Origin of the sequence: Myroides sp. C6-3, from assembly GCF_050522425.1 — a bacterium.
GTDB lineage: Bacteria > Bacteroidota > Bacteroidia > Flavobacteriales > Flavobacteriaceae > Flavobacterium.
Genome location: NZ_JBMVQP010000019.1, coordinates 1 through 57671 on the forward strand (window position 1 = coordinate 1; position 57671 = coordinate 57671).

Sequence of the window (57671 nt, forward strand, 5' to 3'; positions counted from 1 at the left end):
GGTTTACCAGAATTCAACGGATGTCCTGATACAGACGGAGATGGTATTCCTGATCATTTAGATGAGTGTCCAGATGTTCCTGGTTTAGCTGAGTTCAACGGATGTCCTGATACAGACGGAGACGGGGTGCCAGATCATAAAGACGAATGTCCAGAAGTTCCTGGTCCAAAAGAAAACAACGGTTGTCCTTGGCCAGATAGAGATGGAGACGGAGTGCCTGATCATTTAGACAACTGTCCAGATGTTCCTGGTCCTGCTTCAAACAATGGATGTCCAGAAATTAAAGAAGAGCAAGTTAAACAATTGAACGAGTACGGAAAAACAATTTTATTCCACACTGGTAAGTTTACATTCCAAGATGCTTCTTATGCGGTGTTAGATAACATCGTTAAAATTATGAAAGAATTCCCTACTGCTAAATTCCACATCGCTGGATATACAGACAGTACTGGTTCTGACAAAGTAAATATTCCATTATCTGACAATAGAGCGAATGCAGTTAAAGTTTATTTAATTGAGAAAGGTGTTGACGCGAACAGATTAACTTCTAAAGGTTATGGTTCTGAAAACCCAATCGCTTCTAACAAAACAGTTAAAGGACGTGAGTTAAACAGACGTGTTGAAATTCAATTACAAAAATAATTGAACGAAATAATCACAAGATAGAAAAGGGCTTCGAGTAATCGAAGCCCTTTTTTTATTACCTTTAGTCACATGAGTCAACAGCGTTTTTTACATCAGTTAAGTGAAGAAATAAAGAAAGATTTTCCTTCTTCTATGGATGATTTGGTTGTGGTATTACCCAATAAAAGAGCGAAGGTTTTTTTGCTTGAGCAATTGAAACAATTTTATGAGCACAGTGTTTTCGCGCCTAGTATTATAAGTGTAGAAGAGCTAGTTCAGGATATCGCCCAACTCAGAGGGATTGATGCGATCGAACTCTTATTTGAGTTTTACCATGTTTACAAAGATCTTGTAGGGGATAAAGCAGAAGATTTTGATTATTTTGTTAATTGGGCAAGGATGTTATTGCAAGATTTTAATGAAGTCGATCGTTATCTGTTAAATCCTCAGCACGTTTTTAGTTACTTGAAAGATATTGAAGATATTAACCATTGGGCAGTAAATGTGGATCAACACACAGATTTGATCAAGAATTATCTGCATTTTTGGGAACAGATACCGCTTTATTATGGTGCGCTTTACACCTATTTGAAAGAAAAAAAAATAGGTTATCAAGGGATGATTTATCGCGAGGCGGTTGCTCAGCACCAAGCTTTTTTAAAGGACAATCCGAAGCAGTATTATTTTGCTGGGTTCAATGCGTTAAATGCTGCTGAAGAAGTAATTATACAGCATTTTTTAGTAGAAAAAAGAGCGCGTGTTTTTTGGGATATTGATGAGGTGTTTCTTTTAGATCCGTATCATGATGCGGGGTTGTTTTTAAGGCGAATAAAGCAGAAGTGGCCTTATTATCAGAATCATCCATTTGAGTGGATTTCTACTCGTTTTTCTGAAGAAAAGAAGATTGAAATTATTCAAACGCCGAAAAGTGTTGGACAGGCAAAAATTGTAGGTGCTGTGATTGATCAAGCTTTGGCCGAGGGACAAGCTTTAGATCAAATTGCTGTGGTGTTAGGGGATGAAAATTTATTGCAACCTGTTTTATACGGTCTTCCTGAATCAGTGAGTAGCTTGAATATTACAATGGGATATAGCGGAAACAGTAGTCCTGTACAGCTGTTTTTGAACAAAATTTTTAAGATGCATTTAGCGGCTGTTCGCCGCGGCGGGAAACAGTATGTATTCTATTATAGAGATGTATTGGAAGTATTGACCAGCCCTGTGATGGAAGGATTATTTGAGGTAGATGAGGTAGTTGCTGAAATTCAGAAAAAAAACCTGACATTTTTCTCTTTTGATCGCTTCGAGCCTTGGGTAAAGGCAAATGATACAGAAGCTAAGAAATTGGTTTTTGCGGCTTGGAAAGACAAAGAACCTGCGGAGATCTTAAAACGATTAATTGCTTTGGTTATTAGGGTAAAGAATAAATTAGCCGTGGATAGTCAGCAAAATCGATTGATGAAAACGTTTTTGTTTACAACATACAACCTGTTGAATCGCTTGTTGTCTTATTGTGAGAAATATCCATTTATTCACTCCATTGAATTGTTACATGTGCTGTATAAGCAAATTATGGACATGAGTGAAGTTTCTTTTGAAGGAGATCCTTTAGAAGGGTTGCAGATTATGGGTATTTTAGAAAGCAGGGTGCTGGACTTTGAAACGGTTATTCTCACCTCTGTGAATGAAGGTAAGTTTCCTTCTGGAAAAAGCCAGAATTCTTTTATCCCCTATGACGTGAAAAGAGAGTTGGGTTTGCCAACGTACAAGGAAAAAGATGCAATTTATAGCTTCCACTTCTATCATTTGTTGTTGAGGGCCAAACAGGTGTATTTAATTTATAATTCCCAAGCGGAAGGAATAGATGCGGGAGAGAAAAGTAGATTTTTAGCTCAGCTAGAGATGGAAACCCAACCCGCACATCAGCTGAAAAATGTTACCTATTCTGCATATTTACCAGATAAGGCATATGAGCCCATTGCCATTGGGAAGTCGACGGAATTAGCCGCTAAGTTAAAGCATATTGCCACAGTTAAAGGATTTTCGCCTTCTGCTTTAACGACGTATTTGCGCAATCCATTGCAATTTTATATTCAGCAGGTTTTGCGTATTCGAGAAGTAGAAGAGGTGGAGGAAAGTGTAGCTTTAAATACGTTGGGAACGATTATTCACAATGCCCTAGAGAATTTATACCAACCTTATGTTGGGAAAGTGCTAGATGTTGCAATGATCAAAGCCATTCAGAAGGAAGCAGATCAAGAAGTACAGACGCAGTTTGAAGAGATTTACAACAGCGATAAAGAGAAAATGGGGAAAAACTTACTTGCCTTTGAGGTTGCTAAACGCAATGTATATCACTTCTTGAGGGAAGAGCTAAAAGGATTAGAGCAAGGAGATCAGGTAGAGCTATTAGCTTTAGAAACGAGGTTAGAACACGAGTTAGTCGATAGTCGTTTACCCTATCCAATTAAGTTGTTTGGTTTTGTGGATCGCATTGAAAATCGAAACGGAAAAATTCGCGTTATTGATTACAAGACAGGGAAAGTTGAATCGAATCAGGTAAAACTTTCGCAATGGGACGGATTGACGACACAATTGAAAAATGATAAAATTATACAGCTGTTGTGTTATGCCTTGATGTATGCCGAACAACACCATCTACAGACCCTTGAGGCGGGGATTTATTCTTTTAAAAACAGAAGAGAAGGGTTCTTATTTTTTGGTGTTCGAGAAGGTAGAACGGTGGATCACAATATTACACCAACCGTATTAGAGGCGTTTAGGGAAGAGTTGGTACAGCTTATTTTGGCTATTCTAGACCCAGAGGTAGACTTTGTCGAGACGATATAAAAAAGCGAGAAACAAGGTTCTCGCTTTTTTTAGGGGAGTACATCAATTTTTTATCCATTGAGTAAGGAGTTGTTTCAACGCCTCCTTTTGTTCTATATGAAGCATATGACCACCGTCTAGTGAATATACAGTAGCATTAGTGCCTGTTGCTTGCTCTATTGTTTCTTCATAGGGCATAACGGGATCCTCCTTGCCGAGTACGAAAGCAATACGATAGGGGGCAAAATGCAGAAGTACCTCTCTGTCAATTCGAGATTTCATTCCTTCTAATGCAGCGATAACTCCTTGTGTCGGCGTTTTCAACGCTTCTTCTCTGTTGTGGTCAATCTCTCGCTGAAGTAGAGGTCTGAGGTGGTCTGCAAAGAGATTGTTTATTGCCATCGTGATAAATAAAGTTGCATTTTTCTTGATTAATTCAATCGCTCGAACTCTATTTTGTTTGCGTTCAGGGCTATCCGCACGCGCTGTTGAATTGACTAGGAGGATGCTTTTAACTAAATCGGGATATAGTTCTGCAAAGGCGAGCGAAACATATCCACCCATAGAGTGACCGATCAGTGTCACTTTTTTTAGTTTGAGATGGGAAACAACGGCAAATACAGCATCAGCCATGTCTTCCATAGTATGGATGTAGCCCAAGCAGTCGGTTTGCCCATGTCCTAAAAGATCAATACTGATGACGCGGTGCTTAGAAGAAAAATGCGCCATATAATCCGTCCACATCTTGGCATTTTCTAAAAAGCCATGTAAAAAGATCAAGGTGTTTCCTTTGCCGCTGTCATAGTAATTGACGTGAATGTTTTTATATATGAGCGATTTTTGAATCATTATTGGTGTTTTGTTGAGGGGCAAAAGTACAGGAAGCAAGGCGAAAAACAAACTTTCTCCGGTATAAATACGCGGTTTGGCGATGGTTTTTTAATTTTTATTTATTCTAAATTACTGAAATAAAAGTATCTTTGAAGCGGATAAAAACACAGTAGATATGAAATATTTGTATACCCTATTATTCGCTTTCGTTTTGAGTACTGCTTTTGCTGGAGACGGGCAACCTTACCAAATTTACAATGCAAAAGGAAAAAAGGTTACGTATAAAGAAATGATTAAACAACTCGGTAAATCGGAGGTTGTTTTATTTGGCGAATACCACAACAATTCATTAGGACATTGGTTACAGTTAAAAGTGACGGAAAGTTTAGGGCAACAACACGCTTTGATTTTAGGAGCGGAGATGTTTGAGTCGGATAATCAGCAAGGATTGACGGATTATGTAAAGGCGAAGATCAATGAAGAGGAGTTTGCAACAGAAGTGCGCTTATGGAACAATTACAAAGGAGATTATCGTCCGTTGGTTGAATACGCTAAAGCGAATCAGCTGCCGTTTATAGCAACCAATGTGCCACGTCGTTATGCGAGTATGTTATTTAAGGGCGGAATAGAGGCGTTAGACACGTTGAAGGTTGAAGAAAAAGCGTGGATCGCTCCTTTGCCTTTTCCGTATGATCCTGAATTGCCAGGCTATAAAGAGATGTTAACCATGTTTGAGGCGGAACACGTTAATGAGAATTTGCCAAAAGCACAAGCGATTAAAGATGCCACGATGGCACACTTTATTCAGCGTAACTTCGAAGAGGGAAAACTTTTCGTGCATTACAATGGCTCTTATCACAGCAACAAGTATGAAGGGATTGTTTGGTATCTGAAAAGCTATGCTCCGCAGCTGAAAGTAGCCACGATTACCATGGTAGAGGCGGAGAATGTGGGGAATTTCGAAAAACTCAATCAAGGATTGGCCGACTTTATTCTTGTTATTGATGCGAATATTCTAAAATCGTTTTAGAATCTTGTCGAATAATTGACTATTTAGTCTTAAATCTAGTTTAGGAATACTTTTTTTTTAAGTAAAATAACGCAAAAATAATTGTTTATACTCAATATAAATAAACGCTTATGCATTGTGGATAACGTTAATTAGGTGTATTTTTGAGAGATTTTTTCAAGAAAAACAATTAAAATTACATTATGGCAAAATCTGCACTTTTAAAGTCATCCATTGCAAAGAAATATTGGATGGCTCTTACAGGGTTATTTTTATGCTTGTTTTTAGTTGGTCACTTGGTAGGGAATCTTCAGTTGATTTTTGGGGATGCGTCAAAATTCAATGAGTATGCCTTATTCATGACAACTAATCCAGCTGTAAAAGTATTATCTTATTTAACGTATATATCAATCCTTTTCCACGCGATTGATGGTATAGTTCTAACTGTTCAAAACAAAAAAGCTCGTCCGATCGGATACGCGAAAAACAATGCTGCAGCAAACAGCAAATGGTCTTCTCGTAATATGGCGGTATTGGGAACTTTATTGTTAGTTTTCATCGTAACACACATGGCGAATTTCTGGGCGAAAATGCATTTTGCTGAAATGCCATTACAGACGATTGAAGTTACAATTGAGGGTCAAGAAGAGCCTGTTCATATTTACAAGACAGTTCAGGAGCAGCCTATTGACGTTAGAGCGGTTGAAATGGGACAGTTAGAAATTAAAGGAACTTCTTTCTACCAAAAAGGGACCGATTTAAAACTTGCAGATGGTTACAAAGATTTACATAAAATCACAATTGAGTTTTTCAAAGATCCTTCTACAGGATTGATCAGCACAATTTTATATGTAATCGCAATGATTGTTCTTGGATTCCATTTATCTCATGGTTTTGCAAGCGCATTCCAATCTTTAGGGATAAATAATCCAAAGTATAACTGTTTGATTAAAGGCATTGGCTACGTATTTGCATATTTAGTTCCTGCTTTGTTTGCAATCATTCCATTATACATTCACTTTATTAAATAGTCCTAAAGAAATTGATTATGAAATTAGATTCTAAGATACCTCAAGGACCAATCGATAAGAAATGGTCTGATTATAAAAATCACATTAAATTAGTTAACCCAGCGAATAAACGTAACATTGATGTTATTGTTGTTGGTACGGGATTAGCTGGTGGATCTGCTGCTGCTACATTAGCAGAGTTAGGTTATAATGTAAAAGCATTTTGTTATCAAGATTCACCTCGTCGTGCGCACTCAATTGCAGCACAAGGAGGGATCAACGCTGCTAAAAACTACCAAGGAGATGGTGACTCTATCCACAGATTGTTCTACGATACTGTAAAAGGGGGAGATTACCGCGCTCGTGAAGCAAACGTACACCGTTTGTCTGAAGTTTCAGCGAATATTATTGACCAATGTGTGGCTCAAGGTGTGCCTTTAGCACGTGAGTACGGCGGTTTATTAGACAACCGTTCTTTCGGGGGAACTCAAGTTTCTCGTACATTCTATGCTAAAGGACAAACAGGACAACAGTTATTATTAGGTGCTTATTCTGCCATGAACCGTCAAATTGGTCGTGGAAAGATCCAAATGTACAACCGTCATGAGATGCTAGATTTAGTATTAGTTGATGGAAAAGCAAGAGGGATTATCGCTCGTAACCTAATTAACGGGGAGATTGAACGTCATTCAGGACACGCTGTAGTGATCGCTACTGGTGGTTATGGAAACGTATTCTTCTTGTCTACCAATGCAATGGGTTCTAACGTTACTGCTGCTTGGAAAGCACACAAACGTGGAGCATTCTTTGCTAACCCTTGTTTTACACAAATTCACCCAACTTGTATTCCTGTTACAGGAGACCACCAATCAAAATTAACGTTGATGTCGGAGTCTTTGCGTAATGACGGACGTATTTGGGTTCCAAAGAAAATGGAAGATGCAGTTGCAATTAGAGAAGGAAAATTAAAACCAACTCAAATTGCAGAAGAAGATAGAGATTACTACTTAGAAAGAAGATATCCATCATTCGGAAACTTAGTACCTCGTGACGTTGCGTCTCGTGCGGCTAAAGAAAGATGTGATGCTGGATATGGAGTTAACGCTACAGGAGAAGCTGTTTACTTAGATTTCGCTTCAGCGATTGAGCGTTATGGTAAAGAACAAGCGCGTATTCAACACTTAGATGAAAACGACGCAAAATTAGTGTACAAATTAGGTAGAGACGTTGTAGAGAATAAATACGGAAACTTATTCCAAATGTATGAGAAAATCGTTGATGAGGATCCATACACAACGCCAATGATGATTTACCCAGCAGTTCACTACACGATGGGTGGTGTATGGGTAGATTACAACTTAATGTCTACAATCGAAGGATGTTATGTAATTGGTGAAGCTAACTTCTCAGATCACGGAGCTAACCGTTTAGGAGCTTCTGCTTTGATGCAAGGATTAGCGGATGGATATTTCGTATTACCATATACAATCGGGGATTACTTAGCTGATGATATTCGTACAGGTGCTATTCCTACAGACTTACCAGAATTCGTTGCTGCGGAGAAAAATGTACAAGATATGATCGATCACTTAATGAATAATAAGGGATCACATTCGGTAGATTACTTCCACAAGAAGTTAGGTAAAATTATGTGGGATAAAGTAGGTATGGCTCGTAATGCACAAGGTCTAAACGAAGCAATGGACGAAATTGCTGCATTGAGAGAGGAATTCTACAAAGACGTGAAAGTTTCTGGAACTGCAGATAGCTTTAACCAAGAGTTAGAAAAAGCGCTTAGAGTTGCTGACTTCCTAGAGTTAGGTGAATTATTCGCTAAAGATGCTTTACACCGTGAAGAATCTTGTGGAGGACATTTCCGCGAAGAACACCAAACTGAAGAAGGAGAAGCGCAACGTGATGATGAAAACTTTGCTTATGCTGCTGCATGGGAGTACAAAGGAAATCCTAGAGATGCTGTTCTACACAAAGAAGAGTTGGTGTATGAAAACATTAAGTTGGTAACTCGTAGTTATAAATAATATTGAGGTATTGATTCTTGAATCATATCTTGTTGTAAAAATTCGATGCAGATGAATCTTACATTAAAAATATGGCGTCAAAAAAACGCTAAAGAACAAGGGAAAATAGTTGAATATAAAATCAATAATGTTTCTCCTGATATGTCTTTCTTAGAAATGCTTGATGTTTTAAACAACGAGCTAATTGAGAAAGGGGATGATCCCGTAGCATTTGACCACGACTGTCGTGAAGGTATTTGTGGAATGTGTTCATTGTTTATTAATGGACAAGCACACGGACCAGATAAAGGAGTTACAACTTGTCAATTACACATGAGAAAGTTTAAAGATGGTGATACGATTTATATCGAACCATTCAGAGCGAAAGCTTTTCCTGTAATTAAAGACTTAGTTGTAGATCGTACGGCTTTTGATAAAATTCAACACGCAGGAGGATTTATTTCGGTAAATACTTCAGGTAATACACAAGACGCTAATGCTATTCCTATTCCTAAACACGATGCTGACCGTTCTTTTGACGCAGCAACTTGTATTGGATGTGGAGCATGTGTAGCAACGTGTAAAAACTCTTCTGCTATGTTATTCGTTTCTGCAAAAGTTTCTCAGTTTGCTTTGTTGCCACAAGGTAAAGTAGAAGCAGCAGACCGTGTAATGAACATGGTAGCTGAGATGGATGCTTTAGGCTTCGGTAACTGTACAAATACAGGTGCTTGTGAGGTTGAATGTCCAAAAGGTATTTCTCTAGAGAATATTGCTCGTATGAACAGAGAGTACTTAAAAGCGGCCTTATAGAGGATTTTAATATTTTTTTGAAAAAGGAAAAAGCAGAACCCATGGTTCTGCTTTTTTTTGTTTTTATATTGGATGATATTAACTTATATTTGGCAACTATTAACAAAACTTTCACTAATGATAAAAAACCTCTTACTAACAATTATCCTGCTATGTACTTCATTTGTCTCTTACGGACAACTTGGTTTCGCAGCAACCGATGTGAATTATGGAAAAACGGTTCTCACATTCAAAAATGGGTCTAAAGAAACAGGAACAATAAGGGAGAAATTCACGTTGTTTGGTTCTCAATATGACGATCCTTATGAATTTAAATTTAAGACCGACGGTGCAAAAGACTATCGTCCTGTTTCCTCTAGAGATATAGTCTCAGTAGAGGTTTTTAATAAAAAAGATGAAACTAAATCCGTTGTATACTATCCTATTCGAGTTCGAAAATTTGCTAAGAAATATGAGTTCTCAGATCGCTATGTTGTGGATTTCTTTTCGTTGAATAAGTATAAGGATGTGCCTTTCTCTATGCTTCTAGTTGTTGCTAATGGGAGATTGATTCTTACCAATTATTATTTTCCTGTAGCCAATACGGATTACTTTTTCTTGTTCAATGGCGGGTATCGTAGAACAGACCGCGAGACTGCTAGACATATGATGCTACTGGATAAGGACTGCAAGGCTTTTCATGCGTATTTACAAGAGAATTATATTGATTCAAAAAAGTATAAGGAAGAGTACCAGCAAGCATTGAAAGAATTTAAAGCAACGAAGAAGGAGTATATAGCTAAACGTAGGGAAGAAGGATATTCTAAACACTGGGCTAAAATAGAATACAAAGGCGAAATGGATTTCGTGTTCTTTAAGCAAATATTAGCCAAGTACAGTGAGCTTTGTACACATGAAAATCATGAATAGTTTAGTATAACTGATACAGGGGGGTGTTGTTTGTTGGCACAATTAACCTCCAACAATCAACAGTCAACAAAGAAATTTCGTATTTTTGAAAGACTTAAAACGAACGTATGAAAATAGCCTTGATTCAAGCCCCTTTAGCTTGGGAAGATGTACAGCAAAATACAGCGTATTTTAAAGATCAATTACATCAGATTGAACGCGGAACCGATTTGGTTGTTCTGCCAGAAATGTTTGCCTCAGGCTTTACCATGCACCCTGAACGCGTTTTCATGACGATGCAAGATAAGTTTATCGAAGAATTGCAATCGTGCTGTAAATCGCTTGATTTCGCCTTAACAGGTAGTCTTGTTATCAAGGAGGACAACCTATATTACAATCGCTTGTTCTTTATTTGGCCCACAGGTGAATGTAAAACCTATGACAAGCGACATTTATTCACGCTTGCAGGGGAAGAAAAGGTGTATGCAGCAGGAAGAAGTCGCTTAGTTGTTGAATATAGGGGGTGGAATATCTGCCCTTTAGTATGTTATGATTTGCGTTTTCCAGCTTTTGCTCGAAATATCGGTGGAACATATGATCTATTGCTATATGTTGCTAGTTGGCCAGATCAGCGTATTTACGCTTGGGATTCACTCCTAAAAGCGCGTGCTATTGAAAATATGAGCTATGTCGTCGGAGTAAATCGCTGTGGAGAAGATCAAAATGACAATCAATACACCGGGCATTCTCAGGTCATTGACTATATGGGACAGTACCTTGTCGAGCCGCTTAAAGGGGAACAAGTACAATATGTTATCTTGGATAAAACAACACAAGATAAAGCGCGAAATCGCTTTGCATTTCTGAAAGATGCTGACGATTTTGACTTGAAGTAAATGTGTCCTATGAATTCTTGGACAGCACAAATAAAAGAAAGCTACCCATTTAGGTAGCTTTTTTATAGCATTACTTTCTTGTGAAAGAGTCTTTGGATTTCCCGTTAATTAGGTTTAAAGTAGTACCATCAACCACTTCAAATAGGTAAGATACTGTATCAATACTTGATGTACCATTACCAATGCTCTCTTGCTCCAAGAATAATTTATCTCCTTCTACCCACCACTTTTTCGTTTGAAGTGTAGCCCTATTAATTGAAGCTGCTGTTCCGTCTTCTTTTAATTCGAAACCTTGTACTTCTTTGTCATTAATAGGGTTTGGTTGTGTCCAGGAAGCAACTAATTCTTTTGTGTCTACTGCTTGAGGTGTTGTTGTTTCCTCTACTACTTCTGTAGTTGTTGTTTCTTCAACAGGAACTTCTTTTGGTTGTTTACAAGAAGCGAAAGCAAGAGCTAAAAATGCAAGAGCTAAAGTCATTTTTGTTAATCTCATTGTAGATTAGATTTAAATTTTGATCGATCAAATGTAGAACAGGAAAGTGTAAAAAAATCTTTTTAGTAATAATTTAAATAAGCTTATAATTTGCTATTAATTAATATGTTGTGTGGTTTTGTTTGAACAGTTTTACGCGCTTTAGTTAATTATTTCGTTCAGAGTTTCTTGGTTATTCGCTGGGAGAGTAAAAATTGATTTATATAAGGTATTTCCTCTTGTGTGGCAGCATAAAAATCACTCCTTTTAGTGATTTTTCTACTATTTTAAAAAACAGATGCCTTTATGGGGTTATTTTTCATTAATTTTGGTAATTAACCTCTTTTTTTTATTTAAAAATGGCGTTAAAGAAGAGATAATTTAAACTAAAGTTGAAGTCGTATGATGTTTACCCTTTTTCTCCTGGTCGTGGTCTTGGTTGTTTTAGTACTGAGCCTGATGAATAAGTTTGACAAGATGCGCACGCAGTTAGATCAAGTTAATCGACGTACGGTTACCTTATCGCAGGTTCTACAGGAAATACAGCAAAAGATCAATGCGCTGAAAGGGTCGGATCTGGCTTCGTCAAGTACTACTATTGATGCAGATATAGAAACGCAGACAAAACCAGAGCTAGAAGTGGAACGCTTGGTGCTTCCTCCTCCTATTCCTCCTACGGTTATTAAGGAAACGTCTACCATCACTTCTTCGGATACTACTAAAGAAGCGATTCCCTCATCTGCACAGGCAACTCCTGTTTTGGATCCTACGGAGCAAGAATTGCTGAAACGCCATGCGATAGCGCAGCATCGCACTACAGATGAAGAGGTGAAAATCACACCACCTTCTTTTGCTGCTCAACAAACTGTTGATCACGTTGTAAGAGCAGAGAAGGAAAGCAACTTCGTTCAAGGATTAAAAGAAGTCAATTGGCTGAATGCCATTGGTATTATTACCTTGGTTTTGGGAATTGGTTTCTTCGTGAAATACGCCATTGATCAAGATTGGATTAATGAAGTGGGACGTGTGGCATTGGGAATTGCAGTAGGGGGCGTTTTAGTGGGCATCGCACATAAGTTAAGTGTTGCGTATCGCGTTTTTTCTTCTATTTTATTAGGGGGAGGATTCGCCACTTTTTATACTACGATAACCTTGGCTTTCCGCGAATATGAAATTTTTAATCAGACGACGGCCTTTGTTATTTTACTTGTTATAACGGTATTAGCTGTTCTTCTTTCTATCGCCTATAAGAGACAGGAAGTTGCCATTTTTGCCTTTATTGGTGGGATGTTATCTCCTTTGCTAGTCAGCACGGGATCTGGGAATCATATCGTGCTGTTTTCTTATATACTTTTACTTAATACCGGGGTGTTAGTTGTGGCTGTTCGACAAAGGTGGTTGCTCATCGATAAGTTTAGCTATGTACTGACTTTTCTGTATTTGGGAACCTGGTTGTGGGTTAAGTACGAAGAGATGTATCAAGGTGCTGCGATCTTGTTTACCGCATTATTCTTCTTGCAATTTATGTTGCTATTGGTCTTGCGCTATAAAAACAAAACGGAGGAACAATCGCCTTGGGGGCAATTACTCTATATGGCTTTGACGAATTTTACAGTTTTGATTTGTTTCTTTGCGATTCACGCCAAAAGTACTGGTGTGAATTATTTAGGTGTAATCATTATTGGTATGGCACTCGTTAATGCTTTGTTTATCCTTCGTTCAACTAGCAAGAAAAACCAGTCAATCGATATAAATTATACGTACACACTTTTGGCGATTACCCTTGGACTTGTGTCTTTAGCTATTCCTGTACAGTTGAGTAAGGTATATATTACCCTTGTATGGGCTATTGAAATGGGAGTGCTGTTCTGGATATGGACGCGTACTAAAGCCAACTTGTTTCGAGTGGGAGCACTGATCTTGAGTGTACTCACTGTTTTTTCTTACTTATTGGATATCCGCAGCTTCAATCCTTCATTTGAATACCATGAAGCGACAGACTCAATGGTTTTAGTCCATATTTTACCCCTTATCGTCAATCAATATACCTTGACGGCTCTTGTTGTGCTAGTAGCCTTCTTTTTTGTCTATCAATGTGCAAGGAAGAGTTCCATCAAAGAAGAGGATACGATCGGATTAAAATCAACGAGGCAACCATCTACAAAAGAAATACAAAAAGGAGCTAGAATCATACTCTTTGTATTGGCTTATATTGCCTTGTATCTTGAACTTTCCTATCAAGTAGGATGTAGAATTGAATATCCAATCCTAGGTGTAACAAATGGTATTTATAAAACACTTTGTATGGTGACTTATAGCTTACTTTTTGCTGCAGTTTACGTTGCTTTAGACAAACAAAAGACAACCAAAATAAGATACTGGATCTATGTAGCCGTAACGAGTATCGCATTGTTGATCTTCGCCTTTTCAATTGAAGGAGTGCGAAGTGATATATTTAATTACAGCGTATACCCGAAAGGATATTTTGCGCTTCACCTGCTAAGCTTTGCTATTTTCTTGTATTTATATTGGATGTTGTATCGCAATATGTCTAAGGTGAAAGTGCGGGAGACTGAAGGATTAAACGCTGTTTTGTTTATTTCTTTAGTTGTTTTGTTCTCAGTAGAATTGGATAATATACTGGTATGGATACTCAGTATCCCGGAGACGTATTACATCATCCTTGACAATATTCACGCATATGGATATCCAATACTTTGGGGGTTAATGGCGATGGTGTTGATGATTTTGGGTATCAACAAAGAGAAAGCCGAATGGAGAAAATTATCTTTAGCAAGTTTTGGAATCATCATTTTGAAGTTCTATCTCTACGATGTTTGGCGCATGAATCAAGGGGGGAAAATTGCTTCTTTTGTAGTGTTGGGTATTATTCTTTTAATTGTTTCTTTCCTTTTAGAGCGCATTAAGTTACTTCTAAAAGACAAAGAAGGTCAAAAGTCGAATCTTTCGAAAGAAGGGGATTCGACGGATGTTTAAACTAGTTGTATATGAGAGTCTTTGCTAGGTTATTGTTGGGGTTATGGGGAGTTATTTTGTTGAGTATTTCCTCTGTTTATGGACAAGTGAAAGTGTATCAAGCTCGTTTAGCTCCTGTAATGGAAAGTGGGTATTACAACATTGAATTAGACACTAGGATAGTGGGCTGTGCGAACGACAACTTTGCCAATCTTCGCCTTGTACAACAAGACGCAGTTGATTCTATAGAGGTGCCTTATTTTATCCGAGCTGTTCAGCCGTCGTCTAAGGAAACAAAAATGATCGATTATGCTATACTTCATCGCATAGAGAAAGATAGTATGAATCGGTTTGTTGTGCACAATCCTCAAAAGAGAGCAATAAAAGATTTTTATGTGACGATCAACAAAGCGGACGTCGCTATAACTGCATCGGTGAGTGGGAGTAACAATGGAGAGGATTGGTTTAGTGTGAAGCAAAAGCATCCTATTTATACGGATCATACTGCTGAGGGAGGTGAGACAACGTTGTTTATAGGAATGCCAGAGGGACAGTATCCATATTATGAAATAGAGCTTGTCAATAACCAAACAACCCCCTTAAAACTAAATAAGGTTAGCACCGTAGTTGATACCCATACATATGGACAGTTTAGCCCAATTTTACTACAATATGACGCCCAATTAACGCAACAAAAGGACAAAACAACTCTTGTTTCTTTTGCTCCTCAGTCACTGCATTACAAGCTCAATAAAGTGTCTGTACTAGTTGATAGTCCTCAAGATTATTACCGAAAAGCTATGTTGAGAGATTCCATAACCCATGTGGCTATACCACTTACGTTATCTTCTAAGCGAAGTAATGAGTTTATTGTTGAACACGCCCTTGTACAAAATCCATACTTGGAGATTTATAACGGCAATAATCCACCCATAGTGATTAAGGATGTGGTCATATCTGCTTTAACTCGATTTGCAACTGCTTATCTACAAGCGGATAAGACATATGAAATAATCGTGAATAACGAGCTAACAGAAATTCCGGACTATGATATACAACACTTTAAAAGCGATATTCCCTTGTTGTTACCCACAGTAAAGACCATAGGTTTTACGAGCAGTGAGCGAATGACCAACAAGGAGTATGCTAGTGAAGCAACAAACACGATGAATAGGCTATTGTGTGCTGTATTAGCTGTTGTGGGATTGTTAGTCGTGTATATTTGCTATCAAACGTTTAAAAAGCTAGGCAATTAAGTGCCGTTTACGGTTTGCTCTTGCATGTGAACCGCAAACGAATAAGATCTTATTTTAAATCAAGATCTTGATTGATATCCCAATTGGCACGTACGTCAATAGGTTCTTTTGCATAGAATGTTTCCTCTGGTTGACGCTTGTCCCAATAGTACCCCGTGTCCCACTTTCCATTTTGATTATCATCATAGATCACGCGAACATAATATTTACGCGGAGGAAGTAAATCAAATACAATAGTTTGTGGAGCATGAATGATTTGAGTGAAATAAACTTTTTCCTGCTCATCAATTAAGTCTACAATAATAGGATAACGCTTCACACTACTAAGATTAAGGTTTAAGTTCCCATAATCGCTGTGTTTAGTCGTTTTTAGTGCATAGTTTAGTGTGTCATTTCCCTTGCCAAATAAATCGACTAAGGCATTCGGAAGTAGGCTGATACTATACAGCTCTTCTTGTTCTTTGTCAAATAGTAGTGCTACCTTTTGTTCTTCTAATACTTCTTGAATTTCAAAAGAAACAGGGAGCGAATCTTTATTAATAATTTGGATTAAATTTTTATCTACACGAGCAATCGGTGTTGTTGTCTTTAAAGAAAAAGCCTCTTTGAAGTCAATTGCGTTATTCTTGGCTGTAACTCGGAGCGTATCTATTTCCTTCATTTTTGCACGTGGACGCACAGTAAAGGTTTCTAAATAATCGTCTTTACTTACGGTAATATGTAAGGAGTCTGCTACAATTTTAGGAAACCAAAGTTGTAGTGAATCTTTTGCCTCTAAGGGGGTATAAACACTTTTTATCAAGCTATCGTTTTTGGTAACTTTTACGTGTACACCGTCTTTATTTCCAACATAAGGGAGATACCACTTATTTTCTGAAAGCTGCGCTGGGCGTTTTGCCTTGAACGGTTCTTCAGATTTAAAGAGAACTAAGTTGTAGCTCTTATCCGTTGGGATGGTGATAGTGTCCTGTATAAAAGCGATTTTATCTTGCTCCGGATTGAACAAAAAATTATTTGTTTTTTGTTTCAATCCCACTAAATAGTAAGTACCTGCTTTAATGTTTTCGATGGAAAATGTAGTTAAAGAGTCTAACGTATTCGTGATATACAGTGGTTTTTCTTTGTAAACGGTTGAGTCCGTAAATACGGTAGCATCATACAGCATCACATTGACAAAATTATCGGTTTTCAATTTGTGAGCGGATTGAATGGTTCCTTCAAGTTTTAGGGAGTCAATATAGGTCCCCGTTGAGAAGATGTATTTAAATTGCGGTAATACATTGCCCTCGTTGTTGTCTATAATAGCATCCCCAAAGTTAAAACTATAGGTAGTATTGGGGTGTAGGGTATCTTTTATCTTGATGGTCATGGTCTTCTTAGGGCTTCCCATGGGAGAAATCTCCGGATTGTGTTTTAAAGGCGGAGAAACAATCAAGTTTTGGTTGACATTTTTTAACTTGATGAATTCATCAAAGTCAATTTTGATTTCATCTTTATCGAAGTTGATTGAGAAATTCTCAGGATAACTCTTGACTACTACTGGAGGTAGGGTGTCCATAGGACCTCCTGAAATAAACCCTCTCTTAGCACAATTAGAAAAACAGGTTACACATAAAATGAGTAAGCAAGTAAACAAGTATAGACGAAACTTAGACATAGTTCTATTTTGAAAAGACAAAGTAACAATTATATTTTTTACTTAGAAAATATCGATCCCTAAAAACTTCATTTTGTATAAGCTAAACACAAAATACTCACCTTGCTCTGAGGAATTTGCAACAAGAGTTTGGCACAAGTTTCCAGTGTAGTGCCTGTTGTTAAGATATCATCGAGTAATAAAAAGTGTTTTCCAGTATACTCAGGGGCAGGAGTTAAGTAAAAAACAGTTGTTTGGGCGTTGATTCGCTCGCGAAAGCTCTTGGTGGTTTGAGAGGGAGTAGCGGAGATTTTTGTCAATAATGTTCGATTAATGGGGATTCCGTAGTATTCAGCTAGTGCTGTAGCGAATCCATCTACTTGATTGTACCCCCTTTGCTTTCGTTTTTTCGGGTACATAGGCACGGGAATGATCCAGTCAATGGTTTTTAATGCTGCTGTTTCGGATAAGATTTCGGCATACATCTTACCTAAAAAATAACTAATTTGAGGTTGATTTCCATATTTAAGTTGATGAAAGAGATGAGATACTCGGCCATTTTTGGTATAGTAGAGCAGGCAACTTGCTCGCGTAATGTTGACTTTACCGTAAAACTTACCCATGGCTTCATTTGCATCAGATTGATGTTGATTTGTAAAGGGTAGAAAAGCACGACAAGCGGTACATAAGAAGGATTCCCCTTTAAGGAGAATCACCCCACAGCCACAACAACTTATCGGAAAAAGGAGATTCAGCAGGTTTTTTAGCATAAAGAGGAGGATTAGCGTTTTAAAAAATAAGGCAAATAAAAGACCACTTTAAACCAAAGCAAGCAATATCTTTGTATTGTATAAGAAATAAGAGAAAAGAATATGGAGAAAGCAATACTTGATTTAATGCAACTCATTAAAGAGGAGAAATACGAAATAGCGCAGCTGTTTGCTATTGAAATCAGTAAGCGATTACAACAACTGATGGATGATGAAACCTCTGATGACGGCTTGGTTCGTCTAGCGAAAATGCACAAAATTGTTGAAGACCTCCAAGAAAAAATAAAAAAGTAAATCGTATGTGTCCTTGTGGAAGTGAAGAACCAATAGAGAAGTGCTGCTTGCTTTATATAGGAGGAGCACAATATCCTACAACAGCAGAAGCGTTAATGCGCTCAAGATATACCGCTTATGTGTTGGCGAATGCAAAATACGTACTAGAGACAACCCATCCGAGAAGACGTCATTTGTACAGTAAGAAATCGATCTTACAATGGGCAACTGAAAATGAATGGACGGGGCTTATAATTGTAAATGCAACAGTTACTACAGTAACGTTTAAGGCTTCTTTTACAGATGCAAATGGAGTAGAGCATCAACATAAAGAACATTCGCTCTTTGAGGCTTTAGGGGATAAGTTGTACTATGTATCTGGAACTTTTGAAGATTAATGTGCGGGTTTATTGAGGCTTTTCTTTCCCTTAGTTTTTTAATAAGTAGCTTAGGGAATAAAAAAGAAGCGAAGCGCTTTATTTTTTTTTGTAAATTCCTGTTATGAGAGCTGTAATCATTGGGGCTACTGGAGCCGTTGGAAAAGTATTGGTGCGTCAACTACTGTGTGACGATCGCTATCATTTTGTCGAAATTTTTGTGCGAAGCCCTTGGGACATTCAACACCCTAAGCTGATTTACCACGTGGTTGATTTTGATAAAATGGCTGAATGGCATCATTTGATTGAGGGTAATGTAGCTTTTAGTTGTTTGGGTACAACGAAGAAACAAGCAGGTGGAAAAAAGAATCAATGGCATATTGATTATGATTATGTCGTACAATTTGCCAAATACTGTAAGACAAAATCAATTCAGACCTTCGTTTTGGTTTCGTCCAAGGGAGCCGATTACCACAGCAAGGTGTTCTACTTATACCTAAAAGGGAGAATTGAACAAGCCATTGCTCAGTTGCATTTTAATCGAACTATTATTATCCGTCCTAGTTCGCTTATTCGACCGAATTCAGATCGATTTGGTGAAAAAATGGGCGTGAAAGTTTTACTCCTTTTCAATCGAATGGGATTACTTCGGTCCTATCGTCCCGTTCCCGTATCTAAAGTAGCAGATCGAATTCGAGATACTGCTGTAAGTCACGTGGGATATAATCTTGTGATCATTGAGAATGACGAAATATAAACCATAAAAAAAGGGTCTACTCTCAAGAGTAGATCCTTTTTTGTTGAAAGATATATAAAGGATTAGTTAGCCTTGCTGAATTCTAAATTTACTGTAATATCAACATTTTTTCCGATGGCTTGTCCTGTTGGATCATAGGCTACATCGAAGTCAAAACGATTGATCGTTGTAGTGGCTTGAAAACCAAGCTTGGTGTTGCCATTTCCGTCATCCGCTAATAAGCCGCCGTATGTTAATTGGAACGTTACCGGTTTGGTTGTGTTTTTGATGGTTAAATTACCTGCTAATTCATACTTGTCTTTGCCTGTTTTTTTGATAGACTTGCTGTCAAATTTCATGGTTGCATATTTTTCAGTATCAAAGAAATCAGCAGATTTTAAGTGATTATCACGCATTTCTACGCTTGTATTCACACTGTTTAAATCAACGGTAAAGTTGAATGTTCCTTTCGTTAAATCTTCTGGGTTTCCTACAAAAGTTCCTTCGTATTTATCAAATCGTCCATCTACAAAAGATATGCCCAAGTGTTTGACTGAGAAGTTTAAGAACGAGTGCATCGGATCGACAGTCCATTTTGTTTGTGCAAATGATGTAACTGAAAATAAAGCAGCTACAACGAATAAGGCTATTTTTTTCATATGGGTTATAGTTTTAATTATCAATGATTCAAAGATACGGATCTTCTGAAGGAGAAGGACTTAACCTACATTAAGAAACGATTGAAAGAAAAAAGCCTCTCCAAATTATTTGGAGAGGCTTTTAATTTTATCTTGTTCTGATTATATCATTTTCTTTAACCAGTTTTTCATCGATACTTCTTCGTTGATGATGTTTTTAAGATCAGCAATTGCAACGCGATCTTGTTTCATCGTATCTCTGTGGCGGATCGTAACCGTTTTGTCTTCTAGCGTTTGGTGATCCACTGTAATACAGAAAGGAGTACCTAATGCATCCGCACGGCGATAACGACGCCCTACAGCATCTTTCTCATCGTAAGCAACGTTGAAATCCCATTTCAAGTCTTCGATGATTTCTTGTGCGATTTCTGGTAGGCCATCTCGTTTAATTAAAGGAAAGATGGCTGCTTTTGTTGGTGCTAATACCGCAGGTAATTTTAATACCGTTCTCGTTGTTCCATCTTCTAGCATTTCTTCTTGAAGTGATTTTGAGAATACAGATAGGAACATACGATCCAACCCTACTGATGTTTCTACTACATAAGGAACATAAGAAGAGTTCGTTTCGTTGTCAAAGAACTGCAATTTCTTACCAGAGAATTGTTCATGTGCTTTCAAGTCGAAATCTGTACGCGAGTGAATTCCTTCTAATTCTTTAAATCCGAATGGGAAGTTGAATTCAATGTCTGTAGCTGCATTGGCATAGTGTGCTAATTTTTCGTGGTCGTGGTAACGGTAGTTTTCCGCTCCCATTCCCAGTGATAAATGCCATTTTAAACGCGTGTCTTTCCAGTATTGGTAGTATTTCATTTCCTCTCCTGGTTTCACGAAGAATTGCATTTCCATTTGTTCAAATTCACGCATACGGAAGATAAACTGACGGGCAACGATTTCGTTACGGAATGCTTTTCCAGTTTGTGCAATACCAAAAGGAATCTTCATACGTCCTGTTTTTTGAACGTTTAAGAAGTTAACGAAAATACCTTGAGCGGTTTCTGGACGAAGGTATAAATCCATCGCTGTATCAGCAGAAGCTCCTAGCTTTGTGCCAAACATAAGGTTAAATTGACGCACTTCTGTCCAGTTTTTAGAACCTGTATCAGGATCTGCGATTTCCAATTCTTCGATTAGGGCTTTTACATCCGCTAAATCACCTGAATCTAAACCACGAGCCATGCGCTCTAAAATTTCCTTTTTCTTTGCGTAGTATTCTACTACACGTGGATTCGTTGAAATAAATTGCTCCTCATCAAAAGATTCTCCAAAGCGCTTTTTCGCTTTTTCAATCTCTTTTAATGCTTTTTGGTGTAATTTTTCACAGTAGTCTTCAATTAAAACGTCTGCTCTATATCTCTTTTTACTGTCTTTGTTGTCAATTAAAGGGTCGTTGAATGCATCAACGTGACCTGAAGCCTTCCAAGTGGTTGGATGCATAAAGATTGAGGCATCAATTCCTACAATATTTTCGTGCATTTGTACCATGGACTTCCACCAGTACTCTCTAATGTTTCTCTTTAATTCTACACCGTTTTGAGCATAGTCATATACTGCACTCAAACCATCGTATATTTCGCTTGATGGAAAAATGTATCCATACTCTTTTGCGTGCGAAATAACATTCTTAAAAATATCATCTTGTTTTGCCATACTGCAAAAGTAATAAAAGACTTTAAGATTAAAAAACGGCAATCGAAGCATTTTGTATGGAAAATGACAAATGTTTAATCACCTTGTCTTAAAATAGTTAGTTCTTGAAATTAAGTTCATCCACTGCACCATAAACCCATAAAAAAAATCCAGCATTTGCTGGACTTTTCGTTTTATTCTTCGTCTTCCGTATTTCTTAATTTCATGAGTAAGGTATAGGCACCTTTAGAAACAATGGTCTTACCTACTAGACTATCTGCGTTGTGTATAGCCGTGAAACTATGCTCCGTTTCGCCAATTGTTACCGGAGTCAATTGATAGGTTTGTTTTGCTATTTCAATAAAGACAAAATTCTTCCCTTCAAAATAGACGACACTCTCTTCTGGTAAGGCTTTGCTTTTTGCGGAGTGCGTATCAATTTCTGCATTCATATACATCCCTGGTAAAAGATTCTTTTCAAAATTTTCAAAGTGACAGTGAACTTCTGAAGTTCCCTCAGTATTGACATCCATGCTAATCAATACAATTTCTCCCTCATATTTTTTGTCGGGATTGTTGTTGGTATAACTCACAACGCGTTGTCCTACTTCTAGTTTATCTAAATCTTTCTCGTAAACTTTGAGGTTCAAGTGAATATCTGTAGGATCAATCAATTCAAACATTACGTCAGAAGGAGTAACGTATTTTCCAATATTGACATAGGTGTTACTCACAAAGCCGTTGATTGGACTGTAGATAGCGATAGATCGACTAATAGAATTATAGGTCAAGGTATTGGGGTTAATGTTGATTAAACTCAACTGTTGCCCCAAAGCGTTCATTGCAATTCGCTGTGCGTTCATTTCTGCTTGGGCTTGTTGCATGACCTTGTCGCTGCTTGCTTGACTCGCATTTAGCTCCTTTTGACGTTGAAAATCTAATTGGGCAAATTCATACTTGTCTTTCGCAATAAGGTAGTTCTGCTGTAACTCAATGTAACGCGGATCTTCCATAATAGCGATTTGCTCTCCCTTTTTGATGTGCATACCCGGCATCAATTTCGTTTGCTTTACATAACCTCCCAAAGGATTGGTTACTGAAATTAAGTTTTGAGGAGGTACATCTATTTTTCCGTTTAGTTTCAAAACAGTTGCGATGGTGCGTTCTTGAAGTTTTGTGGTTGCTAGATCCACGTGCTTTACTTGTGCATCTGTTAATTGTACGATATCTGTTTCTTCTTCTTCGATGATTACTTCCTCTGTGTGGTTTTCCTTGTTTTTACATTGAATAAAGGTAGTCGCAATAAGAATACCCAGTGTAAGAATAGAAAATGGGCGAATCGTTTTATATAAGATAGACATAAGGCTAATTATTTGAAGTTAGGTAATTGATTTGGATGACCGTGTCATTATAGGCTTTTAAGGCATCAAAATAGTTGCTTAATAATTCTAGTGCCTGATTGGTTAAAAGAACATATTCGAGGTAGTTGATTTCTCCATTGATGAACTGTAATTCGGCAGTTTGCATAATAACATCTGCGCCTTTAGGGGCTTGTTGTTCATAACTCGTTAGGATTTGTTGACTACTGTTGAGGTTTATTAACAATTGTTGATAACGGGTGACTATATTTTGTCTAGTCATAGCCAATTCTGCTTCCGCTACTTTTTCTGCTTCTTTAGAAGCGCGAATTCTACCTTTTTGTCCAAAGTCAAAAAGAGGTAAAGTCAAGCCTACTTGAAAAGCGTGAAAGCGATCTTTTCGGTCGTAGTACACCTCATTCGCTGCTACTCCCATAAAACTACTGTTGTTGTAAGTCAATTGTAGTGTAGGCAATAGTTTTGATCGTTCCAATTGGGTTTGTACGTGAGCGATCTCGCTGTTTTGTTCTGCTATTTTTAGCTGAGGATTTTGATCAAAGTCTTGCTCTAAGTTTAGTAACTCTACCTTTTTTCCTTCTAAAGAGGGAACTAGGTCATCCTCTGTATTCAGTAAATATTGCAATTGGAGTTGAGCTAAACTTTTAGCTTGTGCAATCTCAGCTAATTGCATCTGAATTTTAATCAACTGGTTTTTAGCCGTTGTTTGCTCTAATATGGTGCTTTCTCCTTTTTGAAAGCGCAACGTAGCTTTGTTATAGAAGGAAATATAGAGACTATCGGCTTGAAACAAGAGTTGTTCTTTCTCCTTCCAATACAAGTAGTCAAAAAAGCTCTGGCTTACTTCTCTCTTGATTTCGAGTGTTTTGAGTTCTAGGTCAAAAATGCTTTTTTGCCAATTTTTTTGGTATACTTTTTTTTGTCTGTTGTAAATCGTAGGAAAGGCTATGTCTTGGCTTATACTAAATTTATTATCCGTATAAGGACCGTTAATTTGTCCAAATTCCCCTGCTATTGTTGTTTGTGGAATATCTGTTGCGGTGTGAATGAAAGCTTTGGCAAAGTCCGAACGCAATTGTTCTGTTCGTATGGCCTTGTTGTTTGCCAGTGCACGGTCAATAGCTTGATCCAATGTAAGGGGTGTTTGTGCCACAACTGGACTGCTAATGGCTAAGAATAAGCCAATTGTTGCCACAACGGAACTGACTTTTTTCTTTGTAAAGAAAGAGAAGTTCAGCTTTTGTTCGAAAGTGATATATAATAAAGGCAAAATAAATAAAGTTAAGAAAGTGGCGAGGATTAATCCTCCAATAACTACGGTGGCCAATGGACGTTGTACTTCTGCACCAGCGCCATTACTCAAAGCCATCGGTAGGAACCCAAAAGACGCAACAGATGCGGTCATCAATACAGGACGCAAACGGCTTTTGGCTCCTCGAACAACGACGTAAACAATGTTAGTGATTCCTGATTTTCGCAAGCGGTTGAACTCGGCAATTAGTACAATACCGTTTAATACGGCTACACCGAATAGCGCAATAAAACCTACACCCGCACTAATGCTAAAGGGCATGCCTCTTAACGCAAGAAGAAATACACCTCCAATAATGGATAGCGGTATAGCGGTAAAGATCATCAAACACTCTTTGATGTCTCGGAAGGCAAAAAATAACAGCACGAAGATTAAAACCAATGCCAATGGTACGGCAATGGCTAAACGCTCTTTCGCTTCATTTAAGTTTTCAAATTGTCCTCCATAGGTAACGCGGTATCCTGTAGGTAAGGTGATTTTAGCTTCTACTTTTTGTTGTAATTCTTCTACAATACTCTGTACATCACGGCCTTTTACATTGAATCCAACAAAAATACGGCGTTGCGCATTTTCCCGTTGAATTTGATTAGGGCCTTCTTTAATTTCAACTGTAGCCAATTGACTTAACGGGATTTGTATTCCCGAAGGTGTAGGAATCAGGATGTTGCGAATTTGCTGTATGTCTTTTTTGCTTTTTTCCTCCATGCGGACAACTAAATCGAATCGATTTTCTCCTTCATAAACTACACCCGCACTTTGACCGGCTAAAGAGGTGTTAACGATACGGTTAATTTCGCCAATGGATAAATGATGACGCGCAATTGCTGCGCGGTTGTATTCAATGAGTAACTGTGGCATTCCCGTAATCGGTTCAACGTATAAATTGACGGCTCCAGGAATGGTGTTAATCAATTGTCCAATTTGATTGGCAGTCGTCGCTAAAGTATCTAAGTTATCTCCAAAAACTTTCACTACTACGTCTTGTCTTGCTCCGGTCATTAATTCGTTAAATCGCATTTGAACAGGAAACTGAAAGCCAACGGTGATGCCAGGAACCTCTTCGAGTGCTTGGGTCATTTTTTCTGCTAATTCAGGGAAAGAAGAGGCTGAAGTCCATTCTTTCTTGTCTTTTAAAATAACCATCATATCTCCCGCTTCCATAGGCATGGGATCGGTAGGTATTTCGCTGTTACCAATTTTTGTTACTACTTTTTCCACTTCAGGGAATTGACTCACCAAAATGTGAACTGCTTTTTGCGTACTTTCTATGGTTGTTGTAAGATTACTTCCGTTGAGTACTTTGGTGTCTACGGCAAAATCTCCTTCTTCCAAAGAGGGAATAAATTCTCCTCCAAGGGTGGTTAGAATATAGATTGCACTGACAAAAAGCAAAGCGACAACACTGTAAATAATCTTTGGTATCTCTAGTACTTTCACCAAAGCTTTTTGGTATATTTTTTCCAATTTTGCCATAAATCGATCAGCAAAGTTGGGCTTTGGATCTACTTTTCTACTTAAAATTAACGAGCTCATCATGGGAACATAGGTCAACGAAAGTAAGAAGGCTCCGAGTAAGGCAAAAGCTACCGTTTGTGCCATAGGTTTGAACATTTTTCCTTCAATTCCCTGTAAGGTTAGAATAGGAATATACACGATAAGAATAATGATTTGTCCAAATACAGCACTGTTCATCATCTTGGAGGCAGATTGTACCACGGTTTGGTTCATTTCCTCCTGCTTGAGTAGTACTTTTTGTTTGAATTTATTGTTGTGACTAAACTGATGGAGGACGGCTTCCACAATGATGACGGCTCCGTCTATGATTAATCCAAAGTCTAAAGCACCTAAGCTCATCAGGTTTCCACTGACACCAAATAAATTCATCATCGAAATGGCAAAGAGCATGGCTAAAGGGATGATGGATGCGACAAGTAAACCGGCGCGAAAGTTACCGAGAAATAAAACGAGTACTAAAACGACAATTAAAGCACCTTCTAATAGGTTGGTCTCTACTGTTCCAATAGCGTTGTTCACCATTTTGGTACGATCGAGGAAGGGTTCAATTACGACGCCTTTAGGGAGAGATTTTTGAATTTCAGCAACGCGATTTTTTACCTCTTGGATGACGTTGTTGCTATTTTCTCCTTTTAGCATCATGACAATTCCACCCGCAACCTCGCCTTGGTCGTTGTAGGTCATCGCCCCGTAGCGCGTCGCATGTCCAAGCTGTACTTTGGCAATATCGCGGATCAGAACAGGTAATCCGCCGTTCTTTGAGGGGATGACTATTTGTTCAATATCTTCTATAGTACCGATTAACCCTTCGGAGCGAATGTATAAAACAGTAGGCCCTTTTTCTATGTAAGCTCCTCCTGTATTCTCGTTGTTTTGATTCAGTGCCTCAAATACATCAGTAATATTTAACCCGCTGGCATCTAGTCGATTGGGGTCAATGGCTATTTCATATTGTTTGAGCTTTCCGCCGAAACTACTCACCTCGGCAACTCCTTTTACAGCAATTAATTGCCGGCGAACAATCCAATCTTGAATAGAACGCAATTCCGTGAGATCAAACTGTTTCTCATACCCTTTTTCCGGGCGTACTACATATTGATAGATTTCTCCTAAACCAGTAGAAATCGGACCTAATTCGGGTCTTCCCACTTCTTTGGGAATGTCATTTTGCACCTGCTGTAGGCGTTCACCAACTTGTTGTCGTGCCCAGTAGATGTCGACATCTTCTTCAAAAACAATGGTGATAAGGGATAATCCAAAGCGCGAGAAGCTTCGGATGCTTTTCATCCCAGGAATGTTACTATTGGCCTGTTCAATAGGAAAAGTAACTAAGCGTTCAATATCAGTAGCTCCATAATTTGGGGCAACTGTAATCACTTGAACTTGATTGTCTGTAATATCAGGTACGGCATCAATAGGTAGTTTAGTCATTTGAAATAGACCAATACCGATTAACCCGAGTACCATTAAGCCTATGATGAGTTTATTCTTTACAGAATAGGCAATTATTTTATTTAACATACGGATACTGTTATTCAATTGCAGCTAGCTATCCCATGCTAATCCAACGTTACCGTATACAAGTCATCGATTCGCTCAGAAACGCTGTGTCTTGAGTGAAGGATATTTGTAGGTAAACGCAGGGATGCAAGGGGCTAGTTACTGCCCTTGGGTTGATACATAAATACGATAAGAACCCCGTGATTTAGGCTGTGCTAAGGAACCACGAAGTGTAAGGATAGATGTACTAACAGTATTTAGGCGGTTGCCAAATAGAGGATAAAAAACTACTTTCGAAAACGGTGTCGTGAAAACGTTCAACCTTAGTGTTATGGGTTGAAATTTTGATTCGATCAATTTTTAGGATAGCAGGAGGGGTAGTCGCAACAATATGTATAATTGGAGCATGAGAAACGAAAGGAAGTTTCTCATCCGTTGGGTCACCATCCTCCTTGTGATTGTTGTCATAGTGTATTTGTAAAAAACCCCAAATGGTCAAATCAGGATTTAACCCTTTGTGTTCAACATAGTGCTCCACTAGCAAGGGGAACTTCAATAACTGACCGAATTCAGTTGTTGAAATCAGAAACATAAGCATAAAAAATAAAGCTATTTTTCTTTTCACTTGGTTTGTTTTGAGCTTGTTAACTAGAACAAAATTAAGTAATCTTTTTTACAATCGCTGTGCAAGGTACTAATTTGTTCGTATTCAAAATAGGGTTTAGCTTAATTCTAATAAAAATCTAATATTTAGTTAACACACAAAAAAAACTGGTTGTACAACCAGTTTTCTTGTTTATTGTAGGGCATTCCATCCTTTTGCTTTGATGGGAATCTTTGTATTATCTCTCGTGATGAGGTGAACACCTTCACTTTCTTGTGTCATATGACCAATGACAGTTAAGTTCGGGTTTCCTTTGATTTTGTCGTAATCCTCCATTTTGATTGTGAATAATAATTCATAATCTTCACCGCCATTGATAGCAATTGTTGTGGCATCTATATTAAATTCTTCACAGGTATTAATAAATTGAGGATCTAGAGGAAGCTTCTCTTCAAACAAATTGCATCCAACTTTAGATTGGGTGCACAAATGCATGATCTCTGAAGAAAGTCCATCTGATACGTCAATCATACTTGTCGGTTGAACTTCAAGGTCCGCTAATAGCTGTTTGATGTCTGTACGTGCTTCGGGTTTTAATTGTCGTTCAATGATATAGTCATAAAGTGATAAATCAGGTTGACTATTGGGATTCACGAGGTAAACTTGTTTTTCTCGTTCTAGTACTTGAAGCCCCATGTAAGCCCCGCCAATATCACCTGTAAGCACAACTAAATCGTTGTCTTGTGCCTGATTTCTATAGACTAATTCTTCTTCCTTAGCTTTACCCACAGCTGTAACACTGATGATTAGTCCTTTTTGTGAAGAGGTTGTATCTCCTCCAATTAAGTCGACTTTGTAATACGTACAAGCTAATGCAATTCCTTCATATAATTCTTCCAAGGCTTCCAGAGGAAAGCGATTGGATACAGCGATAGAAACGGTCACTTGTGTAGGAACAGCATTCATTGCGCAAATATCGGATAGATTGACAACAATAGCTTTATAACCTAGGTGTTTCAGTGGAGCATAAGCCAAATCAAAATGTACACCTTCGATGAGTAAGTCGGTTGAAATAACTACTTTATCCGTAGGGAAGTCAAGTACAGCGGCATCATCACCGATTCCTTTTAAGGTAGAGGGTTGTGTAATAGAGAAGTCTTTGGTGAGCTGTTGAATCAATCCAAATTCACCCAATTGCTCTACTTGTGTTTTACTTTGATTTTTATTTTCAATCATATTGTATTATCCTTTTGAATCGCAAAGTTACTAAAAAATCAATGGAGCTTCTTCGAATTGTTTTGGAGTTAGGAGGAAAACAAAAACAGCCTTTATGCTGTAATAAAGGCTGTTCTATTTTATAGGTGAATTTGTTATTCTTCTACTTCGATGTAGTCACCTTCTTCCATTGCTTCTCCTTGATACTTTTTGAACAAGTAGTTGAAATGAGTGAAGTAAGAATTGAAGTCATCTTTGTACTGTTTAACAAAAGCAACTTGTTTGTCTTCTACATCAACAATGTCAACCAAATGTTTCCAAATATTGAGTTCTGAAAGAATTTCATAAGCGTAGAAATTTTGCTCATCAAGCGGAAGGTTTTTGTAATAGAACAACTTCTCATTTGATTTTTGGGCTAATTCCTGTGCGTATTTTTGGGCTACGTTCGCCTCGCCAATTTTGTAATAGCATTCCACAAATGGAATAACCAATTGGTAATATCCGTAGTATTGAATAGGCATATTGGTCATCGCCATATCGAGGATTTCTTTTGCCTTGTCATTCTTGCCTTCCTCGATTAACTGCTCGGCTAAACGACTCAAGTTAACGCGGTAGTTTAATGAATTTCTACGGGTTTGCGGATCGTGGTAAATTTTGTCACTACCCATATTACCCCAATACCATGTTTTTACGGTATTATACATACGGTCCGCGTCAATGATACCCAAATCTAAAGGATGTGCATTTTGACCTGGAGATTTGATAGGAACAAGCTTATAGATTAAACCACTGAGTTGTAAGTAATCTTTCATCCAAGCGAAATCATCGTTGTTAAAGCTACCACCGGAGAAATAAATAGGTCTTTCCCATTTGTTGTTAGCGATAATATCTAACATGATTAAACGGTGTTTGTAAATCACTTGATCCGTAATGTCAATATCGATAGAGGAAACCACTTGATCCATTAAATGAGGCGAAACGATGTTGTTTTTAGCTATTGTTTCGCGATCAACAGGTAAAGAAGCTTTATCTGAAGAGAACAAGTATAGCGTTGTTCCTGCTTCTGTTAATTGTTTAGTACGTTGATCGTCTGAGCGAACAACATCTAATAGAAGAGATAAATCAAAACGCTGATCAGCAACGGGTTTAATTAAAAGTGCGTCGCGTTTATTACCCACATATTGATCATGAGTGAATTTAATTGGCAGGGGCTCAGATTCATAGGCTTTTGCTTTCATTTGATCGATATACCAATCTTGTGTCAGTAAGCTCGTACAAACGACGCGTACATCGGTGCGATATCCTTCAATTTCTTGTAAATACCAAAGAGGAAAGGTATCGTTATCTCCAATGGTAAAGATGATAGCATTCGGGTCGCAAGAATCTAAATACGCTCGTGCGTTTGCCAAAGCCGTATAGCGGTTCGAACGATCGTGATCATCCCAGTTTTGCTGTGCTAATAATACAGGCCCCGCAAGTGCGCAAACAGTTAATACAATAATGTTTGACAGTTTTGGAGAAAGGTATTTTTTCAATCCGTCATAGATTGAATATACCCCAAATCCAAGCCACATGGCGAATATATAAAACGACGGTACAACGGCATAATCGCGTTCTCTTGGTTCAAAAGGACGTTCATTTAAGAATATTTTTAAGGCTAAACTCGTAAATAAAAATAGCACTAATAGCACCCAGAACATTTTTGGATCTTTGCGGTAGTTGAATACAATTCCAATAATACCAAGGATAAAAGGCAAGAAAAAGTACGTATTTCTACCCTTGTTGTTCAATACGTCAGAAGGAAGATTATCTTGAGAACCAAGTCGAATTTCATCTAAAAATTTGATGCCACTCAACCAGTTTCCGTGTTCTAAATCTCCTTGACCTTGAATATCATCTTGACGACCAACGAAGTTCCACATTAAATATCTCCAGTACATATACCCAAATTGATAGGTAAACATATACGACATATTATCAGAGAAAGAAGGTACTTCAATATCAAGTGCTTGACCATATTGACTTAAGAAATTGTCTAATTCTTCAATGCCAAATTCGCCACTCGCCATTTTTTGTTTTACAGCTCGATCTAAATAGACCACTTTATCGTTATTCGTATAGCCTGCTGCGATGTTGAAATTCAGCGGCTTTGAATAACGCATATAGTTTATGCGGTGATTTTTATCTGTACTCCACATACGAGGAAGGAATCCTTTGTGTCTTTCGTCAAAGTTTTGTCCCGCGTTTTTCCATTCGTTTACAATAACGTATTTTCCCGTTTTATAATCTCGTTCGTAGTTGGGTTCTTGATCTTTCCACGGGTTATTCGCATCCAAACCAACATAGGCTTTCGTAAAGTAGGAATCGTAATAAATACTTTCGTCACCGTATTGCTCACGTTGATAATAGGCCAATAACTCCGCAGCATCCGAAGGGGTATTTTCGTTAATGGTTACGTTTGCATTCGCGCGAATAGGCAACATTAACCAAGCTGTTAGACCAACACAAACGAAAACGAGAGTTAAGATCAGCGTATTGAACATCACATATCCTTTCTTTTTGGTGTAGTATAAACCAAATACCGTTAGTCCGATTAGGAGTAGAAAGGCTAGGATCGTTCCACTATTGAAAGGAAGTCCCAGTGTATTGACAGCGAAAATCTCTGTTTTTCCAAAGAAAGCTAAAAGCTTAGGGAAGAAAAACGCAAATAAAAAGAATAGGGCTGCAACAGCGGCGATATTGCCAATGATGAAGTTCTTTATTGTTACCTTTTCGTATTTTTTAAAGAAGTAAAGTAAACCAATAGACGGAATAGTTAACAGGGCCATTAAGTGAACGCCAAAAGAACATCCCGCTACAAGGCCAATCAACAACAACCAACGATTTCCTCTAGGTTGATCAAGCTCGTCTACCCATCTCAATCCCAAGTAGAGAAGAAGAGCAGTGAGCACCATAGCCGAAGCGTACACTTCTGATTCTACAGCGTTAAACCAAAAACTGTCGGTAAAGCTAAAAGCAAGAGAACCGATAGCGGCACTACCTAGTACTGCGATGGCGTTTGAATTTGTCCATTCAGAAGTTTTCGTTACCATCTTTTGTAAGATATTGGTCATTGACCAAAACATAAAAAGAATGGTAAAGGCACTTGAGAAAACGGCTACCATGTTCACTGCTAGGGCGATATGTTGAGGTGAAGCCGCAAAAAGAGAGAACAAAGCACCAAGCATTTGGTAAAAAGGAGCCCCTGGAGGGTGCCCCACTTCGAGTTTAGCTGAAGTAGCAATGTATTCCCCTGGATCCCAGAAACTAACGGTAGGTTCTACGGTCAAAGTGTAAGTGATTAATGCAACGAGGAAGCATAGCCATCCCCCGATTATGTTCCACTTTTTGTAGTTGAATGTTAACATATAAGAATATTCTTGGTATTTTTAATCATTATATACAAAGAAAGTCTTTTTTTATTAGATATGAACCAGATTAAAAAAAAATAATTTTGTATTTTGTTTTTGGATAATATAAAAAAAGTGTTACTTTTGCCTCCGCAATGCAGAAGTAGTTCCTACTTTTGAGTGCAAAGTGGTACTGGCCTATGGTGTAATGGTAACACAGCTGATTTTGGTTCAGTCGTTCTAGGTTCGAGTCCTAGTAGGCCAACAAGAGCTCCTTGATTTCTCAAGGAGCTTTTTTTTTTGGTTATCAGTTATGAGTTGAACTTCTGATCAGGGATCAGGTACAAAAGTAGGGGACAGTAAAAAATATTTTCCTAGAGTCAAGTCTTCGGTTCGTATGTCACCTCGACGTAGGAGAGGTTGCATCTTATAAATCAGTTATGGGTTATGGGGTGAACTTCTCATCCTCACGCCACCTAAAAAAAATATGTTAAAATTTATTTCGCTTTCAATTGATTATTAATGGATTGTAGTGTGAGTCAACCTTGGCGTGTTATTATTCTTTTGAAAATCTTTGGTAAGTACAGAAATAATGCTACTTTTGCATCCGCAATACAGAAGTAATTTACTTTTAAATGCAAAGTGGTACTGGCCTATGGTGTAATGGTAACACAGCTGATTTTGGTTCAGTCGTTCTAGGTTCGAGTCCTAGTAGGCCAACAAAAAGCTCCTTGAATTTCAAGGAGCTTTTTTTTATGACCTTGTGTGTAAATAAAAAAGGTTGGAATCTACATTCCAACCTTTTTTCTTATCCTTTAAAATTTGGTTTTCTCTTTTCTAAGAAAGCTGTTGTGCCTTCCGTAAAATCTTGCGTATTAAAACACTCACCAAAGTGTTTAATTTCTTCGTGGTATCCGTTTGTACCGTCTTTGAAGTTGGCGTTGATTGATTTGATTGCTTTAGAAATTGCCGAAGCCGAATTGTTGGCTATCTTTTGGGCAATGGCCTTGGTGAAAGTTAGCAATTCCAGTTGTTCAACCACGTGATTAACTAATCCGTATTCCAATGCTTTTTGAGCGTTGATCATGTCTGCTGTCATGATTAACTCCATTGCACGTCCTTTGCCTATTAATTGCGGTAGACGTTGTGTTCCGCCGTAACCAGGTATAAGACCTAGGGTTACTTCTGGCAATCCCATTTTGGCATTTGTCGATGCAATTCTAAAATGACAAGCCATGGCTAATTCTAATCCTCCTCCTAAAGCAAAGCCATTAACAGCTGCAAGGATGGGTTTAGAATAATTTTGAGCGTAATCAAACAACAATTCTTGCCCTTTAGCGGCTAATTGTGAACCTTCACTCACATTGAAGTTTGAAAATTCTTTAATATCTGCACCAGCAACGAAAGCCTTTTCTCCACTTCCTGTGATAATAACAACGCGTACTGATTTGTCTTCTTCTAATTGAAGTAAAGCACGGTGTAATTCTTCAATTGTAGGTTTGTTTAAGGCATTTAATTTTGTTGGTCTGTTAATCGTGATGACCGATATATGATCATCTGTCTCAACTAAAATATTCTCATATTCCATATTTCAAGTTTTTATTTGGTCAGCGGTAAAGTTACGGTAAATGTTGTTCCCTTGCCGACTTCTGTTTCAAAAGTAATGGTTCCTTTATAATTTTCAACAATGTTTTTTATAATCCCCAAGCCAAGTCCCATTCCACTTGTTTTGGTGGTAAATTTCGGTTCAAATATTTTTGTTTTGTCTGCAATAGTAACTCCTGTTCCATTGTCAGTAACGGAAATGACGATGCTTTCCCTGTTTTGATAGGCTTTTACGATTACAATCGGACTAGGATTGCTGTCGGGAATCGCCTGAATTGCATTTTTTACTAAGTTAGTAATAATACGGATAAGTTGTGTTTGATCAATAATCGCAATGATTTCCTCTTCTTCGTGTTCAAAATAGATGAAATCTTCGGTAAAGATATCCAAAGATATTTGAATGGTTTTAATGACGTTTAGCGTCTCGTTTTGTTGGGCCGGCATAGAGGCAAAGCTCGAGAAAGCCGTTGCAACCGAAGACATGGTGTCAATCTGTCCGATGAGAACCGCTGAATAGTCTTTGATTTTGTTGGTGATATCGGGATCTGTTGGATCAAATTTTCGCTCAAAACTCTGTACCGTTAATCGCATTGGCGTTAAAGGGTTTTTTATTTCATGCGCAACTTGTTTGGCCATTTCGCGCCAAGCTTGCTCCCTTTCATTTTGCGCCAATTGCTGGTAGGTTTCATCTAATTTCTCAACCATGTCATTGTAGGCATTGATCAAGTTAGAAATCTCTTTACTTGTAGAGATGTCTTCGATCTTTTCATTTTTCTGCCCTAGCTTTGTACTAGTCATTTTTATACTGAGCTTGTTTAGGCTCTGGGTGATGTAGTTCGATAAGAAATAGGAAATAGCGATAGACATGATCAACATAATAATATAGACCTGTCCAAATTTATACATGAAATTGCGCACTTCATTTTCGTAAAATTCATTTTCTTCCGGATAAGGGATTTTTATGATTCCCAAGGGTTTGAATTTTTGATCATTGAGGTAGCGATAAGAGGTTCGAATACGCGAATTATCAATTTCCTCTACATCCACAAAGCGTTTCACTGGAGAGGATTTTATTGTCTTTAAAATGATAATGGGAATAGTCGATCTGACACTGTCTATAGAGAAGCTTCCTTTAGAAGAGAGCAGTAGTTTGCCATCGAGATCGTAAAGGTGTAATTCCGTACTGTGTATGGTGGCGAGTTCGTGTATTTTGTCCTTGAAAATCAGCGGTAGATTTTCGGTATTTAGTTGGTGTGGTGTGGTGGTTAAGATGTAGTTGATGTTTTCTGTAATAGAGCTTTCCTTTCGTTCTAACCTGTACTGATGATAGGTTCGTGCTTCTTCCTTAAATTGATAGACAGACACGGCTGAGATCAATATCGAGGATATGATACTCAAGAAGATTAAGGAGAAAAAAATTCTATTTTGTAGGGAGAAACTTTTTAAAAAAAACTTGTCTTTCATTCACTCACACTTTCTTTCGTTGACGAATTCGTTTATAAAGCTTAATACCTATCATTAATAATATAGCTAAACCTAGTAGTCCTACTACACCAAATATCCAGTTGAAAGCATTTTTTAAAAATACTAAAAAAACAATTGAAAATAAAATAATTGTTGCTCCTTCGTTCCATATTCTGAAAAAAGAAGATGATTTCGTTAGGGTATTCCGATTAATTTGCTTTACAAATTGATGGCATTTAAGGTGATAAGCGATTAAAAATAAGACAAACAACAGCTTGACATGCATCCAAGGTTGTTGTAGTAAAAAAGGGTTGAGAATAAAAAGAGAAAGACCGAATAACAAGGTGAGTATGGCTGCGGGCCATGTGATAATATTCCACAGTCGATTAGTCATTAGGCGGTATTGCTTTTTGAGAATTTCCTGTTCTATTTGTGGCTTTTCATTGGCCTCAACGTAGTAAACGAAGAGGCGAACGATATAGAATAAGCCCGCAAACCAGCAGACAACAAAGATGACGTGTAGAGCTTTTAAATATAAATAGGCCATAAATATCCGTTATTTTGTTTGTTGCCAAGTGGTAATCCACGTAGCTAAAGCATCAATAAAATCTTCATTGTCGTTCAGGCAAGGAATAGTTTTGAAGGAAGTTCCCCCGTGGTGTAGAAATTCTTCTTTGGCTTCCATGCCAATTTCTTCAAGCGTCTCTAAGCAATCTGCCACGAAGGCTGGCGTAACAACAGCTAGGTGTTTGATGCCATTTTGAGCCAATTCGTTAACTGTTTTGTCTGTAGGAGGTTGTAACCACTTATCTGGACCTAAACGTGACTGAAAGGTATTGGTGTACTTGCCTTCTGGTATGTTGAGCTTCTCAACTACTTGTTTGGTTGTTTCTAAACATTGGTGTCTGTAACAATGCTGATGTGCCGGAGAAGGGGTGTTGCAACACGATCCATCAATTTTACAGTGTGATTTTGTAGTGTCTGATTTGTAGATGTGACGTTCAGGAACACCGTGGTAAGAAAATAGGATATGGTCCCATTCATTTTGGTCTAAATGAGACTGAATAGAGGCCGCTAAAGCATCGATGTATTCCTGTCTGTTGTAAAAGGCAGGCAGGCTTGTGAGGGTCATGTTGGCAAAGTGCTTCTTGCGCAATTCTTCAGCTAAAACTTCAATGGTTTCGGTTGTAGCCATAGCAAATTGGGGATACAAAGGGATCATTAATACATCCGTTACCCCTTGGTCGTTCAGTTCTTGTAAGCCGGTTTTAATCGAAGGCTCGCCATAGCGCATCGCTAGGGCAATAGGCAGGTCTATTTTTTGTTGTAACTTTTTTTGTTGGCGCTGCGAGATGACAATTAACGGAGACCCTTCAGGTAGCCATACCTTCTGATAGGCGGCCGCTGATTTTTTGGGTCTTGTGTTGAGGATAATTCCCTTTACTAAAAACGCTCTTAGTAAATAAGGCATATCGATGACTCTTTTGTCCATTAAAAATTCATCTAAGTAAGGTTTTACATCCTCAGGGGTTGGAGATTTTGGCGAACCTAAATTTACAAGTAGTATCCCTTTCATTATTGATTGTTTGAATTAATTGACATTAAATATTTTTTAGGCGTTATGCCATATTTTTTCTTAAAAGCGGAAATGAAGTGACTAGCGGAACTGTAGCCAATTTTTAATCCTACCTCATTAACATTGTAGTTTCCTTCGTCTAATAGTTTGCGCGCATAGTCCATCTTGTAGTCAAAGAGGAAGCTGAAAACTGAGTCTCCGTAGATTTGCTTAAATCCGATTTTCAACTTTTTGATGTTTAAGCCAATGTGATCCGCCAACTCTTGTAGTGTAGGTGGCTCTGTCATTTGTTGAATGATGATGTCTTTGGCTTGTTTGATTTTTAAAACATCCTCTTCGTCGGATAAAAAAGGACAATTGTCGATGTTTTGCTCCTCATTGTAATTGAATACGAGGCTTAGTAGCTCATAGGTTTTGCCTTTGTAAAAAAGGTTTTTTACGGACGGATGCATGGTGGCATTGAGCATTTGCGTTAAGACAATGGCAATGGCAGGCGTGATTTTCTCTTCGGTATAGTATTTCTTTTCCTTATTCTCTTCCGTTAGAAAACCAATAAACTCAGCTTCGGATGAAAATAACGAGTGAAATTTTTTGATGGAAATCATCAAGCAAATGATGGCAGATTGACTCTTGATCTCTAAGTGAACAGGCAGTTGCTTTTGTGGGTTGTACAAAAGCAGTGACTTCTCTTCAGGTAGATCTAAGGTGTACGCACCATGGTTGTAAATAAATTGTCCACTGCCTTTTAAACAAAAGTAAAATTGAATAATATCTGTGCCGATTTCCTTGTGGAAACTCAACGATTGTGGACTGGTATTATCTATTTTGTAGACCGAAAATTCTGGGTCTATATTGATTTCTTCTATGGGACTCATAGCGTTATTTTTTTGAACAACAGGGAAACGTAATCTTGTATTTTTTATTTAGAATGATTCTATATAAACTCTTTTGTAACCCTTGGTAATACTGCAAATGTACTGTAATATAATGAAATATTGCTAATTGTTTTTCTTTTTCTTTGAGCGTTATTAATAGTCCCTCTAGCGTTACTTTTATCGAATCATTAGCGCTAAATTTGCTTACTTTTGAAATTGAAATAGGTATGGAAAAAATAGATAAGGTCAAATCAACTACTTTTTATGCAGTGGGATTAAGCTATAAAAAAGCGGATGCTGAGATGAGAGGGAAGTTTAGTTTGAGTGAAGAGGCCAAAGAAAATCTATTACGTCAAGCGAAAGAAGAAGGGATTGACAGTTTAATCGTGATCTCTACGTGTAATCGCACGGAGATTTATGGTTTTGCGCAGCATCCCTTTGAATTGATTAAGTTATTATGTGATAATAGTAATGGAACGGTTGACGATTTCCGACAAGTTGCGTATGTGTGTAAAAACAATGAGGCTATTCGCCATTTATTCCGCGTTGGAACGGGATTGGATAGTCAAATTTTAGGTGATTTTGAAATTATTAGTCAAATTCGAAATGGCTTTGTATTGGCGAAAGAACAAGGATTGACAACCAACTATTTTGAGCGTTTAGTTAATGCGGTTATTCAAGCGAGTAAACGCATAAAAAATGAAACGGAACTCAGTTCTGGAGCTACTTCTGTTTCTTTTGCAGCGGTACAGTATATCATGGATCAGGTGCAAGACATCTCCGCTAAGAATATTCTTCTATTTGGAACGGGGAAAATTGGTCGCAATACCTGTGAAAATCTGGTCAAACACACCCACAATGACCACATCGTTTTAATCAATAGAACAAAGGAACGCGCCTTAGAAGTGGCAGGGAAGTTTAACTTACACGTTAAAGATTACGAAAACTTAGAAGGGGAAATTACAAAGGCGGATGTGTTGGTCGTGGCGACGGGAGCTCAACAACCTACGATTGACATGGCAAAATTACAACTAGACAAGCCTTTAACAATACTGGATTTGTCTATTCCAAAAAACGTCGATCCAATTGTCGCTTCACATCCTTTGGTAGAGTTAATTCACATGGATGATCTGTCTAAAATGACGGATAAAACCATCGAGAGAAGAAAAGAATTCATCCCTCAGGCAGAAGAAATTATCGACGAAGTAATGTCGGAATTTGTCGCTTGGACTAAGATGAGAAAGTTTGCTCCGACGATTCACGCGCTAAAAACACGCCTAGAACAAATAAAAGATGGAGAAATTGACTACCATCGAAAAAAATATGAGAACTTTGATAGTGAACAAGCTGAAGTAATCACCATGCGTATTATTCAGAAGATCACGACCCATTTTGCTAATCATCTGCGACAGGAAGAAACGGTTGTTGATGACAGCATTGAATGGATAGAAAAAGTTTTTCAATTAGACACAAGACAAAATGGATAGAGTTATTCGTATCGGTACACGCGATAGCGAGCTTGCAATGTGGCAAGCAACAACAGTGGAAAAGGCCTTAAATGCGTTGGGATATAAAACGGAACTAGTTCCCGTGAAATCCGAAGGGGATTTGATCTTAGACAAGCCTTTATATGAAATGGGAATTACCGGTATTTTTACCAAAACCTTAGATGTGGCAATGATCAACAAAAAAGTAGACATTGCTGTGCATTCGATGAAGGATGTGCCAACGGCTTTACCTCAAGGCATCGTACAAGCTGCTGTACTAAAAAGAGCTAATACAGTAGATATTTTATTACACAAAGGTGATACAACCTTTTTAGACCCTGCAGTAGCCGCTATCGTGGCAACGGGGAGTTTAAGAAGAAAAGCGCAATGGTTGAATAGATTTCCTAAACATACACTCGTAGATTTAAGGGGGAATGTCAATACGAGAATGCAAAAGCTAACTGACAATGCAGACTGGAACGGGGCCATTTTCGCCTCAGCAGGATTGGATCGAATCAAGAAGAAACCCAAAGGATTTGTCAATTTAGATTGGATGATTCCCGCACCCGCACAAGGTGCAATGGTGGTAGTTGCTATGGCAGAAGACTCTTTTGCTTTGGATGCGTTACGTCAATTAAATGATTATGAGGCAGAGATGACTACGCATATTGAGCGTCAATTCTTGCGTACGTTAGAGGGTGGATGTACAGCGCCAATTGGTGCTATTGCTACTTATAACCAACAGGAAGAAACCATCGATTTTACTGGAGTATTGCTGTCGTTAGATGGAAAAGAAAAGTTTGAGGTGAAGAAAACCGTTCCGATTCAAGAGTGGAAGAAATTGGGATTCTTTGCTGCACAAGAATTGTTGGCCAATGGAGGACAAGCCTTGATGGAAAAACTTCGTCAGGAATTAAAACGCTCGTAGTATGCCTTTAGTTTTATCAACGCGAATATTGAATGATACGCATCGCTCTATACTAGAGACTTCCGCGCTCTCGTGGATAGAGCAAGACTTTATCGCGATAACGCCTCAAGTGTTTGCCGTTGATCAGGTAAGGGATATTGTGGTGTTTACGAGTCAAAATGCCGTTAAAAGTGTATTGAATAATCCACAAGCGCAATTGCTCAAAACCAAACCCGCGATCTGTGTAGGAATTAAAACCAAAGCTCTTTTAGAAGAACACGGATGGAAGGTATTGGCTTGGACACATTATGCGAAAGAATTAACCGCAGTTATTGAACGCGATTTTTCCGATCAGCGTTTTTCTTTTTGCTGTGGTAATATTCGACGTGAGGTTTTGCCTACTTTTTTTAAACAACACAACTTGATTTTTGATGAGTATGAAGCGTATCAAACAGTAAAACAACCCCATGTGCTTCAACAAAAAGTAGATGGTATCTGTTTTTACAGCCCGTCGGCAATTGAGAGTTTTTTACAAAACAATTCAATTACCACAGAAGTTTGCTTTTGTATTGGAGATACAACAGCAGATGCACTCAAAGAGATTACTACGCAGATTGTGGTAGCGAGTCAACCGACAATAGAAGCTACCCTACACGCGTGTTTAGCATATTATAAATAGTGTCAGCTAAAATTGACGTAATTAAATTGGTTTAGAAATGATTAAAAATGATTTATTCTTAAGAGCTTTAAAAGGAGAAACGGTGGAAAGACCACCCGTTTGGATGATGCGTCAAGCAGGTAGATACCTACCAGAATTCCGTGCTTTGCGAGATAAATACGATTTTTTTACCCGTTGTAGAATGCCGGAAATTGCAGCTGAAATTACGGTACAGCCTATTCGTATTGTACAACCAGATGCGGCTATTCTATTTTCTGATATTTTAGTTGTTCCACAAGCCATGAACATCCATGTGGAAATGAAAGAGGGTGTTGGACCTTGGGTGCCCAATCCGATTCGCTCTGCTAAAGATGTGGAACAGGTGATTGTTCCCAATATTGAAGAAACCTTAGGTTATGTGATGGAGGCTATTAAAGTAACCAAAGAAATGTTGAATGACGAAGTGCCTTTGATCGGTTTTGCTGGTTCTCCTTGGACGATCTTCTGCTATGCCGTGGAAGGAAAAGGATCGAAGAGCTTTGACTTGGCTAAGGGGTTTTGCTTCTCTGATCCAGTTGCTGCGCATACGTTATTGCAAAAAATTACGGATACAACCATCTTATACTTAAAAGAAAAAGTAAAAGCAGGAGTGAATGCCGTTCAAATTTTTGATTCGTGGGGAGGGATGCTTTCTCCTGTAGATTATCAAGAATTCTCTTGGAAATACATCAACCAAATTGTGGATGCGCTAGCAGAAATTACACCTGTTATCGTATTTGGTAAAGGTTGTTGGTTTGCTTTGCCTGAAATGGCACAGTCTAAAGCTTCTGCTCTAGGGGTAGATTGGACTTGTAGCCCACAAAATGCACGTTTGTTTACAGGTGGGAATATTACGCTACAAGGAAATTTTGATCCAAGCAGATTAATGTCTCCAATTCCTACTATTAAAAAGATGGTGCATGAGATGATTGATGCTTTCGGAAAAGATAAATATATCGTGAATCTAGGACATGGTATTTTACCACATATTCCAGTGGATCACGCCAAAGCTTTTATTGAAGCTGTAAAAGAATACGAACACAAATAAAAATACAGCAAAAAGGTTTACGGAAATAGCGTAAACTTTTTTGTTTTTTATAGAAAGGCTTATGTTAAACAAAGGAGTAAAAAGCGAAGAAGACAGACGAATTGAATCGATTGTCGTAAAACTTTCATCCATTGGATTCGTTCCGGATGATCTACAAGTAAAGGAAGAAATTGATGTTGAACTAGGTAAAATGGGCTTGACGTATGAGGTTCTGGTATCGATGGAATCATCAGCGCTTCATGCACATCTAGTGAAATTCAATTTTGGATGGGATCGCATGGAACAATTTGCTGATGTATTAGTTAACTGGTCTAAAACGGAGCCCCAATTCAAAGCGAAAGCGAAGAACTTATATACTTTTATTCAAAATGAAAGTAAGGCTTTCTCTTTTGAAATAATGGGTAAAATCGCTCAACTATAACAGAAAGAAATAAAACCGATACGCTTGTTTAAGGGAAGTATGAAAGAAAAATTTTATCACTATATACAGCAACTTCAGGATCAAATTACCGCGAAATTGGAAGCGGTTGATGGAGAAGCTAAATTTCAACAAGACCTGTGGGAACGCCCCGGAGGTGGAGGTGGAAGAACACGTGTTATTGAAAATGGACGTGTATTTGAAAAAGGTGGAGTGAATATCTCTGCTGTACACGGAGAATTACCCGTGGCCATGCAAAAGTATTTTAACGTGGGCGATGTAGATTTTTACGCCTGTGGATTGAGCTTAGTCATCCATCCGAAAAATCCAATGGTGCCGACAGTTCACGCCAATTGGCGCTACTTTGAGATGTACGATAAGCAAGGAAAAGTAGTGCGTTCTTGGTTTGGAGGCGGACAAGATCTAACGCCCTATTACTTATTCGAAGAAGATGCTACCCATTTTCATCAAGTGTGTAAAAGAGCTTGTGATCAACATGATGCAACATTTTATCCGCTGTATAAAAAGCAATGTGACAACTATTTCTGGAATGCACACCGAGAAGAAGCACGAGGAATAGGTGGGCTTTTCTTCGATCGATTGGAAGAAACAACGGATAAATCTGCCCAACAGTGGTATGATTTTGTTACCACAGTCGGAAATAGCTTCCTAGAGGCCTATGTGCCTATTGTTGAAAAACGCAAAACGTTAACCTACACTACTGAACAACGCAATTGGCAAGAAATTCGAAGAGGTCGTTATGTTGAGTTTAATCTTGTTCACGATAAAGGAACGCTATTCGGATTGAAAACTAATGGACGTATCGAGTCGATATTGATGAGTCTACCTCCACATGTACAATGGGTATATGATCATCAACCAGAAGAAGGTAGTGAAGAAGAGAAGTTGTTGAAGGTGTTAGCTAATCCTGTGGATTGGGTACTAGTTAACAGTTAACAGTTAACGGTTAACAAATGGGGTGGAAATGTGGATTGATAAGTTTTATTGTTTATTTTAATTATTAAAATTGGAATATTTCTTGTTGCTATTGTTTTTCATAGTGACAATAAATAGACAATAAAAAGGTAGATTATCGCAATTACAGGTATGGATATTAAGTCATCAATTAGTATTGAAAACCTATCTGGTGCTTCAGGCATTTCCTAGTTATAAACAATTTAATCTAACAGATCAATTAAGAAGAGCTGTTGTGTCAATACCAACAAATATAGTTGAAGGATGTAGTAAGGATACTCAAAAGGAGTTAATCCGTTATTTATATATCTCTTCGGGTTCTACCCATGAAGTAGAGTATTTGTTGTTATTATCTAAAGACTTAGGATATTTAAAGGAGATAGATTATCTCCAATTACAAGAAGATGTTGTAAGTATAAAAAAATGCTTGCAGTTTTAATAAAGAAAATAAAACAAGCGATTGGTTAATTAGTCGTTGACGGTTTATCGTTCACAGTAAACAGTACACTGTCAACTGTAAACCATAACCTGTTTATGATAAACAAAGCTTGTTTGAATAAATAAATAAAATAAATAATTAATTGACAGTACACCGTAAACTGTACACCGTAAACCGTATACCGTTCGCCGCAAACTGTCAACCGTAAACCAAATACTATGTTTCCATTACAAAGAGGTAGAAGATTAAGAACAAGTGAGTCCATCCGAAGTCTAGTTAGAGAGACGATTGTGACCCCACAAGATTTTATGTTTCCCATGTTTATTGCTGAGGGAACAAATGTTGAAGAACCGATTTTATCCATGCCAGGAATCTATAGAAGATCAGTAGACTTAACGGTAAAAGAGGTAAAAGAATTATATGCATTGGGCATTCGCGCTGTGAATATCTATGTGAAGGTGAGTGATCACCTAAAAGATAACGCGGGTACTGAATCATGGAACGCCAACGGATTGATGCAAACTGCAATTAAGGCAATCAAAGACGCTTGTCCCGAAATGATTGTGATGCCTGATGTGGCCTTAGATCCTTATTCTATTTACGGACACGATGGAATTATCGAAAACGGAAAAGTAGTCAATGATGCAACCGTGGATGCACTGACGCGCATGAGTGTGTCTCACGCTGCTGCGGGTGCGGATTTTGTAGCGCCAAGTGATATGATGGACGGACGTGTGTTGCGCATGCGTGAGGCTTTAGATCAATCAGGCTATACGGATGTAGGAATCATGAGCTATTCTGCTAAATATGCTTCAGCATTTTATGGACCATTTAGAGATGCATTAGATAGTGCACCTCGTGCAAATGTAGAAATTCCAAAAGACAAGAAAACCTATCAAATGGATTACGCCAACCGCATCGAAGCGATCAAAGAAGCGTTGTATGATGTAGAAGAAGGAGCAGATATCGTGATGGTAAAACCAGGGATTGCTTATTTAGATATTGTGCGTGAAGTAAAAGACGCCGTGAATGTACCCGTATCGGTATATCACGTATCTGGAGAATATGCTATGGTCAAAGCAGCCGCTGAGAAAGGGTGGTTGGATCACGATTTAGTCATGATGGAACAACTAACTTGTATCAAACGCGCTGGTGCGAGTATCATCTCCACGTATTTTGCAAAAGAAGCGGCAATCTTGCTGAATAAATAAAGACCATATGAAAAGGGAGTTCGAAAAGAGCTCCCTTTTTTATTACCTATAGTGGAGATTGAGCTATGATAATTTGTATTTTAAGGTATGGTTTGAACTGGGCTGTCAATTGTTAATAAAGTATTTCATTGTACCTTAGTCTAATAGATCAAAAACAGTCTAGATGAGGTATTGTTTCATAATTATCGCTTTGTTTTTTTCCTTGATTTGCCAAGCTCAATATCAAATAGCAGGTCAATTAAAAACGACTAGTGAAGAAGCGGTGTCTTATAGAGTTGTGGAGTTACACCAAGGTAATCGTCTCATTCAGCGCACCTTTGCCGATGAACAAGGACTTTTGTACTTAAAGATATAACTTCAGACTCTTATACCTTAAGAGTGTCTTCTATTTATTATCAAACCTATGTGCAACTACTAGTAGTCAATCAAGATATCGTGTTATTTCCGCTAGTCTTACAAGATGATCCTCAATACTTGGAAGAACTGGTTATAAAAACGAAAGAAAGACCTATTGTGCAAACCAATGATGGTGTTTTGCTTCGCGTACATGAAACACGATTGAAAAATCAACCCGATGTTCTTTCGGTTTTAAATTATGCCCCCAATGTCTCTACAACAGATGGTGTTAAAATATTAGAAAGTGACGAGATTTTGCTTCAAGTCGATGGTAAAGATCTGAGGATTGACAAAAGTAGAATTGCTACTTTCTTAGAAACATTAAATCCGAGTATGATTGATGAAATCGAAATAGTTGATCGTGTGGATGGAAGTGTAGAAGGAGAAAAGAGAGGTATAATTAGAATCACCACGATTCAAAATCAAGGATGGACAGGGAATATACGTCAAAATACTTCTTACAATGATAAATGGGGGTATTCGACTGATGCAAGCTTATTTTATCAGCACAAGGATTTTAGAGTATTTGGAAATTATTATCATGCGAGACATAAAACCCGAGCATATGGAAAAGGCATATTAAACGAAAATTCAACTCAACTTCATTATGATAATAGAGAAAAAAGCAAAGTCAACAGAAAGAGTGATTATGTCACTTTAGGGGCAGATTATCAAATAAATAAGAACAGTAATTTAAGTTTTATTTACCTTTTCGAGGATGATCAAGATGACAATCATCAGCGAACAGTTCTTTCGACAATTTCAGGCCCTTCCTTAGCTTCTGATTCTTTAATTTTATCCCGAACATTTTTTGATCAAGTGAACAAGATGCATTCCGCTTCTTTATCTTTTACACATGATTTAGATACTTTAGACTCAAAACTTACAGTTGCTTTTGATTTGGCTAAGAAAAAGTATAGGAATCCTTTCGAACAACAAAATATTTACCAAAGCACAACATTGTTTGCTAGAGAAGAGAATGTTCAAAATGCTAGAGCAAAGAATGATATCTATGTATTGAACATCCAATGGAGAAAAAATTATAAAGATCAAAGTACATTGTCTTTAGGTACAAGAGTGTCTTTAGTTGACAACAAAGATTACTTTCATTTTTCTGAATTAGTAAAGGAAAATTGGACATTAAATAATGAGTTCTCCAACGATTTTTTCTTGAAAAAATATATTTTTGCAGCCTTTGCCGTTTTTTCTCTTCCACTAACACAAAATTCAAAATTTACTGTAGGAACACGAATAGAATATAACTACAATCGCTTCAATTCTAATACTATTCTTGGAAATAATCAGAATTTTAGAGTATTACCTAATGTGTCGTTTTCAACAAAATTGAATGAACGGCCCTTTTATATTTCAGCTATTCAACGTTTAACAAGACCAAACTATGCGTTGTTTAATACAACCTATGTTAAAGATAGCCCTATTAGTGCTTTTCAAGGAAATGAAAAACTGAAACCTACTGATATTTATAGCGTTCAAATGGGGTATCGATTTAAAAATAATATATCCTTGAATTGGCGGTATAATCATGCAAAGAACAACAGTGTTAATCTACCTTTGAATATTAATGGGGTTGTCGTTACTAGCCCAATAAATGCTGGTTATAGAAATGATCTATTCGCTTTTGTTTCATGGCCATATACAATTGCTAATTGGTGGGAAATTTCTACAAAAGCAACAGGTGCATATTTGGATTTTAAATTACCAGATCAGAAGTTTTCTTCATTGTATGCTAATCTTAATTTAAATAGTATATGGTATCTCTTTAATGATTTGGAGGTAAATATCAATTATTCATATACTTCGGATTTTCGTGTTTTATATACGAAAATGAAACAAGTTCACACACTCAATTTTACCGTGTTTTATCCCTTATCACCAGCATTTGGTTTGACTATCGGTGCTACTGATTTATTTAATTCAAGGCGGACGCGACAAGAGTATAATTTGAACAATTTATATAGTTATACAGATCATCGTTATAATTCTAGAAGTTGTTTTTTGTCGATTAAGTATAATTTTAATAAAAGCAAAGAAGTGGATGAAGATATTAGAAGTATGGAGATTGAAGAAGAGAAGGGGAGATTTTAAAGAGATAACTCCATGGATGAGTGGTGTTTTTCAGAGGGATCAATACGGTAGATGTCGTTTTTTTACATGAATTGGAGTGATTTGTGAAAGAGGGAACCCAAATTGTTTTTGTATTTTTGATACAACAAATAAACAAACAATTTATGCGTAACTATCTACTTAAAGCAATACCGTTTTTTGCAGCAGTACTTTTAGTCTCTTGCGGTAAAAAAGAAGAAAAACCAGCCATGCCTGAACCTGTATATGAATCTGAACGCGGTGGGGCAACTGAAATGAGTCAAACGGAAAAAATTGCCTTGGGAAAACAAATTTTCGAAGGAAAAGGAACCTGTGCTTCTTGTCATATAGCAGACAAAAAAGTAATTGGTCCGAGTGTGAGAGAAATTATTGAAATTTACGATAAACACGATGTGAGTCTAATTTCCTTTTTGAAAGGACAAGAAGAAGCTATCGTGGATCCTGCACAATTCATCATTATGCAGGCAAACTTAGAGATCACTAAGAAATTTAGTGATGCCGAGTTAGAGGCTTTGGAAGCCTACATGCGCAGCATGTAAGTATCCTTTTTTATACGTTATTGTCATCTACATAAAAAGCTTGAGTACAGATTCGGTACTCAAGCTTTTTTTATTCGTTAGATATGTTTTTTGATTTGATCGATTTTAATCCCTCGATTGGAAGAGTAAACCACTTTGTTATTTTTCTTCACCATCACATAAGGAACAGCCTTGTTCTTTAAGTTGTAGTTAGGTATTAAGTGCTTGATCAGTACTTCTGAAGTAAATACATCCCAAGGATGCTCAAGTGAGCCAAAGTTTTTATAAGCACTCCCTTCTGTATAGTTTTTTAAATTAGTCGCCGAACTAATGTATAAGGCGGTGAAAGAAATATCTTTATACGCAGGGTCAGTAGCTAATTGATTAAGCGCTGGATAGGCTTGCATACAAGGTCCGCAATTCGTTGAGGTAATGATAAACACTCCATCCCTTGTTAACAAGTCTGCTAGTTCATACGTTTGACCCGAAAAAGTGGCAAATTGAGTCTCCCCTGTTGAGAGAGAGGTAGAAGCGACGTCTACCGTTGGTTGTGTATTGTCAAAAGAAATTGTACCATCTACTTCGATGACAATTTCTCTATTGTCCTCATCGATAATTGTTACCCGATTGTGAACCCCTGTACGATCATAAGAAAAAATCTGGTAGTATACACCAAATTGATCACCACTGCCTTTTCGGAGTAGATCGGAGTCGATGTATTTGAGCTTGTCCTTAGAAGCCATCTTCATGGTGCTTTTAAAAGCCTGTAGATCTTTTGGGGATAAATTCTCAAGCAACAAAGGAAAATGTTCTTTGATGTAGTTGTCTTTTTTCGATTGTCCTAAGGCTAAGGTTGTGCCCAGTAAGAACAAGAGTAATGTTTTTTTCATGGTTTGATTGGATTATACGTATGGTATAATCCAATCGATGTGCTATGTATTATCCGTTTTCTAATATATTGAATAACAGCGTGTTGTGTTCGTTATGGAAATGGAACTGTCCATAAATGAACGGTTTATTGTTCGCTTTTACGGTGAAATTGCTTTTTCAGCGCATTTAAAGTCCCTTGATGTAATACGGTAGCGTGTACTTCATCTTTCATATAATCAAAACTGGAATGAATCAGTGGGTTTGCTTGAAGCATGTCGTAAAGGCGATTACCTACTTCATACATCATTTCGTTTTCTTCTTTGCTTGGAACACCTACATAAACATTGACGGGCTGTTTGATCTTTTTCAATAAGCACTCATTTGTTTCGTTCAATAATTCTTCTTCTCCCCACCAGAAACTCGGACTTATAATGATGTAGTTCGAAAATAGATAAGGGTGTTTGATCAGCAAATAAGAAGACATCAATCCTGCTAAAGATTCTCCAACAACTGTACGTTCATTTGTAGTGTTGTAGTGTTGATCAATATAGGGAATCAATTCTCCTTCTAAAAAAGCCGCATAAGGTTCTGCTCCACCGTATTGAGGGAAAAAGTCTTTGCTGTATTTTAGCTTGTCTAAAAAGTCGATGTTAGGCACAGCAAAGGTAAAATCTCTTCGGCGATTGACGTTTTCAATTCCCACCACAATGGCCTCTGGAAAGCGATTGATCCAAGGTTGTGAACTCACGCGGAAAAGACCCGCTAAATGAATAAAATCTTCCTCTACCCCTCCATCTAAAATGTAAACGACAGGATATTTAATTGTGTCATTCGGTTGATAGTAAGGAGGTAAATAGATATTAATTGTTCTTGTTTCATTTAATATAGTTGACTCCATTGTGATGGATTCGCCAATTGTTATTTTGTTCGCTTCTTTTTGTCCAAATGCTATAAAAGCAAATAAGAAAAAAGTAGCAGTTAGTACTTTGTGTAAAACTGTCATAGGGTATAAATTAATACATTCAAAAGTAAATAAAATGAAAGGGACATGAACAATTTGCGTTGAAAAAGGAACAAGTCCTTTCAAAATTAAGGCTGTAGAGAGCGAAAGGTTTGAGCTTAAATGATTGCATATCACAGCGTCAATGGATGGAATAAAAAAAAAGATAGAGTCGGGAAGCCCTGTGTATACGGGTTATTTAGAAACGTTCTATGGTTTTTTGATTGGTATATTTCGTAATTTTAGCAAACAAAAATAAACGTATAATTCCATGGACTTTATCTATCAAGATCCGTATCCAATTCAAAAAGACGATACGAAGTATAAGAAAATTTCTTCTGATTTTGTAAAAATCGAGAAACTAGGTGATCGCGAAATCTTAGTTGTAGATCCAAAGGCTTTAGAAGTTTTATCTGAAGCAGCGATGACTGATGTTTCTTTCATGTTGAGAACGGCTCACTTAGAAAGCTTAAAGGCAATCTTAGACGATCCAGAGGCAACGGATAACGATCGTTTTGTGGCGTATAACCTATTGCAAAATGCAGTTGTTGCTATTGACGGGCAATTACCTTCTTGTCAAGATACAGGAACGGCTATTGTTGTAGCCAAAAAAGGAGAAAACGTTTATACAGGATCCAATGATGCTGAAAGTTTGTCTAAAGGAATTTTCAATACCTACCAAAAGAAAAATTTGAGATACTCTCAGATTGTTCCGATCAGTATGTTTGAAGAGAAGAACTCAGGGTCGAATTTACCTGCACAAATTGATATTTATGCCACAGAAGGTCAAAAATACGAATTCTTATTTTTGGCAAAAGGTGGAGGATCTGCCAATAAGACGTTCTTGTACCAAAAGACCAAGTCCTTGTTAAATGATAAAAACTTAACGGAGTTTATCAAAGAAAAAATCATGGATTTAGGTACATCAGCATGTCCTCCTTACCACTTAGCTTTAGTGATTGGTGGTACATCGGCAGAAGCGAACCTAGCAGCAGTAAAAAAAGCATCTGCTGGATATTACGATAATCTACCTACTTCGGGTAACATGGGAGGTCAAGCCTTTCGCGATATCGAATGGGAGAAAAAACTACAATTGATCTGTCAAGAATCTCATATTGGAGCACAGTTTGGTGGAAAATATTTCACCCATGATGTACGTGTAATTCGCTTACCTCGTCACGCCGCTTCTTGTCCAGTTGGATTAGGGGTTTCATGTTCGGCAGACCGCAACATCAAAGCTAAAATTACAGCAGAAGGGTTATTTATTGAACAGTTGGAAGAAAATCCAGCGCGTTTATTGCCTGCAGTAGCACCTCACTTAGAAGAGCCTGTGGTGATTGATTTGGATAGACCAATGAAAGAACAATTGGCAGAATTGACTAAACATCCAATCAAAACACGTGTCATGTTAAATGGAACGGTGATCGTTGCGCGTGATATTGCACATGCGAAGATTCAAGAGATGTTAGACAAGGGTGAAGCCATGCCAGACTATTTCAAAAACCATCCCGTGTATTACGCTGGACCAGCAAAAACACCAGAGGGAATGCCTTCAGGAAGTTTCGGACCAACGACAGCAGGACGTATGGACCCTTATGTAGATCCTTTCCAAGCCGTTGGCGGAAGTATGATTATGCTGGCAAAAGGAAACCGTTCTCAAGCGGTAACAGATGCTTGTAAAAAACACGGTGGATTCTATTTAGGATCAATTGGTGGACCTGCAGCAATCTTAGCGAAAGAGAATATCTTGAGTGTTGAGGTTGTTGATTTCCCAGAATTGGGAATGGAAGCGGTTCGCAAAATCGTGGTAAAAGATTTCCCTGCTTTTATTATCACAGATGATAAAGGAAATGATTTCTTCCAAAATTTGTAAAATAGACAAGAACTCAATAACGAGAAAAAGCTGTCTTACTTCGGTAAGGCAGTTTTTTTTTGTCCTTTGAAAATTAAAAATCTGTTAATTAAATCGTTGGAAACCAGTATTCTCAATTACAATACGTAACTTAATAGGAACTAAAAAATAATAAATATGAAAATGTTAGAAAATAAAGTTGCGATTGTTACGGGAGGTGCTTCTGGAATTGGAAAAGCCATTGTTGAATTATTTGTCAAAGAAGGTGCAAAGGTGGTAATTGCGGATTTGAATGAAGAATTGGGCAATAAATTAGCTACAAGTCTAGGTGCAAATACACATTTTGTAAAATCAAATGCAGCTTTACCCTCTGATAATGAAACGTTAGTTGCAGAGACGTTAAAGATATTTGGCCAATTAGATGTTGCAGTCAATAATGCGGGTATTGGTGGAGCAAGTGCCCCGACAGGCGAATACGATCTTGACGAATGGAAAAAAGTAACTTCAATTAATTTAGACGGTGTATTTTACGGTATGCGTTATCAAATTCCAGCGATGCTGAAAAATGGAAAGGGAAGTATTATCAATATGGCGTCGATTTTAGGACAAGTTGGGTTTGCGGGATCTTCCGCTTATGTTGCCGCTAAACACGGTGTCGTGGGATTAACAAAAGCCGCAGGTTGGGAATATGGTACACAAGGGATTCGCGTAAATGCTGTCGGTCCTGGTTTTATCGAAACACCTTTGCTGACCTCCATGGATCCCAAGGTCAAGCATTTCTTAGAATCTCAACACGCGATGCAGCGTTTAGGAACAGCAGAAGAAGTTGCAGAATTGGTCCTTTGGTTAGCATCCGACAAAGCTTCATTCGCCACAGGAGGGTATTATCCCATTGAAGGAGGTTATTTAGCAAAATAATAATAACGTAAGGATTTAGTCGTTTCGACTAAATCCTTTTTTTTATATCTAAAATTGAGGGAGCAATTATTCGACTAAAAAAAGTAAATTTGCAGCATGCAAGTAGAGAAAAAAGATATACGTAGTTTATCGAAAGAACAATTGAGAGATTTTTTTGTTTCTCAAGGGGATAAATCATTTAGAGGGAATCAGGTGTACGAGTGGTTGTGGAGTAAAGGTGCTCATTCTTTTGAGGATATGAGCAATCTATCGAAAGCTACCCGTCAAATGTTGGAAGATCATTTTGTGATTAATCACATTCGCGTCGATAATATGCAAATTAGTTCGGATGGAACAATTAAAAACGGAGTAAAACTACACGATGGATTAATCGTGGAATCTGTTTTGATCCCTACCGAAACCCGTACTACGGCTTGTGTCTCTTCTCAAGTGGGGTGTAGTTTAGATTGTGAGTTTTGTGCTACAGCTAAACTGAAACGCATGCGCAATTTAAACCCAGATGAAATATATGATCAGGTTTTAACCATTGATCAACAGAGTCGACAAAATCACGGTCGTCCTTTGTCCAATATCGTTTTTATGGGGATGGGCGAACCGTTAATGAATTACAATAACGTACAAGCTGCGATTGATAAGATTACCTCAGAAGAAGGACTGGGAATGTCGCCAAAACGCATTACTGTTTCTACATCTGGAATTCCAAAAATGATCCGCAAATTAGCAGATGATCAAGTGAAATTTAAACTAGCAGTTTCTCTGCACTCTGCTATCGAAGAAACGCGTAATCGAATCATGCCTTTCTCTAAGAGTTTTCCATTGACAGACTTACGAGATGCACTACAATATTGGTATAGCAAAACAAAAAGTAGAATTACTTTTGAATATGTGGTTTGGAAAGGGATTAACGATGACAAAGCATCGATTGATGCACTAGTGAAGTTCTGTAAACAAATGCCGAGTAAAGTTAACCTAATCGAATACAATCCTATTGATGACGGGGAATTCCAACAGGCAGATGATCAGGCAATTACTAATTATATTAAAGCATTGGAAAGCAACGATATTACCGTAGTCGTAAGACGCAGTCGTGGGAAAGATATTGATGCCGCTTGTGGGCAATTAGCGAATAAATCATAACAATATAGAAAACAAATAAGGATAGTCTGTCTTTTTTGTTCACTAGATATTGCGTATAGTTGTGTACTATGACATAAAAAGTCATAAATTTGTTTGTCATGAATATTGTACAGCAAATACAGGAACCAATTAAGGTTGAAATGGAACTTTTTGAAAAGAAGTTCCACAAATCCATGGCTACCAAAGTAGCCTTACTAAATCGAATTACCTACTACATTGTAAACCGCAAGGGAAAACAAATGCGACCGATGTTTGTTTTTCTCGTTGCGAAAATGGTCTGTGAAGATGGAGCTAATGAACGTACGTATCGAGGAGCATCGGTTATTGAATTGATTCATACCGCTACCTTGGTCCACGATGATGTAGTGGATGACAGTAATAAACGCCGAGGATTCTTTTCTTTAAATGCCTTGTGGAAAAATAAAATCGCCGTTTTGGTTGGCGATTATTTACTTTCCAAAGGATTACTACTCTCTATTGACAACGGAGATTTTGATTTGTTGCGCATTATTTCAGTGGCTGTGCGTGAAATGAGCGAAGGAGAACTATTGCAAATTGAAAAAGCGAGGCGTTTAGATATTACAGAAGAGGTTTACTATGAAATTATTCGCCAAAAAACAGCTACGCTTATTGCTGCTTGTTGTTCTTTAGGTGCCGCCTCTGTACAACCTGATAATGTAGCACTCATTGAGAAAATGCGCAAATTCGGGGAAGTTATAGGTATGGCGTTTCAAATTAAGGACGACTTGTTTGACTATACAGATGGACCTATTGGAAAACCAACGGGGATCGATATCAAAGAACAAAAAATGACCTTGCCTTTAATTTATGCCCTTAATACCGCCACAAAAGAAAAGAGAAAGTGGCTCATTAATTCCGTAAAAAATCACAATGAAGACAAGCGCCGTGTAAAAGAGGTGATTGATTATGTCAAAGCGGTTGGCGGATTAACGTATGCGAGTAAAAAAATGATTGACTATCAACAAGAAGCTTTAACCTTACTCGAGGATTTTCCTGCTTCTCCTTTTAAAGAAGCCTTAATTACGATGGTTAATTACGTAATTGAACGTAAAAAATAAAAAATTCAACTCGAAGACCAACCTTTGTTGAATGGGAACGTCTACTAAAAAGGAAGATTCTACGTACTAAATAGCTGACGATAGTGGAGTAGGGGTACAGGAAGTATACATTACCCTTTTTTTAGATACGCATGATATTGGCTTAAAATCCAATAAAATAAAATAGTATTAACATTCGAATAGAAAAATGTTAGTTTGATTTTTGGAAATTTGCTTAGAATTGGCGTATCTTACATCAAGTCTAACCAACTATGAATAAAAGATAGGTCAAAAATCATTTATTCTCATTTAAGTTAATTCGTAACCTAATTGAACGAAGAATTTTTATGTTGGTTGTAGCAGTATAACCAACTCATTTTAAATTGTACAGAAAGCCCCAAATTTGGGGCTTTCTTGTTTTTATATTCTATTCAAGTTGAGGTTTTCTTACCGGAATAAAAAAAAGTATTTTTTTTCCAACCTTTTCCAACCTTCTTGCGTCTATGTAATAGATCAACCAATACATCAGCCATTATGAAAGGATTATTATTACTTATCGTTAGCTTGCTGCAAATCATCTGGACATTCGTCTCTCTTGATTTATCTTAAATTATAAAAAAAATGATTTTATAATTTATATTTTTTGAAATTAGCAAAGCCAAATTCAAATGAAATTGATACGATTATATCCTAAAAAAGTAGAAGACTACATTGATGATCTCCGAAAGGAGAAGCGAACTGCTCAACAAGAGGTATACCAACTGTTGTCGGGGAAGATGTTGAGCGTCTGTAGACAATACATCCTAGATATTCACTATGCTGAGGATGTAATGGTTTCTGCTTTTATGAAAGTGTTTACAAGCATGAGTAAATACGAAAATAAAGGGAGTTTCGAAGGTTGGATTCGGCGCATTATGGTCAATGAGTCCATTTCTTTTTTACGTACTCAAAAGCAATTAGCGTATTTTGATGAGCAGTGGATCAACCCAGTTGAAGAAATTGAAACGTACGACTGTGATCTTTCACTTGAGGATATTCAACGCCTGATCGATCAACTACCCGATGGATGTAAAACAATTTTCAATCTCTATGTCGTAGAAGGGTATAAACATCAAGAAATTGCAAAAATGCTTCAAGTAACTGAAGGAACATCCAAGTCACAACTAGCACAGGCGAGAAAACTGTTACAACAACAATTAGCAACCTTAAAAAATCAAGGCATATGGAATGGCGTAAAATAGAACAAGAGTGGAAAGAGAAACTGGAGGGACGTACAATAACTCCTTCAGCGAATGCATGGGATCAATTGGCCAACCAGTTAGATCGTCAAGAAAAGAAGACCAGCAAAAGAATTTATTATAAGTGGATGGCTATCGCTTCTTGTTTGGTCGTTGGTGGTATTCTTGGGGTGCTTTTCTTAAAGACTGAACCAGTGCTACAACCCACCACTCCAGATTTTACGGGAGAAGAATACTATGTCGTGACAGAGGAGGAACAGGTAAAAGAAGTGCGGCTAAAAGCAGAAGAAAGTAAAGCAGAAGAAAGTAAAGCAGGGTTGAATCAAAAGAAAGAAGAAGTACTACCCGTGAGAACAACACAACGTCTTGCGCTACAACAAGAAGTACTTGAATTGGCAGAACGCGGAAGTGAAGTGAAGATTCCGGTACAAGTAGATCTTGAGGTAATGGACTCCGTGGGGCTTAAAGAACAATGGAAAAACAGTGAACCAACGCGAGTTATCGTCAACAGTACCAAACTCCTTCAACAAGTAGAAGGAGAAATCGAGGTAGAGTATAGGGATACAAAAATGAAAAAATTTATAGAATTTACGAAGAAGGCAGTCGTAGATATATCAGATAGTAGATATGAGAAATAAGATAAAATGCACCATAGCTTGTTTAGCACTTTTGGGAATAACCACAGGGTATGCTCAAATTAGAATAGAACGAGAAGGACAAACGATAGAGGAGAACGAAAAACTCTCCAAAGCAACGGACCAATCGCTGAAAAAATTTGATTATAAAGTAAGTCGTATCGCCGTTGATATACAAAATGCAACAGTCAAAGAAAAAGAGCAATTGCGCATTCGGGTGGATTCGATCAATAATCTCATTGAGGCGAACAGCATGACCGAAGCAGAAGGCCAAGTTTTAAAAGCCAAGTTTGCCCAAGAGGCCTCTATTCGAATTGAAAATGAAGCGACGCGTATGCAAGATAGCCTAACGCAAGCTATTCAAAATCAGGTAAATTATGCCATGAGAAGTGGGGAATATCTCAAAGTAGCGGATACAACCAAAAGAGTAGCAACCATCTTGATTGGAAAATCATTTGATAGTCAGGGGAAAGAAGTTAAACTAAGTAGCGAAAAGCGAACAAGCTTGCGCTTCGGATTGATATATGGAATAAGCAATGTCGCAACAGAGGGGGCTTTTGCTAATTCAGAGATG

49 protein-coding genes and 2 tRNA genes (1 of these 51 running past the window's edge) are annotated in these 57671 nt (G+C 37.8%); 33 read left to right on the plus strand and 18 right to left on the minus strand.

The genetic code is table 11. The annotated features are described in order from the left end of the window. The coding region (locus ACPDG9_RS09280; RefSeq protein WP_430527479.1) for an OmpA family protein at positions 1-642 on the plus strand (642 nt) is incomplete at its 5' end. 72 nt (positions 643-714) lie between these two features. Continuing rightward, positions 715-3474, plus strand: a complete 2760-nt coding sequence (locus ACPDG9_RS09285) for a PD-(D/E)XK nuclease family protein (protein WP_430527480.1) — start codon at positions 715-717, stop codon at positions 3472-3474. Between the two features lie 42 nt (positions 3475-3516). On the opposite strand, the gene ACPDG9_RS09290 is transcribed toward ACPDG9_RS09285, so the two are convergent. After that, on the minus strand, positions 3517-4302 hold the full coding sequence (locus ACPDG9_RS09290; protein WP_430527481.1) for an alpha/beta fold hydrolase: 786 nt from the start codon (positions 4300-4302) through the stop codon (positions 3517-3519). A gap of 157 nt (positions 4303-4459) precedes the next feature. On the opposite strand from ACPDG9_RS09290, the gene ACPDG9_RS09295 reads away from it, so the two are divergent. From ACPDG9_RS09295 to ACPDG9_RS09320, 6 genes are all read left to right on the plus strand, one after another. After that, the gene (locus ACPDG9_RS09295) at positions 4460-5314 is read left to right on the plus strand and encodes a ChaN family lipoprotein (RefSeq protein WP_430527482.1); all 855 of its coding nucleotides are present in this window, start codon (positions 4460-4462) and stop codon (positions 5312-5314) included. A gap of 182 nt (positions 5315-5496) precedes the next feature. Beyond that, positions 5497-6324 carry a succinate dehydrogenase cytochrome b subunit gene (locus ACPDG9_RS09300; RefSeq protein ID WP_430527483.1) on the plus strand — a complete coding sequence of 276 codons (828 nt, stop codon included), beginning with the start codon at positions 5497-5499 and terminating at the stop codon, positions 6322-6324. 17 nt (positions 6325-6341) lie between these two features. Then, the gene (locus ACPDG9_RS09305) at positions 6342-8342 is read left to right on the plus strand and encodes a fumarate reductase/succinate dehydrogenase flavoprotein subunit (protein ID WP_430527484.1); all 2001 of its coding nucleotides are present in this window, start codon (positions 6342-6344) and stop codon (positions 8340-8342) included. 51 nt (positions 8343-8393) lie between these two features. Further along, entirely contained in the window at positions 8394-9134 is a 741-nt protein-coding gene (locus tag ACPDG9_RS09310; RefSeq protein WP_430527485.1) for a succinate dehydrogenase/fumarate reductase iron-sulfur subunit, read from the plus strand. A gap of 117 nt (positions 9135-9251) precedes the next feature. After that, the gene (locus ACPDG9_RS09315) at positions 9252-10043 is read left to right on the plus strand and encodes a hypothetical protein (protein ID WP_430527486.1); all 792 of its coding nucleotides are present in this window, start codon (positions 9252-9254) and stop codon (positions 10041-10043) included. Between the two features lie 107 nt (positions 10044-10150). Further along, entirely contained in the window at positions 10151-10918 is a 768-nt protein-coding gene (locus tag ACPDG9_RS09320) for a nitrilase family protein (protein ID WP_430527487.1), read from the plus strand. A 70-nt stretch (positions 10919-10988) separates the two neighbouring features. On the opposite strand, the gene ACPDG9_RS09325 is transcribed toward ACPDG9_RS09320, so the two are convergent. Further along, positions 10989-11411: a lipocalin family protein gene (locus ACPDG9_RS09325; protein WP_430527488.1), complete on the minus strand. Its 423-nt coding sequence runs from the start codon at positions 11409-11411 to the stop codon at positions 10989-10991. A 381-nt stretch (positions 11412-11792) separates the two neighbouring features. On the opposite strand from ACPDG9_RS09325, the gene ACPDG9_RS09330 reads away from it, so the two are divergent. Together ACPDG9_RS09330 and ACPDG9_RS09335 are read left to right on the plus strand one after the other, a co-directional pair. Then, a complete protein-coding gene (locus ACPDG9_RS09330; protein WP_430527489.1) occupies positions 11793-14387 on the plus strand; it encodes a DUF2339 domain-containing protein in 2595 nt (864 codons plus the stop codon). Between the two features lie 11 nt (positions 14388-14398). Continuing rightward, positions 14399-15622 carry a hypothetical protein gene (locus tag ACPDG9_RS09335; RefSeq protein WP_430527490.1) on the plus strand — a complete coding sequence of 408 codons (1224 nt, stop codon included), beginning with the start codon at positions 14399-14401 and terminating at the stop codon, positions 15620-15622. 49 nt (positions 15623-15671) lie between these two features. Here the strand turns inward: ACPDG9_RS09335 and ACPDG9_RS09340 are convergent, their stop codons facing one another. Further along, positions 15672-17279 (minus strand): Ig-like domain-containing protein, encoded by a 1608-nt coding sequence (locus ACPDG9_RS09340; RefSeq protein ID WP_430527491.1) that lies wholly within the window; start codon positions 17277-17279, stop codon positions 15672-15674. Between the two features lie 68 nt (positions 17280-17347). Next, a complete protein-coding gene (locus ACPDG9_RS09345; protein ID WP_430527492.1) occupies positions 17348-18028 on the minus strand; it encodes a ComF family protein in 681 nt (226 codons plus the stop codon). Between the two features lie 102 nt (positions 18029-18130). Here ACPDG9_RS09345 and ACPDG9_RS09350 point away from each other — a divergent pair, with 102 nt between their 5' ends. From ACPDG9_RS09350 to ACPDG9_RS09360, 3 genes are all read left to right on the plus strand, one after another. Further along, positions 18131-18322, plus strand: a complete 192-nt coding sequence (locus ACPDG9_RS09350; RefSeq protein WP_430527493.1) for a hypothetical protein — start codon at positions 18131-18133, stop codon at positions 18320-18322. A gap of 5 nt (positions 18323-18327) precedes the next feature. Next, positions 18328-18699 (plus strand): YchJ family protein, encoded by a 372-nt coding sequence (locus ACPDG9_RS09355; RefSeq protein WP_430527494.1) that lies wholly within the window; start codon positions 18328-18330, stop codon positions 18697-18699. Between the two features lie 103 nt (positions 18700-18802). Beyond that, positions 18803-19435, plus strand: coding sequence for an NAD(P)H-binding protein (locus ACPDG9_RS09360; RefSeq protein WP_430527495.1), 633 nt, complete (start codon positions 18803-18805; stop codon positions 19433-19435). A gap of 62 nt (positions 19436-19497) precedes the next feature. Here ACPDG9_RS09360 and ACPDG9_RS09365 read toward each other — a convergent pair whose 3' ends face one another. From ACPDG9_RS09365 to ACPDG9_RS09395, 7 genes are all read right to left on the minus strand, one after another. After that, a complete protein-coding gene (locus ACPDG9_RS09365; protein WP_430527496.1) occupies positions 19498-20073 on the minus strand; it encodes a YceI family protein in 576 nt (191 codons plus the stop codon). Positions 20074-20214: 141 nt separating this feature from the next. Then, complete coding sequence (locus ACPDG9_RS09370) at positions 20215-21759, minus strand: glycine--tRNA ligase (protein ID WP_430527497.1); 1545 nt, start codon at positions 21757-21759, stop codon at positions 20215-20217. 173 nt (positions 21760-21932) lie between these two features. Next, a complete protein-coding gene (locus ACPDG9_RS09375) occupies positions 21933-23099 on the minus strand; it encodes an efflux RND transporter periplasmic adaptor subunit (RefSeq protein ID WP_430527498.1) in 1167 nt (388 codons plus the stop codon). A gap of 4 nt (positions 23100-23103) precedes the next feature. After that, positions 23104-27462 carry a CusA/CzcA family heavy metal efflux RND transporter gene (locus ACPDG9_RS09380; RefSeq protein WP_430527499.1) on the minus strand — a complete coding sequence of 1453 codons (4359 nt, stop codon included), beginning with the start codon at positions 27460-27462 and terminating at the stop codon, positions 23104-23106. A 226-nt stretch (positions 27463-27688) separates the two neighbouring features. Beyond that, a complete protein-coding gene (locus ACPDG9_RS09385; protein ID WP_430527500.1) occupies positions 27689-28066 on the minus strand; it encodes a hypothetical protein in 378 nt (125 codons plus the stop codon). A 171-nt stretch (positions 28067-28237) separates the two neighbouring features. Further along, entirely contained in the window at positions 28238-29281 is a 1044-nt protein-coding gene (gene thiL / locus ACPDG9_RS09390; protein WP_430527501.1) for a thiamine-phosphate kinase, read from the minus strand. 134 nt (positions 29282-29415) lie between these two features. After that, positions 29416-32667 carry a glycosyltransferase family 117 protein gene (locus ACPDG9_RS09395; protein ID WP_430527502.1) on the minus strand — a complete coding sequence of 1084 codons (3252 nt, stop codon included), beginning with the start codon at positions 32665-32667 and terminating at the stop codon, positions 29416-29418. A 176-nt stretch (positions 32668-32843) separates the two neighbouring features. On the opposite strand from ACPDG9_RS09395, the gene ACPDG9_RS09400 reads away from it, so the two are divergent. Further along, positions 32844-32914, plus strand: a tRNA-Gln gene (locus ACPDG9_RS09400). A gap of 384 nt (positions 32915-33298) precedes the next feature. Further along, positions 33299-33369: transfer RNA gene (locus tag ACPDG9_RS09405), tRNA-Gln, on the plus strand. Between the two features lie 88 nt (positions 33370-33457). On the opposite strand, the gene ACPDG9_RS09410 is transcribed toward ACPDG9_RS09405, so the two are convergent. The 5 genes from ACPDG9_RS09410 to ACPDG9_RS09430 are packed head-to-tail and all read right to left on the minus strand — an operon-like array spanning position 33458 to position 38169. Next, complete coding sequence (locus ACPDG9_RS09410; protein WP_430527503.1) at positions 33458-34237, minus strand: enoyl-CoA hydratase/isomerase family protein; 780 nt, start codon at positions 34235-34237, stop codon at positions 33458-33460. 11 nt (positions 34238-34248) lie between these two features. Beyond that, on the minus strand, positions 34249-35718 hold the full coding sequence (locus tag ACPDG9_RS09415; protein ID WP_430527504.1) for a sensor histidine kinase: 1470 nt from the start codon (positions 35716-35718) through the stop codon (positions 34249-34251). A 4-nt stretch (positions 35719-35722) separates the two neighbouring features. Next, complete coding sequence (locus ACPDG9_RS09420; protein ID WP_430527505.1) at positions 35723-36265, minus strand: CopD family protein; 543 nt, start codon at positions 36263-36265, stop codon at positions 35723-35725. 9 nt (positions 36266-36274) lie between these two features. Further along, complete coding sequence (gene hemH / locus ACPDG9_RS09425) at positions 36275-37294, minus strand: ferrochelatase (RefSeq protein ID WP_430527506.1); 1020 nt, start codon at positions 37292-37294, stop codon at positions 36275-36277. Beyond that, positions 37294-38169 carry a helix-turn-helix transcriptional regulator gene (locus ACPDG9_RS09430; RefSeq protein ID WP_430527507.1) on the minus strand — a complete coding sequence of 292 codons (876 nt, stop codon included), beginning with the start codon at positions 38167-38169 and terminating at the stop codon, positions 37294-37296. The genes hemH and ACPDG9_RS09430 overlap by 1 nt, the downstream gene beginning before the upstream one ends. Before the next feature lie 227 nt (positions 38170-38396). Between ACPDG9_RS09430 and hemA the strand changes: the two genes are divergently transcribed. From hemA to ACPDG9_RS09485, 11 genes are all read left to right on the plus strand, one after another. Then, a complete protein-coding gene (gene hemA, locus ACPDG9_RS09435) occupies positions 38397-39656 on the plus strand; it encodes a glutamyl-tRNA reductase (RefSeq protein WP_430527508.1) in 1260 nt (419 codons plus the stop codon). Then, complete coding sequence (gene hemC, locus ACPDG9_RS09440; protein ID WP_430527509.1) at positions 39649-40584, plus strand: hydroxymethylbilane synthase; 936 nt, start codon at positions 39649-39651, stop codon at positions 40582-40584. The genes hemA and hemC overlap by 8 nt, the downstream gene beginning before the upstream one ends. Before the next feature lies 1 nt (position 40585). Further along, positions 40586-41242 carry a uroporphyrinogen-III synthase gene (locus tag ACPDG9_RS09445; RefSeq protein ID WP_430527510.1) on the plus strand — a complete coding sequence of 219 codons (657 nt, stop codon included), beginning with the start codon at positions 40586-40588 and terminating at the stop codon, positions 41240-41242. 37 nt (positions 41243-41279) lie between these two features. Beyond that, positions 41280-42308 carry a uroporphyrinogen decarboxylase gene (hemE, locus tag ACPDG9_RS09450; RefSeq protein WP_430527511.1) on the plus strand — a complete coding sequence of 343 codons (1029 nt, stop codon included), beginning with the start codon at positions 41280-41282 and terminating at the stop codon, positions 42306-42308. Between the two features lie 61 nt (positions 42309-42369). Continuing rightward, positions 42370-42729: a hypothetical protein gene (locus tag ACPDG9_RS09455; RefSeq protein ID WP_430527512.1), complete on the plus strand. Its 360-nt coding sequence runs from the start codon at positions 42370-42372 to the stop codon at positions 42727-42729. A gap of 39 nt (positions 42730-42768) precedes the next feature. Further along, positions 42769-43683 carry an oxygen-dependent coproporphyrinogen oxidase gene (gene hemF, locus ACPDG9_RS09460; protein WP_430527513.1) on the plus strand — a complete coding sequence of 305 codons (915 nt, stop codon included), beginning with the start codon at positions 42769-42771 and terminating at the stop codon, positions 43681-43683. Between the two features lie 190 nt (positions 43684-43873). Continuing rightward, positions 43874-44140 carry a four helix bundle protein gene (locus tag ACPDG9_RS09465; RefSeq protein ID WP_430527514.1) on the plus strand — a complete coding sequence of 89 codons (267 nt, stop codon included), beginning with the start codon at positions 43874-43876 and terminating at the stop codon, positions 44138-44140. Between the two features lie 218 nt (positions 44141-44358). Further along, complete coding sequence (gene hemB / locus ACPDG9_RS09470; RefSeq protein ID WP_430527515.1) at positions 44359-45351, plus strand: porphobilinogen synthase; 993 nt, start codon at positions 44359-44361, stop codon at positions 45349-45351. Positions 45352-45514: 163 nt separating this feature from the next. Beyond that, a complete protein-coding gene (locus tag ACPDG9_RS09475) occupies positions 45515-45706 on the plus strand; it encodes a hypothetical protein (protein ID WP_430527516.1) in 192 nt (63 codons plus the stop codon). A 50-nt stretch (positions 45707-45756) separates the two neighbouring features. Then, entirely contained in the window at positions 45757-47853 is a 2097-nt protein-coding gene (locus ACPDG9_RS09480) for an outer membrane beta-barrel protein (RefSeq protein WP_430527517.1), read from the plus strand. A gap of 143 nt (positions 47854-47996) precedes the next feature. Beyond that, entirely contained in the window at positions 47997-48410 is a 414-nt protein-coding gene (locus ACPDG9_RS09485; protein ID WP_430527518.1) for a c-type cytochrome, read from the plus strand. Positions 48411-48487: 77 nt separating this feature from the next. On the opposite strand, the gene ACPDG9_RS09490 is transcribed toward ACPDG9_RS09485, so the two are convergent. Together ACPDG9_RS09490 and ACPDG9_RS09495 are read right to left on the minus strand one after the other, a co-directional pair. Then, complete coding sequence (locus ACPDG9_RS09490) at positions 48488-49279, minus strand: TlpA family protein disulfide reductase (protein WP_430527519.1); 792 nt, start codon at positions 49277-49279, stop codon at positions 48488-48490. A gap of 125 nt (positions 49280-49404) precedes the next feature. Continuing rightward, positions 49405-50262 carry an alpha/beta hydrolase gene (locus ACPDG9_RS09495; RefSeq protein ID WP_430527520.1) on the minus strand — a complete coding sequence of 286 codons (858 nt, stop codon included), beginning with the start codon at positions 50260-50262 and terminating at the stop codon, positions 49405-49407. Positions 50263-50530: 268 nt separating this feature from the next. Here ACPDG9_RS09495 and ACPDG9_RS09500 point away from each other — a divergent pair, with 268 nt between their 5' ends. The 7 genes from ACPDG9_RS09500 to ACPDG9_RS09530 all read left to right on the plus strand — a co-directional run. After that, positions 50531-52132: a fumarate hydratase gene (locus ACPDG9_RS09500; RefSeq protein ID WP_430527521.1), complete on the plus strand. Its 1602-nt coding sequence runs from the start codon at positions 50531-50533 to the stop codon at positions 52130-52132. Positions 52133-52288: 156 nt separating this feature from the next. Then, positions 52289-53029 (plus strand): SDR family NAD(P)-dependent oxidoreductase, encoded by a 741-nt coding sequence (locus tag ACPDG9_RS09505; protein WP_430527522.1) that lies wholly within the window; start codon positions 52289-52291, stop codon positions 53027-53029. A 96-nt stretch (positions 53030-53125) separates the two neighbouring features. Continuing rightward, entirely contained in the window at positions 53126-54166 is a 1041-nt protein-coding gene (rlmN, locus tag ACPDG9_RS09510) for a 23S rRNA (adenine(2503)-C(2))-methyltransferase RlmN (protein WP_430527523.1), read from the plus strand. Positions 54167-54264: 98 nt separating this feature from the next. Then, on the plus strand, positions 54265-55245 hold the full coding sequence (locus ACPDG9_RS09515; RefSeq protein WP_430527524.1) for a polyprenyl synthetase family protein: 981 nt from the start codon (positions 54265-54267) through the stop codon (positions 55243-55245). Positions 55246-55892: 647 nt separating this feature from the next. Beyond that, complete coding sequence (locus ACPDG9_RS09520) at positions 55893-56465, plus strand: RNA polymerase sigma factor (RefSeq protein WP_430527525.1); 573 nt, start codon at positions 55893-55895, stop codon at positions 56463-56465. Continuing rightward, positions 56447-57100: a hypothetical protein gene (locus tag ACPDG9_RS09525; protein WP_430527526.1), complete on the plus strand. Its 654-nt coding sequence runs from the start codon at positions 56447-56449 to the stop codon at positions 57098-57100. The genes ACPDG9_RS09520 and ACPDG9_RS09525 overlap by 19 nt, the downstream gene beginning before the upstream one ends. Then, on the plus strand, positions 57090-57671 hold the 5' portion of the coding sequence (locus ACPDG9_RS09530) for a hypothetical protein (protein ID WP_430527527.1). Its footprint extends 567 nt past the window's final position; the window shows 582 of its 1149 coding nt (coding positions 1-582); it begins with the start codon at positions 57090-57092; the stop codon falls past the right edge of the window. The genes ACPDG9_RS09525 and ACPDG9_RS09530 overlap by 11 nt, the downstream gene beginning before the upstream one ends.

Excerpts from the sequence above, each read along its gene's own strand:
- ACPDG9_RS09445 (WP_430527510.1), top strand. The coding sequence starts at position 40,586 with ATGCCTTTAGTTTTATCAACGCGAATATTGAATGATACGCATCGCTCT.
- ACPDG9_RS09325 (WP_430527488.1), bottom strand. The coding sequence starts at position 11,411 with ATGAGATTAACAAAAATGACTTTAGCTCTTGCATTTTTAGCTCTTGCT.
- hemE (WP_430527511.1), top strand. The coding sequence starts at position 41,280 with ATGATTAAAAATGATTTATTCTTAAGAGCTTTAAAAGGAGAAACGGTG.
- ACPDG9_RS09305 (WP_430527484.1), top strand. The coding sequence starts at position 6,342 with ATGAAATTAGATTCTAAGATACCTCAAGGACCAATCGATAAGAAATGG.
- ACPDG9_RS09345 (WP_430527492.1), bottom strand. The coding sequence starts at position 18,028 with ATGCTAAAAAACCTGCTGAATCTCCTTTTTCCGATAAGTTGTTGTGGC.
- ACPDG9_RS09350 (WP_430527493.1), top strand. The coding sequence starts at position 18,131 with ATGGAGAAAGCAATACTTGATTTAATGCAACTCATTAAAGAGGAGAAA.
- ACPDG9_RS09335 (WP_430527490.1), top strand. The coding sequence starts at position 14,399 with ATGAGAGTCTTTGCTAGGTTATTGTTGGGGTTATGGGGAGTTATTTTG.
- rlmN (WP_430527523.1), top strand. The coding sequence starts at position 53,126 with ATGCAAGTAGAGAAAAAAGATATACGTAGTTTATCGAAAGAACAATTG.
- ACPDG9_RS09485 (WP_430527518.1), top strand. The coding sequence starts at position 47,997 with ATGCGTAACTATCTACTTAAAGCAATACCGTTTTTTGCAGCAGTACTT.
- ACPDG9_RS09370 (WP_430527497.1), bottom strand. The coding sequence starts at position 21,759 with ATGGCAAAACAAGATGATATTTTTAAGAATGTTATTTCGCACGCAAAA.
- ACPDG9_RS09420 (WP_430527505.1), bottom strand. The coding sequence starts at position 36,265 with ATGGCCTATTTATATTTAAAAGCTCTACACGTCATCTTTGTTGTCTGC.
- ACPDG9_RS09310 (WP_430527485.1), top strand. The coding sequence starts at position 8,394 with ATGAATCTTACATTAAAAATATGGCGTCAAAAAAACGCTAAAGAACAA.
- hemA (WP_430527508.1), top strand. The coding sequence starts at position 38,397 with ATGGAAAAAATAGATAAGGTCAAATCAACTACTTTTTATGCAGTGGGA.
- ACPDG9_RS09430 (WP_430527507.1), bottom strand. The coding sequence starts at position 38,169 with ATGAGTCCCATAGAAGAAATCAATATAGACCCAGAATTTTCGGTCTAC.
- ACPDG9_RS09375 (WP_430527498.1), bottom strand. The coding sequence starts at position 23,099 with ATGTCTATCTTATATAAAACGATTCGCCCATTTTCTATTCTTACACTG.
- ACPDG9_RS09365 (WP_430527496.1), bottom strand. The coding sequence starts at position 20,073 with ATGAAAAAAATAGCCTTATTCGTTGTAGCTGCTTTATTTTCAGTTACA.
- ACPDG9_RS09520 (WP_430527525.1), top strand. The coding sequence starts at position 55,893 with ATGAAATTGATACGATTATATCCTAAAAAAGTAGAAGACTACATTGAT.
- ACPDG9_RS09380 (WP_430527499.1), bottom strand. The coding sequence starts at position 27,462 with ATGTTAAATAAAATAATTGCCTATTCTGTAAAGAATAAACTCATCATA.
- ACPDG9_RS09500 (WP_430527521.1), top strand. The coding sequence starts at position 50,531 with ATGGACTTTATCTATCAAGATCCGTATCCAATTCAAAAAGACGATACG.
- ACPDG9_RS09290 (WP_430527481.1), bottom strand. The coding sequence starts at position 4,302 with ATGATTCAAAAATCGCTCATATATAAAAACATTCACGTCAATTACTAT.
- ACPDG9_RS09410 (WP_430527503.1), bottom strand. The coding sequence starts at position 34,237 with ATGGAATATGAGAATATTTTAGTTGAGACAGATGATCATATATCGGTC.
- ACPDG9_RS09415 (WP_430527504.1), bottom strand. The coding sequence starts at position 35,718 with ATGAAAGACAAGTTTTTTTTAAAAAGTTTCTCCCTACAAAATAGAATT.
- ACPDG9_RS09295 (WP_430527482.1), top strand. The coding sequence starts at position 4,460 with ATGAAATATTTGTATACCCTATTATTCGCTTTCGTTTTGAGTACTGCT.
- ACPDG9_RS09315 (WP_430527486.1), top strand. The coding sequence starts at position 9,252 with ATGATAAAAAACCTCTTACTAACAATTATCCTGCTATGTACTTCATTT.
- hemF (WP_430527513.1), top strand. The coding sequence starts at position 42,769 with ATGAAAGAAAAATTTTATCACTATATACAGCAACTTCAGGATCAAATT.
- ACPDG9_RS09505 (WP_430527522.1), top strand. The coding sequence starts at position 52,289 with ATGAAAATGTTAGAAAATAAAGTTGCGATTGTTACGGGAGGTGCTTCT.
- ACPDG9_RS09495 (WP_430527520.1), bottom strand. The coding sequence starts at position 50,262 with ATGACAGTTTTACACAAAGTACTAACTGCTACTTTTTTCTTATTTGCT.
- ACPDG9_RS09285 (WP_430527480.1), top strand. The coding sequence starts at position 715 with ATGAGTCAACAGCGTTTTTTACATCAGTTAAGTGAAGAAATAAAGAAA.
- thiL (WP_430527501.1), bottom strand. The coding sequence starts at position 29,281 with ATGATTGAAAATAAAAATCAAAGTAAAACACAAGTAGAGCAATTGGGT.
- ACPDG9_RS09320 (WP_430527487.1), top strand. The coding sequence starts at position 10,151 with ATGAAAATAGCCTTGATTCAAGCCCCTTTAGCTTGGGAAGATGTACAG.
- ACPDG9_RS09475 (WP_430527516.1), top strand. The coding sequence starts at position 45,515 with ATGAGGTATTGTTTCATAATTATCGCTTTGTTTTTTTCCTTGATTTGC.
- ACPDG9_RS09515 (WP_430527524.1), top strand. The coding sequence starts at position 54,265 with ATGAATATTGTACAGCAAATACAGGAACCAATTAAGGTTGAAATGGAA.
- ACPDG9_RS09455 (WP_430527512.1), top strand. The coding sequence starts at position 42,370 with ATGTTAAACAAAGGAGTAAAAAGCGAAGAAGACAGACGAATTGAATCG.
- ACPDG9_RS09395 (WP_430527502.1), bottom strand. The coding sequence starts at position 32,667 with ATGTTAACATTCAACTACAAAAAGTGGAACATAATCGGGGGATGGCTA.
- ACPDG9_RS09300 (WP_430527483.1), top strand. The coding sequence starts at position 5,497 with ATGGCAAAATCTGCACTTTTAAAGTCATCCATTGCAAAGAAATATTGG.
- hemH (WP_430527506.1), bottom strand. The coding sequence starts at position 37,294 with ATGAAAGGGATACTACTTGTAAATTTAGGTTCGCCAAAATCTCCAACC.
- ACPDG9_RS09525 (WP_430527526.1), top strand. The coding sequence starts at position 56,447 with ATGGAATGGCGTAAAATAGAACAAGAGTGGAAAGAGAAACTGGAGGGA.
- ACPDG9_RS09330 (WP_430527489.1), top strand. The coding sequence starts at position 11,793 with ATGATGTTTACCCTTTTTCTCCTGGTCGTGGTCTTGGTTGTTTTAGTA.
- ACPDG9_RS09490 (WP_430527519.1), bottom strand. The coding sequence starts at position 49,279 with ATGAAAAAAACATTACTCTTGTTCTTACTGGGCACAACCTTAGCCTTA.
- hemC (WP_430527509.1), top strand. The coding sequence starts at position 39,649 with ATGGATAGAGTTATTCGTATCGGTACACGCGATAGCGAGCTTGCAATG.
- ACPDG9_RS09355 (WP_430527494.1), top strand. The coding sequence starts at position 18,328 with ATGTGTCCTTGTGGAAGTGAAGAACCAATAGAGAAGTGCTGCTTGCTT.
- ACPDG9_RS09360 (WP_430527495.1), top strand. The coding sequence starts at position 18,803 with ATGAGAGCTGTAATCATTGGGGCTACTGGAGCCGTTGGAAAAGTATTG.
- ACPDG9_RS09340 (WP_430527491.1), bottom strand. The coding sequence starts at position 17,279 with ATGTCTAAGTTTCGTCTATACTTGTTTACTTGCTTACTCATTTTATGT.
- hemB (WP_430527515.1), top strand. The coding sequence starts at position 44,359 with ATGTTTCCATTACAAAGAGGTAGAAGATTAAGAACAAGTGAGTCCATC.